General features: G+C 43.8%; 38 protein-coding genes and 2 pseudogenes (1 of these 40 running past the window's edge). 19 read left to right on the top strand and 21 right to left on the bottom strand.

The features are described from left to right. Positions 1–33: 33 nt before the first annotated feature. Positions 34–903, bottom strand: coding sequence for an urea transporter (locus CLIN57ABFB40_RS00005; RefSeq protein ID WP_175628355.1), 870 nt, complete (start codon positions 901–903; stop codon positions 34–36). Positions 904–1,747: 844 nt separating this feature from the next. Then, positions 1,748–2,044 (bottom strand): annotated as a pseudogene (locus CLIN57ABFB40_RS00010) (helix-turn-helix domain-containing protein). 383 nt (positions 2,045–2,427) lie between these two features. Between CLIN57ABFB40_RS00010 and CLIN57ABFB40_RS00015 the strand changes: the two are divergent. The 7 genes from CLIN57ABFB40_RS00015 (at position 2,428) to CLIN57ABFB40_RS00045 (ending at position 10,413) form a co-directional block, all read left to right on the top strand. Continuing rightward, complete coding sequence (locus CLIN57ABFB40_RS00015; protein WP_175628356.1) at positions 2,428–3,369, top strand: helix-turn-helix domain-containing protein; 942 nt, start codon at positions 2,428–2,430, stop codon at positions 3,367–3,369. 134 nt (positions 3,370–3,503) lie between these two features. Then, the gene (locus CLIN57ABFB40_RS00020) at positions 3,504–4,622 is read left to right on the top strand and encodes a tyrosine-type recombinase/integrase (RefSeq protein WP_175628357.1); all 1,119 of its coding nucleotides are present in this window, start codon (positions 3,504–3,506) and stop codon (positions 4,620–4,622) included. A gap of 244 nt (positions 4,623–4,866) precedes the next feature. Continuing rightward, positions 4,867–5,691 (top strand): transposase, encoded by an 825-nt coding sequence (locus tag CLIN57ABFB40_RS00025; RefSeq protein ID WP_175628358.1) that lies wholly within the window; start codon positions 4,867–4,869, stop codon positions 5,689–5,691. A gap of 196 nt (positions 5,692–5,887) precedes the next feature. Then, entirely contained in the window at positions 5,888–6,262 is a 375-nt protein-coding gene (locus CLIN57ABFB40_RS00030) for a helix-turn-helix domain-containing protein (RefSeq protein WP_175628359.1), read from the top strand. A gap of 5 nt (positions 6,263–6,267) precedes the next feature. Then, a complete protein-coding gene (locus CLIN57ABFB40_RS00035; RefSeq protein ID WP_175628360.1) occupies positions 6,268–7,407 on the top strand; it encodes an AAA family ATPase in 1,140 nt (379 codons plus the stop codon). Between the two features lie 118 nt (positions 7,408–7,525). After that, positions 7,526–8,626, top strand: coding sequence for a DUF6371 domain-containing protein (locus CLIN57ABFB40_RS00040; RefSeq protein ID WP_175628361.1), 1,101 nt, complete (start codon positions 7,526–7,528; stop codon positions 8,624–8,626). 320 nt (positions 8,627–8,946) lie between these two features. Continuing rightward, entirely contained in the window at positions 8,947–10,413 is a 1,467-nt protein-coding gene (locus tag CLIN57ABFB40_RS00045; RefSeq protein WP_175628362.1) for a mobilization protein, read from the top strand. A 53-nt stretch (positions 10,414–10,466) separates the two neighbouring features. On the opposite strand, the gene CLIN57ABFB40_RS00050 is transcribed toward CLIN57ABFB40_RS00045, so the two are convergent. From CLIN57ABFB40_RS00050 to CLIN57ABFB40_RS00080, 7 genes are all read right to left on the bottom strand, one after another. Next, the gene (locus CLIN57ABFB40_RS00050; protein ID WP_175628363.1) at positions 10,467–11,234 is read right to left on the bottom strand and encodes a hypothetical protein; all 768 of its coding nucleotides are present in this window, start codon (positions 11,232–11,234) and stop codon (positions 10,467–10,469) included. 89 nt (positions 11,235–11,323) lie between these two features. Next, positions 11,324–12,166, bottom strand: coding sequence for a DUF4848 domain-containing protein (locus tag CLIN57ABFB40_RS00055; protein WP_117740105.1), 843 nt, complete (start codon positions 12,164–12,166; stop codon positions 11,324–11,326). Positions 12,167–12,191: 25 nt separating this feature from the next. Further along, positions 12,192–12,821, bottom strand: coding sequence for a hypothetical protein (locus tag CLIN57ABFB40_RS00060; protein WP_175628364.1), 630 nt, complete (start codon positions 12,819–12,821; stop codon positions 12,192–12,194). A 20-nt stretch (positions 12,822–12,841) separates the two neighbouring features. Then, the gene (locus CLIN57ABFB40_RS00065) at positions 12,842–13,813 is read right to left on the bottom strand and encodes a DUF4249 domain-containing protein (protein WP_172500216.1); all 972 of its coding nucleotides are present in this window, start codon (positions 13,811–13,813) and stop codon (positions 12,842–12,844) included. 4 nt (positions 13,814–13,817) lie between these two features. Continuing rightward, positions 13,818–16,382 (bottom strand): TonB-dependent receptor, encoded by a 2,565-nt coding sequence (locus tag CLIN57ABFB40_RS00070; protein ID WP_175628365.1) that lies wholly within the window; start codon positions 16,380–16,382, stop codon positions 13,818–13,820. After that, complete coding sequence (locus CLIN57ABFB40_RS00075) at positions 16,379–17,182, bottom strand: FecR family protein (RefSeq protein WP_175628366.1); 804 nt, start codon at positions 17,180–17,182, stop codon at positions 16,379–16,381. The genes CLIN57ABFB40_RS00070 and CLIN57ABFB40_RS00075 overlap by 4 nt, the downstream gene beginning before the upstream one ends. 71 nt (positions 17,183–17,253) lie before the next feature. After that, positions 17,254–17,769, bottom strand: coding sequence for an RNA polymerase sigma-70 factor (locus CLIN57ABFB40_RS00080; RefSeq protein WP_117677760.1), 516 nt, complete (start codon positions 17,767–17,769; stop codon positions 17,254–17,256). A 285-nt stretch (positions 17,770–18,054) separates the two neighbouring features. On the opposite strand from CLIN57ABFB40_RS00080, the gene CLIN57ABFB40_RS00085 reads away from it, so the two are divergent. Further along, the gene (locus CLIN57ABFB40_RS00085; RefSeq protein WP_005851865.1) at positions 18,055–18,267 is read left to right on the top strand and encodes a hypothetical protein; all 213 of its coding nucleotides are present in this window, start codon (positions 18,055–18,057) and stop codon (positions 18,265–18,267) included. 245 nt (positions 18,268–18,512) lie between these two features. Here CLIN57ABFB40_RS00085 and CLIN57ABFB40_RS00090 read toward each other — a convergent pair whose 3' ends face one another. Continuing rightward, positions 18,513–18,734 carry a helix-turn-helix domain-containing protein gene (locus CLIN57ABFB40_RS00090; protein WP_175628367.1) on the bottom strand — a complete coding sequence of 74 codons (222 nt, stop codon included), beginning with the start codon at positions 18,732–18,734 and terminating at the stop codon, positions 18,513–18,515. Between the two features lie 369 nt (positions 18,735–19,103). On the opposite strand from CLIN57ABFB40_RS00090, the gene CLIN57ABFB40_RS00095 reads away from it, so the two are divergent. Continuing rightward, positions 19,104–20,291 (top strand): AAA family ATPase, encoded by a 1,188-nt coding sequence (locus CLIN57ABFB40_RS00095; RefSeq protein ID WP_154029883.1) that lies wholly within the window; start codon positions 19,104–19,106, stop codon positions 20,289–20,291. Positions 20,292–20,300: 9 nt separating this feature from the next. Then, positions 20,301–20,918 carry an RloB family protein gene (locus tag CLIN57ABFB40_RS00100; RefSeq protein ID WP_154029885.1) on the top strand — a complete coding sequence of 206 codons (618 nt, stop codon included), beginning with the start codon at positions 20,301–20,303 and terminating at the stop codon, positions 20,916–20,918. Positions 20,919–21,183: 265 nt separating this feature from the next. On the opposite strand, the gene CLIN57ABFB40_RS00105 is transcribed toward CLIN57ABFB40_RS00100, so the two are convergent. The 3 genes from CLIN57ABFB40_RS00105 to CLIN57ABFB40_RS00115 are packed head-to-tail and all read right to left on the bottom strand — an operon-like array spanning position 21,184 to position 23,145. Next, positions 21,184–21,936 carry a hypothetical protein gene (locus CLIN57ABFB40_RS00105; protein WP_175628368.1) on the bottom strand — a complete coding sequence of 251 codons (753 nt, stop codon included), beginning with the start codon at positions 21,934–21,936 and terminating at the stop codon, positions 21,184–21,186. Between the two features lie 4 nt (positions 21,937–21,940). Then, positions 21,941–22,354, bottom strand: a complete 414-nt coding sequence (locus CLIN57ABFB40_RS00110) for a DUF3408 domain-containing protein (RefSeq protein WP_175628369.1) — start codon at positions 22,352–22,354, stop codon at positions 21,941–21,943. Positions 22,355–22,365: 11 nt separating this feature from the next. Further along, the gene (locus CLIN57ABFB40_RS00115) at positions 22,366–23,145 is read right to left on the bottom strand and encodes a ParA family protein (RefSeq protein WP_175628370.1); all 780 of its coding nucleotides are present in this window, start codon (positions 23,143–23,145) and stop codon (positions 22,366–22,368) included. A gap of 391 nt (positions 23,146–23,536) precedes the next feature. Here CLIN57ABFB40_RS00115 and CLIN57ABFB40_RS00120 point away from each other — a divergent pair, with 391 nt between their 5' ends. Together CLIN57ABFB40_RS00120 and yfcE are read left to right on the top strand one after the other, a co-directional pair. Then, positions 23,537–24,820 (top strand): serine/threonine-protein kinase, encoded by a 1,284-nt coding sequence (locus CLIN57ABFB40_RS00120; protein ID WP_175628371.1) that lies wholly within the window; start codon positions 23,537–23,539, stop codon positions 24,818–24,820. Between the two features lie 31 nt (positions 24,821–24,851). Continuing rightward, positions 24,852–25,381 (top strand): annotated as a pseudogene (yfcE, locus tag CLIN57ABFB40_RS00125) (phosphodiesterase). Between the two features lie 1,155 nt (positions 25,382–26,536). Here yfcE and CLIN57ABFB40_RS00130 read toward each other — a convergent pair. From CLIN57ABFB40_RS00130 to CLIN57ABFB40_RS00145, 4 genes are all read right to left on the bottom strand, one after another. Further along, positions 26,537–30,490: a hybrid sensor histidine kinase/response regulator transcription factor gene (locus CLIN57ABFB40_RS00130; protein WP_175628372.1), complete on the bottom strand. Its 3,954-nt coding sequence runs from the start codon at positions 30,488–30,490 to the stop codon at positions 26,537–26,539. A 240-nt stretch (positions 30,491–30,730) separates the two neighbouring features. Next, positions 30,731–33,235: a family 20 glycosylhydrolase gene (locus CLIN57ABFB40_RS00135; protein ID WP_175628373.1), complete on the bottom strand. Its 2,505-nt coding sequence runs from the start codon at positions 33,233–33,235 to the stop codon at positions 30,731–30,733. Positions 33,236–33,252: 17 nt separating this feature from the next. Then, positions 33,253–36,102, bottom strand: coding sequence for an alpha-galactosidase (locus tag CLIN57ABFB40_RS00140; protein ID WP_175628374.1), 2,850 nt, complete (start codon positions 36,100–36,102; stop codon positions 33,253–33,255). 30 nt (positions 36,103–36,132) lie between these two features. Continuing rightward, complete coding sequence (locus tag CLIN57ABFB40_RS00145) at positions 36,133–37,941, bottom strand: glycoside hydrolase family 2 protein (RefSeq protein ID WP_175630305.1); 1,809 nt, start codon at positions 37,939–37,941, stop codon at positions 36,133–36,135. Between the two features lie 259 nt (positions 37,942–38,200). Between CLIN57ABFB40_RS00145 and CLIN57ABFB40_RS00150 the strand changes: the two genes are divergently transcribed. Further along, positions 38,201–39,301, top strand: coding sequence for a family 43 glycosylhydrolase (locus CLIN57ABFB40_RS00150; protein WP_175628375.1), 1,101 nt, complete (start codon positions 38,201–38,203; stop codon positions 39,299–39,301). 263 nt (positions 39,302–39,564) lie between these two features. Here the strand turns inward: CLIN57ABFB40_RS00150 and CLIN57ABFB40_RS00155 are convergent, their stop codons facing one another. From CLIN57ABFB40_RS00155 to CLIN57ABFB40_RS00170, 4 genes are read right to left on the bottom strand one after another with little or no spacing between them, the layout of a single operon-like run. Next, positions 39,565–41,865 (bottom strand): glycoside hydrolase family 3 protein, encoded by a 2,301-nt coding sequence (locus CLIN57ABFB40_RS00155; protein ID WP_175628376.1) that lies wholly within the window; start codon positions 41,863–41,865, stop codon positions 39,565–39,567. 17 nt (positions 41,866–41,882) lie between these two features. After that, entirely contained in the window at positions 41,883–43,406 is a 1,524-nt protein-coding gene (locus tag CLIN57ABFB40_RS00160; RefSeq protein ID WP_175628377.1) for an alpha/beta hydrolase fold domain-containing protein, read from the bottom strand. Positions 43,407–43,439: 33 nt separating this feature from the next. Beyond that, on the bottom strand, positions 43,440–45,500 hold the full coding sequence (locus CLIN57ABFB40_RS00165; protein WP_175628378.1) for a glycoside hydrolase family 97 protein: 2,061 nt from the start codon (positions 45,498–45,500) through the stop codon (positions 43,440–43,442). A 13-nt stretch (positions 45,501–45,513) separates the two neighbouring features. Beyond that, the gene (locus CLIN57ABFB40_RS00170; protein ID WP_175628379.1) at positions 45,514–46,737 is read right to left on the bottom strand and encodes a glycoside hydrolase family 99-like domain-containing protein; all 1,224 of its coding nucleotides are present in this window, start codon (positions 46,735–46,737) and stop codon (positions 45,514–45,516) included. A 292-nt stretch (positions 46,738–47,029) separates the two neighbouring features. On the opposite strand from CLIN57ABFB40_RS00170, the gene CLIN57ABFB40_RS00175 reads away from it, so the two are divergent. From CLIN57ABFB40_RS00175 to CLIN57ABFB40_RS00200, 6 genes are all read left to right on the top strand, one after another. Further along, entirely contained in the window at positions 47,030–48,985 is a 1,956-nt protein-coding gene (locus CLIN57ABFB40_RS00175; RefSeq protein ID WP_175628380.1) for a glycoside hydrolase family 97 protein, read from the top strand. A gap of 112 nt (positions 48,986–49,097) precedes the next feature. After that, complete coding sequence (locus CLIN57ABFB40_RS00180; RefSeq protein WP_175628381.1) at positions 49,098–52,286, top strand: SusC/RagA family TonB-linked outer membrane protein; 3,189 nt, start codon at positions 49,098–49,100, stop codon at positions 52,284–52,286. A 30-nt stretch (positions 52,287–52,316) separates the two neighbouring features. After that, a complete protein-coding gene (locus CLIN57ABFB40_RS00185) occupies positions 52,317–54,317 on the top strand; it encodes a RagB/SusD family nutrient uptake outer membrane protein (RefSeq protein ID WP_175628382.1) in 2,001 nt (666 codons plus the stop codon). Between the two features lie 18 nt (positions 54,318–54,335). Beyond that, complete coding sequence (locus CLIN57ABFB40_RS00190) at positions 54,336–55,760, top strand: DUF1735 domain-containing protein (RefSeq protein ID WP_175628383.1); 1,425 nt, start codon at positions 54,336–54,338, stop codon at positions 55,758–55,760. Between the two features lie 147 nt (positions 55,761–55,907). Next, positions 55,908–56,741: a fimbrillin family protein gene (locus tag CLIN57ABFB40_RS00195; RefSeq protein ID WP_175628384.1), complete on the top strand. Its 834-nt coding sequence runs from the start codon at positions 55,908–55,910 to the stop codon at positions 56,739–56,741. Positions 56,742–56,780: 39 nt separating this feature from the next. After that, on the top strand, positions 56,781–57,671 hold the 5' portion of the coding sequence (locus CLIN57ABFB40_RS00200; RefSeq protein ID WP_175628385.1) for a fimbrillin family protein. 546 nt of this gene lie beyond the right edge of the window; 891 of the gene's 1,437 nt are visible here — the first part of the coding sequence; it begins with the start codon at positions 56,781–56,783; its stop codon lies beyond the right edge, outside the window.

Here is a 57,671-nt window from a genome sequence, read left to right on the forward strand (position 1 = left end):
AAAAATGTCATAAACTTATATTTGAAGGCTAATTTAGTTATTCTGTATCTTGATTGTTTTTTGTGCCATTATTATGACCCATACAGATATAACAAAGGGAGCGGTTAAGGTAGTGATACCCAAACTCATTCCTAGAATCTGCAATACGGTGGATAGTAAGACAGAACATCCTGTCCATATGCCACTTTCTCTGGTCGTCCCTCCTAAAGCTATGGCACATAATACACCATTGTAGCCCATTAATCCGGCATTTAAGTTTGTAGCATCCACTTCAAATAAAATGGCTAGGGGAATAGGAAGAAGTGCTCCCAAGATAGTATAGAGACTTGCCTTTCGAGAATTAATTAAAATGCCTATAAAGAAAAATAATCCGGCTAGAACTGTATCTCCTTGAAACATGACTTGACCTATACCTAAGCAGAAGGTCTGGAAATAATTAATATTTTGTGTGGAATCAATAACCGTATCAGAAACCAATAGTAAATTGGGGAAAAGCCAGCTGCAAACTCCCAACATTCCCCATACAACAAGAATGAAAGGAGCGGTGAAGCCAGGGAGCAGGCGTTGCCGATTGAAAAAATAAGCAATCCATGTGGAAAGTGCGGAAGTGATAATCAACATGATTAAACCTCCTACCGATAATTGCAGAAATACGCCAACCGCTATACCTACTAAAGTTCCATTAAATCCATATAATCCATTTTTAATATCATCATGCTTATATCCTGAAAAATAAGCTGTCAGTGTACTTATTATATTACCGCAGACTGCTAGTATTCCCATTTGCCATGAGTTTAAAAATATTCCGACTAGCATTAATAATCCAGAGAACGCATTATTCTGGAACATCACTTGCCCTATTCCACGTCCCAAAATGAGAAATAAATTGTGTATAAAGACCATTTGTATAAAACATTGACTGATAAAGTGATGACAAAAGTACAATCTTCTATTGAAAATAGCAAGATAAAGAGATGGGTAATAAAAGATTGTGGGCTTATATATTACTAGTAAAATTTTGTAAGAGCAGGATTGGAGATATTGTTTTAAGATAAAGAGTTAATGATACTTGTCTCATATATTTCCTTTTGAAAAAGATTCTTTATTTGTTAGTGGTCGGGAGTCTGTGTAGAAAATTTAGAAGCTATATTGAATTATCATTTATTTTTCGTATATCTATAGAAAGAAACTAAACAATATATCTATGAACTACATAGTAGGAGAAAACAGAAATTAAATTCAAATGATAGTTCTTGAACAATTGGTTACTCCAGATTCATTTGTGGATATCTTACCTATAGATGAGCTTGGGTTTAAACATGTCAAACCTCAATCAGAAAGGAGGCCACCGTATAATCTTGCAACATTACTAAAATTTCAGACTGACCCCTATTTTCTGCTACCTGCCAGAAAAAAGAAATCCCTGATAATCTGATATTATCAGGGATTTGCTTGATTTTTCTTTTGTTTCCAGTGATCCGCCTGGGGCCCGAACACTTTATATTATACTTCTGTAACCATTTGATTATCAAACTTTCTATGATATCGGGTTTGTGAAGTCCTCCGATTTCACCCTGTATTACCAGCTGCATTTTACAGTGGTATTCATCCTTCTATCATGTTACAAAGTTACGAAATTTCTATTTGATATGCTAATTTATGAGCCATTAATTGAATGTAGCACTCTTATAATCAGATGAATATTATACAGAACACCTTTGATAATATTTCAGACTGGATAGAGAATCTACTCTTGAAAAGCCTTATGATAATTATCTTCCAATAACTTTTCCACATCTGATTCTTTATACAAGATCTTTCCACCTAACTGATAATAAGGAAGCGTTCCGTTGTTGCGATACTCCTGCAAAGTTCTTCTGCTAATTTTTAATCATTGGGCTAACTCTTTATCTGTAATATATCGCTCTCCATTCAATGGAGGACGGCTATTATCTACGATCTTGTTCATTTTCACAAGCATACTGTCCAATGCCTTGAAAAAAGCAACAACCTGTTTGTTGTCTTTCATTATAATTCCTTCCATGACCTATTGATTTATATTTTTGATTTTGTATTTAGAAGCGTATAACAACCAAAACCAACCAGAAATATCCAATCATAAACCATTAATTATCAGCATATTCTAAGATTTAACACTTTTCAGCTGCTTTTTGATGCTTCCCAAATTTCCACATATTTTTGAGACATATTTCTGACGTGGAGAATTTGCGGGGCTTATTTTTTGTCACATCGTGCAGGGAGTTGACAAGAGTTTACAACCGTTTACGATGAGCGACAATTTCCGCCCCGATATACGGCGATAGTCACACCGTGTAGAAATGCGACAGGGGTTGACTGCTGTTTACATCTGTTTACCACTTCAGGGATATATAGATAAGTAAATGAACAGGTAAACGATAAAGCAGTATGAAAACAACAAAGAAATGCCAATTTTGCGGCAAGCCGTTTGTCACCCGGAGCGGAATGCAAAGGTATTGCAGCGAGGCTTGTCAGGCGGAAGCCAAGCGAGCCAGAGTAACACAGAAGAACAACCTCTTCAAGGTCGCCCTGCCACTCATGGAGATACAGCATCAGGAGTATCTCACTTTTTCCAAAGCAGCCACGCTCATGGGCTGTTCCCGACAGTACATCTATAAACTGGTAGCCACCGGCAAGCTGAAAGCCTCACGCATCAGCAACCGCATGGCATTTATCCGCAAAGCCGACATCGAGCAGATGCTGGAGGGCAATCCCTACCACCGTATCTTACCCGGTAGCACCTCCTCACCGAAAAAGTCCGCATCATCTTCCAAGCCAGCCAAAAAAGAAATAAGGGAAAATAAGAACGATGAAGTGTTGGACTTTTATTCGGGTGAGGAAGTGATGTCCCTTTATAAGGTCAAGCAATCGTGGCTCTATACCTCCGCTAAGCGCAACCATATCCCTATCTGCCGCATCGCAGGAAAGAACTATTACAGCAAGAGGCATATTGACGAGTTCTTCGGCGTGTCTGTTGATATAAGCGAAATCACCGACTGGCTCCTGACCGAAGAAGCGGAAGCAGTGTTCGGCATGAAACCCTCCGCACTCCGGGCATACGCCTACCGCCACAAGATACCCACCAAAAGAGAATACGGACGTACCTACTACTCCAAATCCCATCTGGACGGACTCCGCAGAACCGACCTTGTGAACGATGAACGCTACTACACCGTGGAGCAGGTTCAGCAAATCTACGGGCTGTCTTCCGCCAACATCTGCCATATCGTCAAGGTAAAGCACATCGAGAAGGTGAAAGTAGGTGTAAAGAACCTACTTCTGCGCTCGGATGTGGAGCGTGTCATGGCGGAGAGGAACAAACAACCGTGAATAACCTCCATTATCGGGGAATTATCTCAAAATGATTGTCCGTGACGTTTCTCACGGTTATTTCACGTTGTTCCTTTACCACCGAAAACACGGAGATACCTCCAAAAAGTACAACCAATTAAAACACTATCCATATGAGTAAATGCAAGACAGTGACCTTGCGCAAGCGCAAGATTAAGAACGGGACACAGTATTCGCTATGTCTGGACTATTATCCCGGCTACCGTGACAACACCACCATGAAAGTGATTACACGGGAAGCCTTGGGCATTTACATCTTCGCCAAGCCTGCCAACCAGCAGGAGCGTGACTTCAACACACGCATGATGAAGAAAGCGGAGATACTGCGTAACCAACGCTATGAAGCCATCTTCAACGAGAACCACGGCTTCTTTGACAAAGCCAAGATGAAAGGCGATTTCCTTGCCTACTTCAAGTGGCTGGCAGAGCGGAAAAACACCAAGTGGCTGCACGTCTATAAACACTTCGAGCGGTTTGTGAACGGCAAATGCACCTTTGAGGAAGTCGATGTGGACTTGTGCCGTAAGTTCATGGAGTATCTGCTCGATGCCCCTCAGTCCATACACACCAACCAAAAACTGCATATCAACTCTGCGGCAGGGTACTGGTCCACTTTCCGTGCCGTACTCCATACCGCCTACCGTGACAGGAAGGTAAAGGAGAACCCCAACGGGTTCTTAGACCGTATCGAGTGCATCCCGACCATGAGGGAGCACTTGAGCCAAGAGGAACTGATACGGCTTGCCGAAACGCCTTGCGAGGAAGAAGTCCTGAAAAGGGCATTCCTCTTCGGCTGCCTGACCGGATTAAGGAAGAGCGACATCAAACAGTTGACGTGGCAACAGATACAGCCGTACACCAACGGTAAGATGTTCGTGACCACCCGTATGCAGAAAACAAAGCAGATAGTCCATAATCCTATCAGTGATGAAGCATACGGATTGCTTGGGGAACGGTGCGAGGGGTTAATCTTTAACGGCTTTAAGGACAAAATGCTGCAAGGCCCGTTGAAACGGTGGCTCTCGGCGGCAGGCATAACCAAGAAGATAACCTTTCACTGCACCCGCCACTCGTTCGGAAGCCTGCACGTGGAAATGGGTACGGACATGGCTGTCATACAAGCCTATTTAGGACACAAGAACATTACCACCACACAGATTTATTCCAAGATGGCGGCGCAACAGATGTGTCAGGTGGTGGACAAGATAACATTGAAGCGCAAGGAAGCGTAAGTTGGTTTCAATATACAGGGTATTCAGGGGGATGGTTAAGGCATACACGCAATGACCGTCCCCTCTATTTTTGCCCATAATGGCCTCTTAATAACCCCTAATAGTATGATTATAGAGTATGATTTCGGACTTTTGGTGAAAAACACTGAAAAAGAACCCACTAACCACAGGTAATGAATGATAATTGGCGGAAGACTGTTAATTTTGTGGTTAAAACGAGTAATAACCGGATAAAACATGGAATATGGAACCAACCATCAAAGACAAACATATCATTTTAGGCTTCATCTTCGTAGCCATCTGCCTAATCTCCTTTTTTATAACACTCATCGTTGCGGAGGGTTTCAAGCAGGACAATTTTGTAAGACTGATAGTCTTCTTATGTAGTAACCTGCTTGGATGGTTACTGTATTTCTCCTTTCAGACTGTTATCTTCGATACCTACGAAATCTATAAAATCAAGTTCGGCAAGAAAGAAACTCCTGCCGAGGTCGTAACCGTGCAGGAAGAACAGCCTCAAAACACCCTCGAACCAGCCGCACCAACATCTATATTGATAAACGAAGAAGCCCCAGTCAACACAAAGCCGATAGCAATGAAAATCGACCCGAAGCGCCACGAGGCAAACCGTGCCAGTTATGAGGACAAGCAGAAGCAGGAAGAGGAAGAACGTGTCCGCATGGTCATGGAATATATCCATTTCATCATGCCACGTATAGTGGACGAAGCGACCGTGAACCATATCTGCAACGAGGTGGGCAACTGGATGAGCCTTAACACCTACAAGCCGAAGCCGATACACGGACGGCTGACCAAAGAAATCACCAATATTCCACTTCGCCATTTCATATGGAACATATCCGAGCGTTTCATGTACAAGAAATATTATAACGGAGATAACCGTGCCCATTTCATCAAAGATCTTTTTCCACGGGAATTTGCCGATACGGATATAGCGACCATCAAGAACTTCAAGGTTGACCCATTGAAATCTCCGATTCCCATTGACGAACCCGAAAACGGCAGCTTGGATTTCCATTATCCTGCGGATTACGTGCGGAAAGAATAAAAAACTCCCAATAACGGCAAGCAGCCAACAATACATAACCACCTGTCTTACATCGTTTCCCGAATAATCTTGCCCGTCATTCACGGTTGGGCATCGTTATTCGGGAATTATTTTGCAATGACCTGCCGTGGAGATATTCACGACCGTATCATCGCAGTCCTTTGCGCCAAGTCTTACAAAAGAGACGGGCACAAATATGAACAAAATCAATCTTACATTCAACGACCTCCCGGAGGTCGTGGCCCAACTTCGGGACGAAGTGATGAGCCTGAGAAGTCTGCTTACCGAGCAGAACGGTGTGAATAATGCAAAGGCAGTGGACACCCATGTCCCCATGTCGGTGGACGAGGCGGCGGAGTATTTGGGTATTCCCAAAGGCACGCTCTACATGAAGCTGTCGGACGGAACCATTCCTGCCACCAAGCCCGGCAAACGCTATTGCCTTTACCGTGACGAACTGGACAAATGGTTGGAATCCTCCCGGAAGAATCCCGTACCGTTGTCCGATGAGGAACTGAACGCATCCATTTCCTCTTCCCACCGTCGCAAACCCAATCCACGTAACTGGTAAATGTCATGGAAGAGGGCAAGAACTATATCAACCTGATACATGGCGACCTCACGAGGGCAACCCAAGTAAGGGACGGTATGCCGGAGAGTATCGGCGTGATGAGTATCAAGACCGCCAACAGGACTGTACTCGAAGCATCGCTGTTGCCCACACCCCGTGTGCTGTGGGACAGCTTTTGGTACGAGGGGGAACTGTCCTGCCTCTTTGCCGATTCCAACGTGGGCAAGTCCATCCTTGCCGTGCAGATTGCCGACCGCATAGCCCGGACGGATAATGTGCTGTATCTGGACTTCGAGCTGTCCGACAAGCAATTCCAACTCCGCTACACGGGTGAACACGGAAATCTCTACGCCTTTCCCGAAAGGCTGTACCGGGTATCGCTGGACTGCAACTCCTTGTTGGCATCCGATTTTGAGGTGGCGATAATCGGCAGCATCGAGCAGATGGCATTGCAAACCGGCTGCAAGATTTTCATCGTGGACAACCTGACCTATCTGTGCTGCGCCATGGAGAAAGGAGATGCCGCAGGACGGCTGATGATACAGCTTAACAACCTCAAAAAGAGGTATGAACTGTCCATCCTTGTATTGGCGCATACCCCCAAACGTTCTTTGGATTGCCCCATCACGTCCAATGACCTTGCAGGAAGCAAACGGCTCTACAACTTCTTTGACAGCGTGTTTGCCATCGGCAAGAGTGCGCAGGATAACGGGCTTCGCTATGTGAAGCAGTTGAAAGTGCGCTATGGCACATACTCATACGATGCGGACAATGTAATCATCTATGAGATTGAGAAGGTGGATGCCTTCTTGCAGTTCGTACATCGAGGCTACTCCACGGAAAAGGAGCATCTGAAGAAATTGGGTGACAACGAATCAAGCCAAAGGGATTGCCTGATTCTGCAACTCTCCCAATCGGGCAAGTCCGTAAGGGAGATAGCCTCCGAGGTGAATTGCGGCAAATCCACCGTCAGCCGGATTATCCAACGCAGCAAGGAGGGTAGGACTGCGGCTGTCCCAAGTGTCCTACCGTCCCAACCCACTGGAAGTGGGACAACGGGACAAGACGGGACAGGTGGGACAACCACGGCTGCAAAGCAGGCGGAACTGTTTGCAGAGCAAGAAAAAGAGGAGGACAAGCCATGAAAAGGCAACATTCCCCGAAGTGTCCCAGGGTGTCCCACTGTCCCATACCCCATAGACTAGGACAGTGGGACAGGACGGGACAGCAGAATAATCAACTAAAAAATAAAGGAGGCAAGCAATGAGCAACTATTCGTTACAGAGTTATAAAGGAATGGCGACACGGCATACCTGCCCGAATTGTGGCGACAGACACTCTTTTGCCTATTATGTGAATGAACAGGACACGCCCCTGCATCCATCGGTCGGCAGGTGTAACCATGAAAGCAGCTGTGGGTATCACTATACCCCCAAGCAGTATTTCCACGACCATCCCGAATGTCGTGCTGCTAACGATTTCTCTTTTGACAGGCAAAGAGTGGAACAAAAAACTAAGCAGCCATCGCAGCCGACATCGGTATGTTATATTCCAATCCACTATGTAGAAAAGTCGCAAAGCGTTCATAGTAACTTCTTCCGTTTCCTCTCCAAGCTCCTCATTGCCTATTATGGCAGCAAGGCAAAAGAGGTGTTAAACCGATTGTTAGAGGAATACCGCTTGGGAGCTACCCATGACGGGGCTGTCATCTTCTGGCAGATAGACCGCAATGACAAGGTGCGCACAGGCAAGGTGATGCAGTACAATCCCGAAGACGGACATCGTATCAAGGGAGGACAGACATCGGCAGTGAACTGGATACACAGCATACTGAAAAAGCAACAGGTATTGCCGGAGGAGTGGCAGTTGTCCCAATGCCTCTTCGGGGAACATCTGCTGAGAGACAATCCCGACAAGGTGGTGATCTTGGTGGAATCTGAAAAGAGTGCCGTTATCGGCTCGGCTATCTTTCCCGGCTATGTATGGCTGGCGACAGGCGGCAAGAGCCAGATGAAAGAGGAAAAACTACGTGTGCTGAGTGGACGAACCGTCCTCCTCTTTCCCGATGCGGACGGATATACCGAGTGGAAACAGCGTGCCGGAAGTATGACCTTTTGTAAAGTGATTGTGTCTGACATCATAGAAAAGAACGCCACACCGGAACAGAAAGCTGCCCATATCGACATTGCTGACTGGATTATTTATCAGATAAAGGAAGGCAGACTAATGTGTACAGCCAACCATTTGGTCGAAGCGGAAAGAATCCTCCAACGGATGATAGAGAAGAATCCCGTCCTGCAAAAGCTGATAGATGATTTCGACCTTGTGCTGGTAGGCGCAAGTCCAATCGAAAGCAGTGATTGAAACCCTCCCTGACGGCAGGAGAGCGGAAGCCGTAGGCTGTGCGGAAAGACAAGGGCTTGCCCTTGATATAGCCCACTATAACTACACGCTCCGCTTTCGTAGTTGTGGGCTCTCCCGAGGGGCTGGGCTTTGCCCCGTCCCACTTAGGACTTTGCCCTAAGAACCCACTCAGGGCGTTTCTCCCCTGAGAACCCCGAGCAAAGAGTGACCCTCTCTTTGTAATCTCCGCTTATGGGTTACCCCCCTAAGAACCCTGTGCGGTTATGAGCGGACATCAGCTAACAACTTTAGTCAGACAACCAGAATCAAAATTTAAGAATATGGCAACAAAATCAAGCATACATATCAAGCCCTGCAGAGTCACATCAAGTGGGGCTCATAACCGGAGAACTGCCGAATATATGCGCAATATCGGCAAGTCTCAAATCTACATCGTACCCGAACTGACTGCCGGTAACGAGCAGTGGATAAACCCGGGCTTCGGCAATCCCGACCTGCAGGCGCACTATGACTACATCAAGCGGATGGTCAAGGAAAAGACAGGACGTGCGATGCAGGAGAAGGAACGTGAACGAAAAGGCAAGAACGGGAAAATCACCAAGGTGGCTGGATGCTCGCCAATCCGTGAGGGCGTGTTGCTCATCAGACCGGACACGACACTGGCAGATGTGTGCAAGTTTGGCGAGGAGTGCCAGAGACGCTGGGGCATCACTCCTCTCCAGATCTTCCTGCACAAGGACGAGGGACACTGGCTGAACGGTCAGCCGGAAGCGGAAGACAGGGAGAGTTTCAAAGTCGGCGAAAGATGGTTCAAGCCGAATTACCATGCCCATATCGTTTTTGACTGGATGAACCATGACACAGGCAAGAGCCGCAAGCTCAATGACGAGGATATGACAGAAATGCAGAATCTGGCATCCGACATACTCCTGATGGAGCGTGGGCAGTCAAAGGCTGTTACAGGCAAGGAACATCAGGAACGTAACGACTTTATCATTGGGAAGCAGAAGGAGGAAATGAAGCGGCTTGATGCCACGAGGCAATACTGGGAACATCAGCTGGAAATGGCGAACAAAAAGATGCAGGAAACGGAAAGCATTACCAACGCCCTTATCGAAAAGGCAAATGAAAAGGAACGGCAGAGTGAAGACCTTGATAGGGCTATCAGCGAGAAACGCTCCAGACTGAACAAGGAAAAAGGAAGCGAGCTTCTGAACGCCGCTGTCGGTTGGGCTACCGGGAAATCGAAAGCCCTGAAAAATGAAATAGAGGATTTGCGCTGTGAGATTTCCACGCACGAGGAAACCATCGAACGGTTACAGGATAAAATCCAGACCATACAGAACGACCACAGCCGTGAGCTGATGCAACTGGATGCCAAACACCGATCCGAACTGAACCGCAAGGAAACGGAACATGCACAGGAAACTACGAGACTCAAGAACCGGATTGCATGGCAAAGCCATATTATCGGCTGCCTCAGTTTCCTGCTGCTAAAAACAAGCGACATCTTCCGCAAGGCGGTACACAGTATCATCCGTTTTGCCCGTGATTATTACAAGTCCCGTTTTGACACGGAACAGGTATCTGACATCAAGAACGCCCTTAACCTGTTCGGGGATGACAGACAATCACATCAGGCGGCAGGGGATTTCCTGTACTTCACTGCCAGGCAAAAGGGTGAATTTGACAACCGGGAGCAAATCAAAGCCAGACGGGAGGTTGACAATGTGGTGGAAGGGAATTATGACCAGCAGCAGAAAAGAGGTTTTTCGATGAAAAGATAATACCTTTATCTTATAATCCTCGCTTCAGGAGTAACGATAGAAATCAGTGCAGGTTATTTGAATAGCAAATTAAATAATCCGCCACCGATATCAATACCCAATTTGTTGCCTTTATACTGAAAATACGGAGCTACTATCGGAAGCGTTTTCGTTTTATGCAACGGAAAATCGGTATGGCTTCTGACGCCGAAATCCATCCCCCAGTTGGGAATGATGTCATAGGAAACGAATCCCCCGTAATTCGAGGAACTGAAAGGAGAAGAAAGAATGAAGGAGTATGAGGCAAATGTGTTTAGACGAATTTTCTCGTTGACGGGATATGTCAACAGCCCGGACAATCCCAATAGCTGACTCTCGCGTCTGGGGACACTCCATTTTACGGTATATGCCTGCAAGTTGAATGACCAGCAACCGGGAGAATACACATATCCGATACCTGCATAGTTCATTGTTCCCAAGCCGATGAAGTTTTCCTGCCTGCCTATGCCGTAAAAATAGCCGGAAGGATAGCTTTTAATGATACCGGAGGTAGAATATTCCCCCTCATGCAAAGGCGATTTGTCGGTAGGGAATGTCGGATTATAAGGGTTCTGCATGTCAAATGTTATCCGGGACGGGCAACTGCCGGAAGAAAGATCAACCACTTTCCGTATATCCAAAGGCTTTGGGGTAATGCTTCTTTCGTTATGAGGCGAAGTATTTCCTTCCTGAACGGAAACCTTGACGGTGTCACGCGACACTTGAATTTCCTGACCGTAAGAAGCGGCTTTATTAAGAAAAAGGGAAATCACAATAAAACAAGTAAATACTTTCCTGCTCATAAAATGATAATTTTAATATTCGGGACGAACATTTGGCTATATCAGAGATTCGTCCCGAATGATTGGTGAATAATCCGGTTCAATAAGGATTACAATTGCACGGTCATTATTCCGCAGTTTTCTTCACCGGTACCGCGAGTCCACATATACAATTTCGCTCCATTTGGGAAAGGATTGCCCAAAATCATAATGTCATGACCGCTTTTCACTTCTTTACCAAATTGTACAGGGCCGTTAGGCGTGTATTTCCAATAGTACGCGGTCGTATATTCCACCCAACCCCATAAAACTTTCTTAGACGCATTTACACGGATAGCCTGCTGGCTTCCTCGTACACCAATCTGTGCGGTGAACTTTCTTTTCTTCGTTTTAACATGAACCCTGTTTATGCCATTTTCAATTGTTACACCCAACGGAACAGGATAAAGTAAAGAAAGTTCTTTCTTATATCCATCATAATTTTCAAACTCCCTCAAATTCTTTCTCTCACCGGCGATACATACGAATCCTTCTGGATTCAATGTGATTGCTTTGCTAACATTCAATACAGGCATATATATCGACAAATCGGTACTATCCTTTTCGTTAAATATAAAATCGGTCTGGTAAGCAGCCTTAACGGATTCATATTCCTCTTTGCATGTTGCATTTAATATTTTTTCCAAAGCTTCACTGTGTACTCTATACATGGAGGTGAATCCTTCCTGACTAGATTCCCATTGCAGAAGCTCCTCATCAGTTAACATACTCAAGGAATCAATTAAGGCATTGTATTCTTCCTCACTGGAAAAGGAAAGAATGTTTTCGTGCAAACTCCTGGATGTAGGAAAAGAATGTTTTTCCTCGTTCATCGGATTGTTAATTATATCATCAGAGCTGCATGATGATAAGACTGTCATTGCCAAAGCAAGACTAAAAAGCGTTTGTTTCATACTTGAAAAACTTAATGATTGATTATTATTTAAACATGGGCACATACAATGACATGCCGAACTCTTTATTATTCTTTGTGTTGGAAGCAAATGCATTGTCATACAATGGCTTGAAACCATGCTTGTAAGAAGCGGATAATTTCATGCCGTTATTAAACTCATAGCCCAAGGTGAGAACAACCGGAAAGTCGAAAACCTGCCCTTTCAGGTTTTCCTTCAATTTATTGGTTTTGAAATAACCGGTTGGTTCAATGCCAATACCGGCATACAGTCCGGAACAGATGCGGTAATTGATTGCGCCGTTCAAGGCAAGTCCCCATATCCATGCTTTATCAGACCACGGAACAACGTCGTTTCCATTCAAATCAAAAGACTCTGCTTTTCCCTGAACAACTTTTCCCAATATGGAAGCATCCATCCAGAAGCGATTGGAAAGTTTGAAGCCAAACTGGTAACCAAAATTGAAGCCTATTCCTGGTGTCCATCGGGTTTCGGGATAGATAGTTCCATTCGCTGTTCCCGTACTCAAGTAGTAAGAATACCCCGAATATTTTCCCAAATGTTCGTCCGTCACACTGATAATAACGCCAGATTTTTGTGCAAAGCATCCTATTTCTGTTACCAAGAATAGCATAGATAAAATTGTCTTTTTCATTTTCTTTATTATTTAGTTTTCTATAAATTGTCTATCCATTCCGTCTGAAACATCCTGCATCCTCCCACAACGCCTATCCCGTTCGAAACGTTGGTATAAGTGGAACGTATAGGAGCCAGTTCAGAGTTTCCAAGTCCATTTTTTTTCTGCTCGTTCACTGATTTCAGATACCTGTAAAACTCTTCCGAAAGGCTGTACAGATAAATCCTGTATTTCACTTTGTGTTTGATATGCTCGATTCCGTCAGGAGTTATAAAATCGTCTTCATAGTCTGTCTCATAATGGGTATTCAGACGAATCGTGTAGCTTTTCCCTTGAATTTTCGTATCGTCCCAGTAATACAAATTCCGGTAGAACCCGTTTTCAATCATCAGGATATCGTCTAACCCGGAAGATGTATTCAGCAGAGGTTCGTCGTCCAAGTTCAACGCGAGGGTACTGCTTTCTTCCGAATACTTGCCATCGTTCCAGAACAGTTGTTTACGCTCCACCTTCAACGCATAATAGTCTTTTGTCAGCGCATTGTCTGTAAAGCCTATCCGAAACTGAAGCAGGTTCGGTTCACCGTCTTTGAGAGCCAATTTGATTGATGTCAAAGGGAATCGGGACGGGACAACCGTAGCGGATGAAACCGCTTTCATTCTTTCTGCCGCTGCGGTTATGTTGACCTTGTCGCCATCTTCATACGCCTTTACCGCGTAATAGCTTTGGGCGGGGACTCCCGGTATGGAATCGTCCGTCCATGCAAGGGGTACCGCTTCACCGTTTACGGACAGGTGGACGTCCGCTCCCTTCAGTCCCCGGACGAGCTCGCCTTTCTGACTGACGGGAAGGCTGCGTGAAAGGTGGACTACCGTTGTGTCGCCGCTTCCCGGATAGCTGTATAGCACCAGTTTGGGGGAAGCGCCCACATCGTCCAGTTCAAAATGATAGGTACAGGACGAAAGTAAGCCGATATACACGGGCAGTAATATATGATATAAATGTTTCATGCACTTAAAATTTGAGGGTATAACTAAACGAGGGTATAATCGGGAAAATGCCAAATCCCTTACCCCTGAAACCGCCGTCGGGCAGACGCTCTATCCGGGTATAAAACGCATTCATACGGCAATAGGCGTTATAGATGCTGACGTTCCAGATACGCTCGAATCCCCTTTTGGTAGTACGCCGGAAATTGACACCCAAATCGAGCCGATGATATGCCGGGAGCGTGATGTTGTTCGGCTTCTCATAAACCAGTTCTGGTTCGCCTGAATCCGGCACACCCGGGAAAGACGGTCCGTTTACATACTGTGTAGGGATGGTGGCACGGTCACCGCTGCGGTAAACCCATGCAGCGTAGGCATCTATGCGGTCATTGAACTTATGCCGGAAAGCGATGTTCAGTTTATGCCGATTGTCGAACTTGGCTGCATACCAGCCGGGATAAAAATCAGTAAACTTTTGCAAGCTCCATGAAAGCGTATATCCAGCTTCAATCACATTGTAACGATCTTTGTATGCCAGCGACCATTCCACACCGTAAGACTTCCCTTTGCCGGTTTTGACCAAATTATCCCAGTTCTCAGCGGGAAGCATCAGACTGTTCCCCCCATCGTATTCCAGCAATTGGCTTGTAGTACGGTAATACCCTTCCACATTCAAACGGATATGCCTGGGTAATTCCGTATAGATTCCGGCTGCCACTTGCCTTGAGCGCATGGGACGGACTCTGCGTGTGGAAGGTACCCAACTGTCTGTTGGCAAATTCAGATAAGTGTTTGACAATTGGTGTGCAAACTGGCTCATTTCCGTATAAGACACTTTCACCGTGGCTCTTTCCGAGCATTGGTAACTAATGGCCAACCTTGGTTCCAAAGAATGATACACCTTTTCATCTGTCTGGTAAAGGGTGTAATGCAGTCCCGTATTTAATCTCGCCTTAGCCGACAGCCGCATTTCATCTTCCGCATAAAACGCGACCTCGTTTCCCTTATAGCTACTTGCGCTTGCTGACGATAAGGTATCCCTGTCCGTCTGGTTTCTGGAAACAGTGCTTTGCGGATGATATATGTGATGCAGATAATTGCTGCCAAAACGTATATGATGATTGATGCCAGGACGATAGTCGAATTCCATGCGGTATCCCATGTCGTCAATGGTGGAATGGTTGGAGCGCTCCATCTCCGTCATGGAAGTTTGTTCCCTGTCGAAAAAAAAACGGCTACCTTCCACATAATCATACTTGGAGATATTGTGTGAATAGACACCGGTGAAACTTCCGGACAATTTCGGGGTGATTTGACTATTCCACGTCAGAGCCGTAGTCAAGTTGCCCCATTTGGCCTTGAAATCGGAGTCGTAATGCTCCCCATCATCGAATACCTGCCGTGCTTTTGCCTTCAGCAGGTCATTCCCTGAAAACACGCTAAGCGACAGTTTATTATTGCTCGAAAAACGGTGGGTAATTTTCCCATTGATGTCGTGAAAGGCATAGCGTACCTTCTTTTTGTCATCGGGATTAGAGCGGTTGAGCAGGAAGAATACCGGGGATGTAATCAAATCCGCCCAGCTTCTTCGCATGGCTATATTGAACGAAGTTTTGTCTTTTATGATGGGGCCTTCAAACTGTATTCTGCCATCGAGCAACCCCAAAGAGAAAGTTCCGTGAAACTCCTTCGTATTCCCTTCTTTCGTGCGTACATCCACTACAGAAGAAAGTCTGCCGCCGTAACGTGCCGGGAAACCGCTTTTATAGAAATCCACGTTTTTGATAATGTCCGTATTGAAAGCGGAAAACAGCCCGCCCAAATGATTGACCTGGTAAAGCGGTGTTCCATCCAGCAGAAAAAGGTTCTCATCATTCTTACCCCCATGTACATACATACCGGAAAGTAGCTCCATTCCGGAAGCCACACCGGGAAGGCTCTGTAGAGTCTTGACCAAGTCCGGTGAACTAAGTAGCGAAAACTCCGTATTCAACTGTTCTGTAGTCAAAGACACTTTGCCGGTCTGTGTCGTGCGTAAGGGAGCGTTCATGTCTGCAACCACTACCACCTCTTTCAGCGAGGTACTGCTTTCTTTCAAATAGATAACACCCTTATAATTGGAACTCAAATCCACCTCCTTCACCACATCTTGATAACCTATATAAGAAAAACGAAATTTGTGTTTCCCTTCCGGCAGCGTAATGCTGAAAAAACCATGCTCATTACTCAGCGTGCCTTTCAGCGTATTCAGATCAAGGACTGTCACATTGATGAGCGTTTCACCGCTGTTTTCACACACATATCCGGAAAAGGTATAGTGGTCGGGACGAAACAACAAGACATATTCGTTGCGGATTTCCCATTTTATACCGGTACCGTCAAAAATCCTTTTCAAGTTTTCCTGCAAAGAATTTCCGGTCAGAGGCAAGGCTTGAGGTTTGGCAGTCACCAGCGATGAGTCATACACAAAAGTTACACCATACATCCCCTGCATCAGGTCGATAGCTTTTTTCATTTCCGTCATATCCTGTTGTTGAGCTTTGATACTCATACATACATAGAACAGCAATAGGGTCAGTACAATTCTCATTGTTTCTTCTTTTCAATTTTTACATTCAACACTTTTTCTATAATCTCAATAATCTCATCCAGATTTTTGTCCTTAAAGCTGGCAGTCAGCCGCCTGTCTGTCTTATTGGCAACCAATTTCACTTTGTAGAACCTTGACAATTCTTCAAGCACTTTAGGAAGAGGAGCATTGTCAAAAATGAAACTACCCGTTTTTCCTTCTTTGATTATCTGTATATCTTTTCGTTCTTCCGTCACTTCCGCTACCATGCCTCCGGTCAGAATCACAGCGTCCGGTTGCCCGATAGCCGACAATTGCACCTTTCCCGACGCGACTTGCACAATAGCTGTGCCTGCACGGCTCTCATCAACGGTAAAGACAGTACCCAATACTCTAACTTTGGAAAGTTTTCCTTCCACCGTAAACGGACGGTCATTATTATGTTTGACAGAAAATGAGACCTTTCCTTCCATATGCACCCTACGAATGGAACTTCGGTAATCTTTCTCATGGAAACGGACGGAGGAATGCGGAAACAGGGTTATGAAAGAACTATCCGGAAGCACATAATCCACGGGGTGCGAGTATGCCGTTACCTCCTTCCATACTCCGTTTTCTCGGAAACGGGGATAAATAAAAACTACGGCCAGAATGGCTGCCACCATACCTGGAAGCATCCACCAAAGACGGAAGGATTTCCGTCTCTGTTCCGTTATCTGATATTTCTCTTTGAAAGCCTTCAATGCTTTTTGCGTATCCAGCTTGTTCTTCTGATAGTGGCGCAAGACAAAATGAAGGCATTTTTCATCCGTGGTTCTCATACTCTTTTATTTTGGTTTTCGTATTAATGACTGGGATTACAGACAAATTCACTATGCGGAATTTGTGAATATTAGTTAAATAAGAATGCGTAAACTTTCTGTGTCCCTTCCCGTATCAGTCGGAGTGCCTTGCTGATGTGGTTATCCACCGTATTTACGGAAATCTGGAACTTGGCGGCTATCTCCCTGTATTTCATGCCGTCGCGTTTGTTCAGCAGGAATATCTCCCGGCAGCGTTCGGGCAAGGCATCAATGGCAGTCCACATCCGCGCTTCCCTGACCGAACGTTCCTCCGCTTCCTCATCGCTCAACGTATCTTCAAAATCGGAAGGAGAAAGATTCGGATCATATATCTCTTCTTTCTTCAGATAATCCAGACTGCGGTTGCGGGCAGTCGTATAAAGGTAGGCTTTGACATTTTCTATCTCGGCTCCACTGATACTTAATTTCTCCCATAGGATAGAAAAACTGTCTTGTACGATGTCTTCTGCAATATCCGTGTCGTGAACATAGTGCAGTACGTACAAGCATAACGGGCGATAATAATATTTGAATGTTTCATCTATGTCTATCGTAAATTTATTCATGCAAATAGGGTTATTGTTCTGTGCGTTTATATAAAAAGACGCAAAATAAGGCAAAGTTCACTATATTAGATTGTTAAAGAAATATAACGTACCCTCCCCCCTTCCCATATACGCATAGCGGAAAATATCACGGGGTTCCTGCACTTTCCTTTCCGTTTTTCCACATTCTTTCTTTTTTCCGTCCTATATCTATCGGAAAATAAAAAATACGTTTATGGAAGAAAAGAAGTTGCGCAAGGTTTATTTGATGGTGGAGTTCGGAAAACCTTTTGCGGTAAAAAGGAGATGTATGTAGCCCTCATGGCAGAACCAACTTTTTCGCAGTTCTCCAAGTTCATGCCCGTATCCAAGAAAGACGAGGTATCGGCTATGAGAACGCTTGTCAAGGACTGCTTCATCGAAGGTGACCACGAACTGGTAAATAATAATTTCCGGTTCCTCTTCGGCTTGATGGGACAACTCACCGACTTATTATCACCCGCCAGAGCACGCTCATAAATTAATAGAATGTTGGGCGGTACGTGACGACCAGCAACATCCGGCAACAGATGATTTACACGCGTCACTACTTTCCCGGCGTCAACCAACATAAGGTGACGGACGAAGAGCCCGAACAACTTTCGGAAGAAGTACTCTGACTGTACGAACAGGTGATAATAAGTCAAATAAGCTAAGAAATAATAAAAATGTTAAATCCTCATCCTTTAGAATGTACAATTAAAGACAACGACCATATTCCTGACTTATTGCTTATAAAATATTGAGAAATAATTAGTTGTAAATACATTTACTAAAATTTTCTCTTTCCGTTGAAGCCCGACAAAAGTCAATAATGCCTCTACATCCTCCGGTTTATAGAAAATCTTGTGCTGAATTTGTGAATAAGGTAATTTACCGTTATCTCTTAGGGTTTGTAATGTCCGGGGAGAAATATTCAATCTCAAACATACATCTTGGCTATCCATTCATGCACTAAGATTTTTGACATTGACTTTTTGACAAAGCGAATCTACTTGTTTTGTAAAAGCGTTGAATTGATTCATCATCTTTTCAAACAACTTGGTTTCAATGTAAATGACTTCCATAATAATGATATTATTTTAAGTTACACCATAATTTTGGTGCAAGATAGGGCGTATTTGTATGATTTAGGTTATAGTGTCACTTATTGTCACAAAAAGTCAGCTCTTTTCATAAAGAATGGAATTAATCAACTGGTGATGATAAGAAATTACTCCAAAAGATAAAAAAGTGAAATAATAACAAGAAAAGTATCTTTTGTGCAGATGATTTGTTATTTTTGTAGGAAAGTTACGAAATAAAAGGATGAATGTATGATTAGAGAACTTAGTATAGAAAATTTCATGTCAATACGAAAAGAGCAGGTGTTATCTTTCGAGGCTACCAAAGACAAGACCTCTCATGAGTTATTGACTGTCGAAATCAAACCAGGGATGCGGTTAAATCGTATGCTTATACTTTATGGAGCTAATGCTTCTGGAAAAAGTAATATTCTCTATGCTTATGAAACAATATGGAGAGTGTTGATGTTTCCCTATACTAATAAGCTGCAGGCCATACCTTTTTACCCGTTTGCTTTGGATAAAGATAAAAATACCCGATTGTCCGTATCCTTTTATATAGGACAAGTACGATACGACTATTCAGTGGAGTATAATAACCGCTATATCATTTCTGAGAAAATGGAATATGCTCCTAATGGAGTATTATCTTTATTTTATAGTCGGAAGTTTGTCCATGAAGATGTAGTACCGGATATTGAATTTGGTCGTACAGTCGGTTTGCATTTGAAAAGTAAGAAAACAATTGTAGACAATACTTTGAATAACCATACTGTACTGTCTACTTTCGCAAAAGTATCTTTAAATGAAGATGCAAAGATATTCCGTGATACCTATAACTGGATTGTTCGGTATGTGCATGGCATGAAGGGAAATAGTCTTTTGGATATTGCCCAGCAGTTGATTGATAATAAAGAGAAGAAAGATTATTTTATATCTGCTATGCGAAAGGCTGATTTTAATATTTCTAATATAAGTATTGACAATGAAGCAAGAATGCAAAGTGGCAAAGATGTGTTTTTTACTCATCACACCATAGACGGATCTGATTTTACTTTATCTTCTATTGACCAATCATTGGGGACATTACGCTATTTTCAGCTACAGGAATGTATGTTCAATATGTTACGTGAAGATCATATATATAGTTTTGATGAAATAGAAAGTAATTTGCATTATGATCTTTTGCTCCATTTTCTGACGACTTTTATGATGAATACAGCCAATTCGCAAATACTGTTCACGACACAAGACCAGCAGTTATTGGATGAAGAATTTATACGTCGAGATATGGTTTGGTTTACTGAGAAATCAAAGGAAGATGCCTCTACTGAACTTTATTGTGCTTCTGAGTTTGGATTGCACAAAAATCTATCTCTTTATAAGGCATATAGAACAGGAAAACTTGGTGCAAAACCGGAATTAGGTTCCATTTTTTAAGGAAGTGATATGAAAACGCGGAAAACAAAAACAACAATAGCTGTTATTGGTGAAGGGCCGACTGAAAAGTATTATTTGAAGTCATTAGAAGGTGTTATTCATGCACAAGTGAAACCAGTTGTTCCCAACCATGCCACTAGCATGGCTGAATTGGAACGTCGAATAGAACAATGCATCGATGACGGATATAATATGATATTCTGTCTAATTGATATGGATAATAAGAAAGAAGGGCGTAATCGAGAGAACTATTTAAGACTAAAAACAAAATATCATCAAAAAACGATCATCAAGAAGCGGCAAGGAACAGAAAGTCTAATACGTTTTTTTGAGAACGAGCGCTGTTTGGAAATATGGTTCTTATATCATTTCAAATATACGACTCAACAATTCAATAACTCAAATGAATTGGCGAAAGAATTGGAGCGAATTTGTAGTTATGAAAAGACCGAGGACTTTTTGAGCAGAAAATGCAAAGGCTTACATAATTTCTTGCTTGCTAATGGAGGAGATCTTGATAAAGCAATTGAAAATTCAGAAAAATCTATATTATCTAAATCAAAGGAGGGACGTGAACATACTTATAGCGAAATGGCAGATTTCTTTTATGAGGTAATGAAGAAATAGTCAGATTTAAGGGGTTAATTACTTGTTTTGAATGCCCGCTTTGATAAAGGGAAATAATCAACCTGAATCATAGAAGCCGGTCATGTCTTCTTTTTTAAAGGGTTATACACTACGTTTCAAAAACTCGCCATGCCCGGGATCAACCGGAGTCAAAGAAATCTCTCATGCTTTTTCGTTTTAAAAATTATACACTTCATTTTAAAGGCTCACAGCACCCGGATCAACCGGAATCAAAATATGGTCTCATATTCATTGTTTTTTCTATTTATTCAGGCACATACTCGGTTATATCAAATTCCCGGAGAATGTCGTCCTTGTTTTTTCCTGTCAATAAATGGGGTTCGCCCTTATCCACATACAAGCGCATATACCGTTTCAGTCTATCGCTGCTTCCCAGGACACTCGCTTGCAGGACCCTTTCCATGTTTGTGCCTTCCAGCTTTCGGAAGGTCTGCCGGGCTTGTTCCTGTTCCGTTTCCGTAGGCCCGTCCGATGTCATCACTTTCTCAATCATGTCCAAATCGTCAAAGGTGACACCGGTTGCCCGGTGGGGATTGCTCCGCTGTACGTATCCCGTAATCTCATAGCGCTCGGGTATCTCTTCTTTTTCTTCACCGGAAGAGGGGGAAGCCTCCTGCATATAGTCGGTTCCAGGATAATTCAGCCTTTGAAAAGGAACCGGAACTTCAGGGAATTTCGTATGCTTGTCAAGGGGCTCGTGCGCCCGGAGAACCGGCCCTGTTTCCTTTTCGGGAGTAAAGTTACCACTCTTATCCATGCCCGGTTCAAGCTGTCCGTTATTGTCATCTATTGTCAGTGGTTGTCGCATCCGATACCGGCTTTTGCCTATGATCTCCACCCCGGATACGGGGATTTCCGGATGATTTGTGGCAGGCGCGGCCGGACGTTCCTTCCTGTCTTTCCTGCCTCTCCATGTGAAAATGCCGCCCGTATGGACATACTTTTCAATACTCAGGTAAGAGGCATAAAGGAACAGGATAATAAAAAGGTATTCCATGTCCTTATGATTTTAGCGATTGGTAATATTTTTCCAGCACGGCGTTTATCAATTCGCCGTTCTCTTCGAAATGATGCGCCAGTACCTGGTTCACAAAACCGGCTACGGTCACTTCCCCACGCCCGACCGCCCATACCAGGGAAGAGATACGGCGGTGCAGCCCGGCATCAATATGTAATGATTTACGGGATTTGGATCTGGTCGTATTCAGGAAGGACGCCCTGTAAGCATTGATGTCCCCGGTGGTAAAGACCGGAGCTTCACTGCTCCCGGCAATCTCCTCTTCCGTATCCTCCGGTTTCCGGGACGCAGCCGTTGCAGGGGATTCCGGCCGTATCGTCCCTTTCCGGGCTACAATATCTAATATAGCCTTCTCATCGATACTCCGGGGATCAAACTTCTTCTTTCCGCTATCCATGGTTCCTCTTGTTATAAGGAATGACAATCATCCAGATGCGTCACGGCACATAACTCGTCTATCAGTTCACAGAGGCCCGAACCTTTTATCTGGCGGTTGTCGGGAGGGAACAGCGTGGAACGGAAGATACTGTTCTTCAGAGGGCTCAACTCTTTGTTATAGCGTTTGGTATCCGGTATCCGTGATTCCAGCAGGTGCAACCCCGCTTTTTGTATGACACGGTTCCAGGACTCGTAAGTCTCCTGCCGTTCACGTTTGTCTATCATGTTCCAGAAAAGATAGATACCTTTCAGGTTACAGTTGTGCCTGGCGATCAGTTCTTCCTCCACCACCTCGGCAAACTGGAGGGAACTCTGCATGACGACATTGTCCGCCTTTAAAGGGATGAAGATGTAATCTATCGCTGAAATAGTATGGACAACCCCTTCGCTGCGGAGGGTTCCCGGAAGATCGAACAGTACGACATCAAAGACGACATCCTGCTCTTCGATGTAGCGGTGCAGGTCTTCTATCGCTTTCTCCGGATTGCTTTTGATTACCGGATAGGAGCGTTTCCGGATTTGTTCATGCTGTCGGTAAAGGGATACTTTGAGAAAATCGCTTTCCTGTACGCTTTCTATGTCCCGGTCACGCATCCGGGAGATGCTGTGCTGGGGGGAGTCGCAATCCACGACACCCACCCTCAGGCCTTTCCGGTAGTGAAGGATACTGGCTGCCAGAACAGTGAAGGCAGACTTTCCGATTCCTCCTTTCTGGCTGGCAAAGGCAATCAATAACGGTTCTTTTTTCATACGCTTTTTTTATAATCAGATAAAAATATAATGCTGTAAAACTGTAATGCTTATAACTGTATATCCGTTCTACACTGCAAAAGAAAGGAATGCCGGGAAGAGATGAAATACCCTGTCACGGATAGTCATAGATAGTCAGGAATTGGCATTTTAAGTTTTAAATATTTTGGAGACAATATAGTTTTACGCAAAGTATAGACACGAGATTATCTAAAAGCATTTTTTGAGTTCCACAGAAAAATAGATTATAATGGAGAAAGTTGTTCTATATAATAGAACGAATATCAAGTATTCTTTGCATATATTCATTTTTATAGCGAGTTTTGTATGGTCAAAGTACATTTTGTGAGATAAGTAATGGAGTAATTGTTTTTTTTAATAATGTAGATAAATGAAAATAGGTGATATAATTAATGGATATAAAGTTGTGGACTATGTAGGTGCCGGAGGAATGGGAACCGTATATCATGTTAGTAAAGAAGGAAAAGATTATGCATTAAAAAATTGTAGAACTGATGATAAGGAGTTAGTTTTAAGATTTAAACGGGAAGTGAGGTTGATGAAATCAATTAACGATTCCAATGTACTCAATGTGATTGATGAGGACTTAGATGCCATTCCACCATATTTCATTATGAACTTGTGTGATAAGTCATTAGAAGATATTGTTGAATTAGGAATAACGGAAGAGGAGCGATTTGATTATGTTATACAATTATGTTCTGGTATTAAAGTATTGCATGACAAAGGAATAATACATCGAGATATTAAGCCGAGTAACGCTTTATTACAAGGGAAACTTCTTAAAGTCTCTGACCTTGGGCTGGGAAAATTTATAGTACGTGATTCAGCGACCTTAACTCCTACTAACGATAAAACAATGGGAACTTATGATTATATTTCTCCAGAAATCTATAATAATGGAGAAGGGAGAAATGCAGATAAAAGGAGTGATATATATTCTATTGGCAAGTTGATTTACTATGTTTTTTCAGAAGGAGAAAGCCCGCTTCATGTAAATGCAGCAAAGGTAAAAACTGATATTTTCCCAATCATAAATAAATGTACAAAGATATCACCTGATGATCGTTACCAAGATGTATCTGAGATTATTAATGAGCTAAATATATGTCAGAAGTCAAGAGAAATTATAATATCTTTTGCGGACATGATTTCAGCTCACAAAACTGGAATAAATGATTCAAACTTTGCAGAACAGGTTTATCGATATCTACTGACTCTGCAAGATGATTTAGGAGTTTTAATTAAAGACTTACGAATTTTAAAAAGTGATGGGTTTAAGTTAGTACTTAGATATAAGCGGGAAGAAGTCAGTAATCTCATTAATTTATTATTAACTACACACAAAAATGATGAAAAATATTGGATTCAATTTGAAGATATTGATATTTTAGTGGATAGAGCTCGTTTGTTGATGCAAACAACGAAAATTTTACAAGAGAAGCAGGACCTATTAGAATTTTCTATAAAACTATCTATTGAATATAATCGTTGGCCAGCTATGAGTGTTGTTGTAAATATGTTACATGATTTGTCAGAGCAAGAAATAAAAGCGATGGCTCTATTTTTTACTACACATAAAGGCGATATTAACCAAATAAAGGATGATGTTATGAATACAATACCGGAAGCTATAAAAACATTTATACGCTAATATATTATAATTTCAAATCAAAGAAAATATAATGAAATATCTGATTGTGTCCGACATACACGGCTCGTGGAACAAGTGCTGGCATTTTACAGAGAGCAGCAGTGCGGAATGCTTTGCATTTTGGGAGATATCCTGAATTATGGTCCCCGCAACGGGATACCCCAAGGACTGGATCCGCAAGGGATCGCAGAACGCCTCAATGCGATGGTCGGCGAGACTGTCGCCATCCGTGGAAACTGTGATTCGGAGGTGGACCAGATGCTGTTTGACTTTCCCATCCTGTCCGATTATACCCTGCTGGTGGATAATGGAAAACGTTTCTTTCTCACTCACGGACATATCTATAATGAGAACAGACTGCCGAAGGGAAGGGTCGACTGCCTTTTTTATGGTCACACACACCAGTGGAAACTTGAACGTACAGAGCGCACAGTAATCTGTAATACTGGCTCCATAACCTTCCCGAAGGATGGGAACGTGCCGACATTCGCTGTTTACTATGACGGTACGGTATCTGTCCACCGGCTGGACGGCAGTAGGCTGAAAGAACTTTCTCTCTGATGGGGAGTGTATAATAATAGCCTTTTATAATTGTAATTCTGTATAAATGTAGTCTTGTATAATTGTTTATCCATTATCTGAATATTCAAATATCAGAATATAGCAATATTCAATTATCTCAATATCCAAAACCCCAATTATTCAGTTATCACTGTATAACATTCCAAGAAACTACAGATATAATAGTATCCGGATTATTCGATTAAACTGCCGGATAATTGTAGTATGCTCTACCGTTATAGAATACTACACCTCGTTCCGGCTTTGCAATGTTGGTGAAAATTGCCAACTTTCCCGAATGGGCAGACCGGAATGGGGGAGGTTGCTATCGAAAGGAAGACATCAAGCGGAGCAATCTACAGTTCTACTTAAAAACGTTGTCCCCATTAGGGGACAGCAAGTTGTGTTTTCGTTAAACGAAAACGAAATTGTTTAACGGCAGAAGCCGTTAAACAATTGTAGCTAATCATGCTCCAAAGTCACATTTTATTTCATAGCGGGCTTTTCACGTTCGATTTTGTAATATTATACTATGCCTCCACAGGACGGGAGTTATTGGTAGGGAGAACTTTCTACTACTTTTGTGCTGGTTGACTATATCACAGTTTCAGTTCTTGTTCAGAAACAAGATTAGTTGTTAATGAAAGTTATATAAATATATAGCTCAAATAGAGGGGCACTTTGGAAAAAAGAAATGCACAAGATGCATTTAATCAATCGCTTATAGTTGTTAAAAAACAAGTATAGTGGCGGTGATATTACCAAATATTAAATGATGATAAATATTTGAAACGTATAGGATAAAAGATGTTTCCATATTTGTGTATAGGTTGTTATTTTGGAACTTGACTAAAAATATGTAAAAAATGAGTTCGATATATTTCAAGCACAACTGTTTTTATGAGGGTTTTATATTTGAACATATAATTAGGTAGTTGGATTTCGTTTAAAGGAGACTGGGTCTTTTAACAGTAATTGTACTAATTTCAAAATTCAAATTATGGAGTTGACACGTTTCGTTATTTGAGGTTTATTGCGTGTGTGCTTTAAATAGAACTTGCTATGTGTGGTAAGTAAATTACACTATATTAACTAGCGCTTCATCTTATTGATTTTCAGTGCTATATTAAGTTTATAGAGATTTCTACAGAATCTTTATGAGATCATACTTTTTTTATTTTTTGTGTAATCTTTTGGTAATACACCGAATTTCTGTTTAAAACATTTGGCGAAGTAGGAAGAACTGGTAAAACCTAATTGTAAGTAAACTTCATTTATGCGCATTCCTTCGGATAGATATTGGGCAGCCATGTTCAGACGATAATTCAACACATAAGTATTGGGTGTCATACCAGTGACAGCCTTGACTTTTCTATGAAAATTACTACGGCTCATATTGATTTTTTCTGCCAGATTATTTACTGAATAATCTATGTCGTCCACTTGTTCTGCCAATATCTCATCCAGAATTTTAATAAATTCCATATCCTTCGAAGAAAATGCATACTTTTCCGGCTCGGACATGCTGTCGTTTGTTTTGGGAAAATCACTTAGCAATTGATGGAAAGCCAATCGTAATGCCATCAGATTCTCAACTTGTTTATGTAGCTGTTTGATTGAGAATGGCTTTTCCATGTATACGTCTGCTCCGTTTTCCAATCCTGCTATTTTGGCAGACAATGTAGTCTTGGCTGTAAGCAGGATGACCGGTATGTGAGAATATTCAATGTTTGATTTTATTTGATGGCATAATTCTATACCGTCCATTTCTGGCATCATGACGTCACTGATAATAATGTCGATGTTCTCTTCCGTCAATAATTCCAAGGCTTTCCGACCATTTTCGGCACATCTTACATGATACCATTGTTGTAAGGAATTACGTGTTATACTCAGCAAATCCGGATTGTCTTCCACTAATAAGAGTGTAGTCTTTTCTTTTTCTGTATTTACTTCCTTGTTTGTTTCCATTTCGCAAATATCTTCCTTATGTGCTGAGTTTTCATTCACAGTATCGGTCATGTTTACTTTTGGAAGAGATAGGATAAAAGATGAACCACCGGAAGGAATGTCTCGTAGTGACAATGTTCCTTTATGGGCTTCAGCTAATATTTTGGAGAAAGCCAACCCGATACCTGTTCCTTTGTTGGAAGGAGCATCCGGTACTTGATAGAACAATTGGAAGATTTTCTCCTGCTGGTCTTTGGGTACACCACATCCGTCATCGTTTACCTGAATCGTGATTGTATCCTCTGTAGTCTCTAATTTTAATTCTATGTGCGATTGGGCATATTTTATTGCATTGCCTAATAAATTGACTATGACGGTTCTTATTTTGTCAATATCAATGGAAGTATATATATCTTCTGTCGGGAGAACGATTGACAACTCGATATCCTTCAATGCTGCAATATTATGGAATTGCTCATAGATGGAAACAAGTTGGAGATTCAAATGGCAAGGTTTGGGATTTAATAGCACTCCATTACTTTCTATTTTTTGAAAGTCGAGGAGCTGGTTAGTGATATTCAACAGATAATTTACATTCTTATCAATCATCGACACATATTCATCCTCCCTCTTGTTTTCTCGTAACTTCTCCAATGGCAGGCAAATCAGACTGAGCGGTGTACGTATTTCATGTACAAGGTTGACGAAAAAGTTTACTTTTAGTTTATAAGTCTCCTTTTCTTTGGCAAGGTTGAATTCCTCCATCCGCCGTTTGTATTTGCGTTTGATATATAGATTCCAGCGATATCCTACATAGATAATGATACTTGTCAGGAGTAATGAATAGGCTATGTATGCCCAAGCACTCTGCCACCATGGTGGTGTGATTATAATCTTCAGCATTGTAGTTTCCCGGTTCCACTCTCCATCGTTATTCGAACCGTTTAGCATAAATGTGTATTCACCGGGAGGTAGATGATTATAAGATACAGAGTTGGTAGTTGTATTTCGAATCCATGTCGGGTCTATTCCTTTCAGCATATAGTTGTATTGGTTTCTTTGTGACTCTCCATAACTTAGAGCTGCAAAGTCAAGGGTGAAACTATTCTTTTGGTAGGGCAATCTGATTTCTTTTTTTAGGTAGAGAAGTTCTTCATGGGGGGGATGAGATGTATTCTCGTCATTGGAATAGGGGAAATGGATGTCAGTCACATATACTTGCGGAACATACGTGTTTTTTATTATTTGTTCGGGGACAAAAGCATTGAAACCATTGCTGCCACCAAAATACAACCTGCCGTCTGATGTTAATAAAGAAGCGCCGGCAATGAATTGATTGCTTAGCAGACCGTCATTGATGGTAAATAAGCGTGCATCGTTTGTTTTCCGGTCGATTTTATACAATCCCTTGTCTGTCGAAATCCAAAAGTTACCGTTCCGGTCTTCCTCGATGGAATAGATGGTTACATTTTGTAATTGCGTATTTTCGGGGCAGTTGTTGACAAAACGTTTCTGTTCGGGAGAGAAATAACATAGTCCGTTTCCATTGGTTCCCAGCCACATCACCCCTTTGCTGTCTTCAAACAAAGTAGTGATTGTATTGTCGGGAATTATCGAAGAGTTACTTCTTTGTCCATAGTGTTTCCATTGTCCGTTTGGATAATAGCAGAAAGCTCCCAGGTTGGAAGTGGCAATCCATAGATTTCTGTTGGAATCTTCATATATATCGGTGACGGGAGTCATTGCTCCTACGTATATATTCACAAAGAAATTGTCCTGTTCCTCATTGTAGGTACAAAGTCCCATACTGGTTCCTATGTAAATGTTCCCTTTGTGGTCTTTGCCGATTGACATAACATTGTTGCTTGACAATGTTTTAATCATACGGTCGGAATGGGTGTAATTTTTGCTAACACCGGTTTTCAGGTCATATCTGAACAGTCCGTTTTCATGTGTGCCAATCCAAAGCCGCTCACCATCCAAATGTAAAGCACTGATGTTGTATTTCCTTTCAGTATGCGGCGATAACACACATTCCGTCAAGCTTTGTGTCCGCAGCTGGTAGAGCCATAATCCGTGTTGGGTGCCTATATACACCTCTCCATTCTCTTTTTCGCAAAAAGTGTTGACGCCTTGGGCGATTTTCTGTCCCATGGGGATGATATGATGTTCAAACCTTCGTAATTGCCTCGGCATGTAATTCACCCCTCCGTTTGTTGCCAGCCAAAGAGTTCCTTCGGCATCCAGCATCATTGCATTTACTACCGGATTACTCATGGCATATTCGCCTGTAGTTTCTACTTTCTTCCATTCTTTGTTTTGTCTACCGAAGAGGAAAAGTCCCGAATTCGTGCCTATTAATAGTTGCTCGCTGTCATATTCTATCATGCAGAGGATAGAGATGGAGGAAGGAAGCGGATAACTGTTCACCATTTTTTCTTTTTCGGAATAACACTCTAGTGTATTTTCAGTACTGAACCAGATACCTTCAGAGGTACTTAACAGACCATTTACTTTTTTCTTTTCTTCTGCTTCGTCCGTAAGTGTGGAAAGGGTAGATAGAAAATAGCCCATCCGGTCGAATACAAATATTCCTTTGTTGATAGAGGATATATAAATACGTCCATCTACCCCTTGACAGATATCTCTAGCAAATGAATTCTGTAGGATATTTTGCCGTAGAACGCCTGTTTGCGGGTTGTATACAAATATCCCTTGTCCCAAGGTGGTAATCCAAATCAGTCCGTTGTCCGCTTTCCATATTTCGGTTACTTCACAACTGACGAATACATCGTATCGTGTTTTCTTGTCGAAAAAAGAGAAATCATCTGTAGAACGGTGATAGATATATACACCATTATTGGTGCCTATCCATATATCCTGGTTATCTTCCATCAGAGAAGATACAAAGTTATTCCCCAATGAGCGGGAAACTCCTTCCACATGTCGATACACCCGGTTTGTATATCCGTCATAGCAATTCAGACCGTTGCTTGTCCCTGTCCAGATAAAACCGTAAGAATCCTGAAGAATAGACCATACCGTGTTGTGTGATAGGCCATCGGATACTTGGTACTTTTTGAAAGGAAAAGTGACGGAAGCTGACAGAGGTCCTGCAAAAAGAATGATATAAAAGAAAAAAATAAATATGCTTTTCATGATATTTCCAATTCTACATTGTTTCGGATATTCTCTGAAACGAAATCATCATGGAACAAAGATATATATTTTCCGGTAACATGCAATAATGTGGCTTTTAAAAATAAAGGCGGTGACAAGTTGAAATATAACAGTGCATATGGGGTAAAAAATAATGTGGCTTTTAAAAATAAAGGCGGTGACAAGATACACTTGTCACCTTCCTGCTATTTGTTATCCTTAATCTTGTTTTACCGAAAACTATTGTTCTAACACAGCTGTCATACTTTCTTTGCCCAAATAAAAAAGCTTGGCTTTGACCACTTCTGTCTGGCAATCTATGGGAGTTTCCCATAATGGAGAATCTTCCATTGGTTCCGTTCCGTCCGTAGTATACCGTATCTGTCCTTCACGAATGGAAGTGTTGGCATATAGCTTTCCGTCTTTCAGACACAGCCCCGGATATGGCAAACGGAAGTGAATACCGTTTTGAACCCAGTGGGGCATCTCTTTTCGACTGATTTTCCGATAGAATTGTAACAAATCCTGTTCGTATGCCTGTGCTTCTGTGCTTCCTGATAAGTTTTCCCAAACCGGATGTGCATTCCAGCCACGTTCTGCCAGTCCCATTATCTTAGGAAATGTATAATATTCTACTTGTTGATAATTCCGGATGGTTTCTGCAAATAGTTGTGCTTGTACGCCTGTGATTCGTTGTTTTCCCAATGCAGTCAGGGCGGTTTTGCCGATTTCCATGGAATCGGGCGACACCGGACGTCCTGCCATTGTAGTGCGTGAGGAACGGTATACCCGATATGGCAACATGGAGAAGGATTTGGATTCGTCTACATATCCTGCCCAGAAGTGGCCCGGTTCGTCAGTATGCGCATCGTAAGCCAAATCCAGGTAGAAGTTGTTCACGTTGCAAAGAATCACTGGATATCCGTTGTTGGCTATTTGATAAGAAATCTCATCTGTTCCCCATTCGGCAACTGTGCTCCAGCAATAGATACCACCGGCTCGTGGAGCAAGAGCGGCATGCGTTTCCGTGCGATGCCCTAACGCTGCTTCCTGCCAACCGCCGAATGAAATGCTCTGTTGTTGCAGGCATTCGGACACGCGGGTGATGAAATATTCCGCCAAGTCGTGCATCTGTGTCATTCCTTTCTCCTTCATCAGTTGCATGCATAGGGGAGAACCGCTCCAGGCTCCTTCCGCAACTTCGTCGCCGCCGACATGAATGGTTGTCAGAGGGACGCCTGCTTCGCGATACATTTCCTTTATTTCCCGTACCACCTTTTCTATAAAACGATAGGTGGAAGGCATTGCCACGTTCATAACATTGTCCGTATACCATTGTGCGGAGATATATCGGGAACTGTCCTGCGGGTCGTGTAGCATATATTCGGTAGCCTTTTCCGGATTCGAGCCGATGTATTTTTCATACCGTGCCTTCATGGCTGTGATGGCCGCCCGTGCGTGTCCCGGTGACTCTATTTCCGGAATCACTTGTACATGTCGTTCGGCAGCATAACGCAACAGTTCGATGAATTCGGCACGGCTGTAGAAACCATTTCCCGATGTAGGGGCATTCGGGTCGTATCCGTTTTCATAAGCAGGGTACAGGCATTCAGCTTCGTTCGTGGTATGTCCGCGGCGTGCTCCTATCGAAGTAAGTTCTTCCAGCCCGGGTATTTCCAGCCGCCAGCCTTCGTCGTCCGAGAAATGGAAATGAAATGTGTTAAGTTTATAAGATGCAGTGATGTCTATCAACTTTTTCAGATTCTCTGCCGTGGTGAAGTTCCGGACGATGTCGAGCATTTGTCCGCGATACAAGAGGTCGGGATAGTCGCGGACAGAGACTGCTTGCAGTCGCAATGTCTCTCCTTGTCCTTTCAGCATTGCCAGCAGGGTCTGTGTTCCGTTGAAGATGCCATGCGATGTCTTCCCTTTCACGATAGCCTGTCGGTTGTTGATGTCCAGTTCGTAGTACTCATCGTTTGGTACTTCCTGGTCTTTGGGAAGATACTCCAATAGGATGCTTTCCTCTGCTTCCGTTGCTACTTCCAGTCCGTATGTATTTTCCAGTTTTTCTTTCAGCAATTTTCCTTCATTGGCAAAATCTTTGTGGAATGACAGGGCAATCTTGTTTCCGATAAGCATCTCACCTTCGGCAGGTATGGCTTGTTTCACTGCCGGCAAGATGTCAACAGGACGTAATTCCTGTAAAGGATGCTGTTGCAAACGTGCATTTGTTTCATAAAGCCGATGTAGGAAGGCGGTTTGTGCCTTGGTTGGAGCCAGTGGTATGATGCGCATCTCCACTGGTAGCGGCTGTCCTTTTCCCGCACCCGACCGGCTTACCCAATAGCTACCTTCGGGAGCGTGTGAGGTTTTGGGCACTTCACCGTCACATTTGAATGTTACCCGTATCGAATCACCCGGAGCCAGCGAAGCAAATTCCACCGTCGGATATATCTTGTGATAGGTGCCGCTAATCCATTCTATTTTCACCTTTGATGATGTTTCTTGTTGTATATGGTGGGGGAGTTGTGCATAATAAATCATCCAGTCTTTGTCGACCGGAGCATCTGAAATATTTTTCAATATAAAGGAGTTTTCGTATGTTCCTTCTTCAGGATGAATTTCGCCCATTTCCCAGGTCAGTGATAAAGGAGCGTATATTTCTTTCGAGGGCTTGCATCCGTTTGTCCATATAAGCAAGAGGAGTAAGAGTCCTGCTATATAAGTTTTTGGTATCTTCATATGCCTTTTTGATATTATCATATAAGTGCTTGGTATATCATTTCCGCAATTTTCTTCATGCCTTCATCATTGGGATGTGCGATGATGAAATCTTTGGTTACAGTATATGGCTTTCCGTGTATGTCATAAAGAGTGTCTCCGACTTTCGGACGTGAATCATACAAGCGGTCTATCCAGTCAATCGGAATATAAGTGAGTCCATGCATATGCGCAGCGTTGATGATGGCACGTTCTTTTTCATCATCCTTCCAGAAACAACCGGTGATGACTACTTTGTCTGCTTTCCGCTTGCAATATTCTACCAATCGGAGGATACCTGATTTGAATGCTTCCTTATCTTGTACGTTTTCTCCCAGGCGGATAACGATCACATCCTTATCTGTAGTGTGAGCACCAATCAGTGAGTCGATACTGCAATTCAAGTTGCGTTCCCAATAGGCGATGTTCAGCGGGGTAACCACTGTGCCGGGACGGTTTTGCGAGAGCATCTTCTCCAATTGATGGCAATAGTCGTTTTCTTCTTTGGATGCTGCCATGCCCCATTTGGAGAACCATTCGATGTCCGCTTTATATTCGTGGCGGGTGATAGAGTTGCCTAAGCAAAGAACACGTAATGGAGGGCATTGTGTTATCCGGTTGTCGGAAGACGAGGAAGTTACTTCTTCCAGATAAAGCACGCGGCTGGCATATTCGTTTTGTTTCGAAGGTTCCACTCTGTGGGTAGAGGGAATTTCCAGTCCGTTGTCATTCAGATATGCACCGCTGAAACTTTTACCTTCGAATTTTAAAGGTTCGGTGTCGATGCGGTTCAACTCATGCACCTTATAATATTTGTCCGGAGCAAGTCCTGCCATCTTCACCCGTGGCAAGTGCCGGTTGCAGAAATGTTCCGTTTTCCACCAGTAGAATACAGCTTTGTCCTTTTCCGGCGATACATACATCAGCGAAGCTGCGCCCTGTTTGTCATACGGAGAAAGTAAACGGTAAATATCTCCGAACTGTACGACGGGACGTATCGTTTTGTATTCGGCAATGGCGTTTCTGCACAATGCCTTTTCCGCTTCCGTCATATCCTTGGGATGTATTTCCATACCTAAGCGCCCGCTCATCGCTACATCAATACGGAACTTCAATGGAACGGAACGCGATGTCTGATGGTTAGGGCTTGCGCTGATATGCGCCCCCATGCCGATGGCGGGGAAGAAATAGGAAGTGCCCCATTGGATGTAGATACGCTGAAGTGCATCCGTATTGTCGCTTGTCCAAAATTCGTCGAAGTAGGGTAGTACGCCGTAGTTGACACGTCCGCCGCCGCTGGCGCATGCCTGTATCGTCAGTTGCGGATAGCTGGCGCGAATGCGTCGGCACACGTTCTCAAAGCCCCGGTGGTATTCGATGTTCAGGTGGCTTTGATTGTCTTTGGTCAGGTATTGCGAACCTTGGGTGATGATGGACATATTGGCGTCCCACTTGATATAATCAATGTCGGGATAGGAATTCATCAATTCGTCCACTGTCTGTACGATAAAATCCTGCACTTGCGGGTTGGAGAGGTCGAGCACGACTTGTGTGCCGCCGCGGGCGCATACCACTTCCCGTTCGGGTGCCTTGATAATCCATTCGGGGTGCTTTTCGTACAGTTCGCTTTTGGTATTAGCCATTTCCGGTTCCAGCCAGATGCCGAACCGTATGCCGTGTTTCTGGGCGTTGTCAAGTAATGATTGCAGTCCGCCAGGGAGTTTGGTCTTGTCTACGGTCCAGTCGCCCAAAGCATAAGAGTCGTTTTTGCGCGGATATTTGTCGCCAAACCAACCGTCGTCCATTACAAACAGTTCGCCTCCCATGGCAGCGATGTCACCCATCATCTGGTCCATGCCCTGTTCGTTGATGTCGAAATAGACGCCTTCCCAACTGTTCAGCAGAATTTTGCGGGGAGTGTTCCCGTTGGCAAGTTTATGCAAACGTGCCCATTGATGGAATTTCCTGCTGCATCCGCTCATTCCTTCGTCGCTGTAGGTCAGTGCTAATGCGGGGGTGCGGAATACTTCTTCTTTTTTCAGGTTGTACCAGGAGTTTTCTTCGTTGATGCCGGCAAGGAAATGATGCCAGTCGTCTTCTTGCGTGTCAATGCGCAGTTTGTAGTTGCCGCTGTAGCAAAGTGCTGCACCGATGACGCGTCCTGCGTTCTCCTGCGGTTTGCCATCGAGCGAGAACATCACTTCTGCATGTGCCGATTGGGAGTTGCGTACCCCGTCCGTGTTTTTGATAACTTTCATACCCGGTTGCAATGCTTCCTGGCAGAGTTGTCCTTCGTTTGCCCAGGCACCGGAAAGATGTGCCAGCCAGACATTGCCACGGCGGACAGGCAAGTAGGCGGAAGCGAACTGCTGAAGTTGGACGGGCTTCTTCTCTTCGTGACGGATTTCAGTCCATGTCTCGATGACATCCGCATCCTGCCATGCTTTGTAGCAGATGTTGACGAAGAAAGGATACACTTTGTCTTTCAGTTCTATCACCGTCAAAGTGGCATTTTCTTCTGTAAGGCGTGTTTCTTTTACGCCTATGACTGCCATTTGAAGTGTCAGGTTACCGTCGGCATGGCGGACGGACAATGCCGTTTCGCATGGATACCCCATTCCGTAAACGGGATAAGCATTTCTCCCGCGTGCTGTTTCGCAAATGCTTCGGATATCCGCATCGGAGGTGCGTGAGCCGTAATACAGTTGTTCTGGTGTACCGCCGTTTGGTGCCGAGAGGAGCAACTGTGTACGGGGAGTGGATATGGTGACATTCTGCGCCGGCAGAAGTGTAGACAACAGCCAGACGGAAATTAGGAAAAACAGATTTCTTTTATTTATAATTGTCATAATAGCAAATTACGTGTTTTTTAATGTCTACTAACGGGAATTTTTTGCAGGAAGCGGATTATCCAGGCAACGGCAAACTTCACTGTTGACTTTCTGTAATGCATCCGCATTCATTTTCACGACTTTGCGGTCGTAGGTCATCAGTCCGTTGATTTCCGATTCTACATCGGTTGTTTGGGTATATACGGCACCGCATAGTCCCAATGCCGACAGTTCCTTGAGGCGGTTGGCATACTTCAGGTACTCTTCCGTTGCTTCTTCTTTGTCTTTCAGGTCACCGTATCCCCAGTTGCGGTCTTCGTTCCACAGATGTCCTTTCAGCGCCATGCCGATTCCGCCGAACTCACCGATTACATTTACCCGGTCGGCATCGAAGAGGAACATGACGGGTTCCGGATAACTGTGCAGGTCGAGAATATCCCCGCAAGGGAAATAATTGCCTCCACTGGCGGGATTTACCGGGCGCGTCGGGTCATATTTTTGGGTCCAATCAGCTATTTCTACGGATTTGAATTGTCCCATCGCTTCGTTGAACGGTGTCCATACGCCAATGCACGGATAAGAATAGAGACAGTCCATCACCTCTTTCCACTCTTTCCGGTAGATAGCTTCCGATTCCGAAGTACGTACCATCTCCGGACCATAGTAAAACTGCTTATATTGCCAGTCCTGATTCTTGTCGCCGTTGGGCATATCCTGCCATACCATCATTCCCAGACGGTCGCAATGTGCATACCAACGTGCCGGTTCCACTTTCAGGTGCTTGCGTATCATGTTGAATCCGAGTTCTTTGGTCTTTTCGATGTCGTAGCACAAGGCTTCGTCCGTTGGTGCGGTATACAGACCGTCGGGCCACCAGCCCTGGTCGAGCGGACCGAAATGGAAGATGTCTTTGTTGTTCAGTTGCAGGCGCATGTACCCTTTTTCGTCTCTTCGCGTGGAGAATTTCCGCATGGCGGTATAGCTTTTCACTTTGTCCTGCAATTTGCCGTTGGCATAAAATGAGATTTCCAAGTCATAAAGCGAAGGGGAGTCCGGAGACCATAATTTGCAATCTGCCGGCATCGGTATTTCTACGGAAGTATGGTTCAATGCACTGCCGGAGGCGATGACTTTGTTGCCGTCAAGCACTTTCACTTCTATCCGGTCGTTGGCTTTGGGGTTGTTCACTGTTGTTTCCACCGTCAGTTTGCCACCATCTATGTCGGGAGTCGTCCGGATGTTTTCTATGGCACGTTCGGGGACAGGTTCCAGCCATACGGTCTGCCAGATGCCGCTCACCGGTGTATACCAGATATGTCCGGGGTTGCTTACCTGCTTGCCGCGTGCCTGTTTGCCTTTGTCTGTCGGGTCCCATACGCGCACCACTACTTCATTGTCTCCTTTTTTCAGCGCTTGCGTGATGTCGAATGCAAAAGGAGTGAATCCGCCGCAGTGTTCACCGAGTTTGGTTCCGTTCACCCATACGGTGGTTTTCCAGTCTACCGCCCCGAAATTCAGCAACACCCGTTGCCCTTTCCAGCGGGAAGGCACGGAAAAGGTGCGCTGATACCATAACTCGTTGTTCTCTCCCAATTCTTTTCCTACACCGGAAAGTGCGGATTCTACAGCGAAGGGTACCAGAATCTCACCGTCATACGTCTTCGGCATTGCTTTGCCCGACGGAAGAATGGCATACTGCCAAAGTCCGTTTAGGTTTATCCACTCCGCACGTTCCATCAAAGGACGCGGGTATTCGGGTAATACGTTACTTACGTCTACTTGTGCTGCCCATTCTGTAACGATTCTGTTACCGGCAGGTTTCCATTGGGCATAAGAGCCGGTGCAACACACCCACATGATTAACACCCCATAGATGTACGAATACTTCGCCATCCCTTTCATTACTGTTTTCATACAGACCAATATTTATGTGTTTCTTAAATTGTTTTTCATGTTCACTTTGCAAAAGTCTTAAATCTCCGGATGAATAAAGGCTAAAATTTTGCCTATTAAGGCTAAAATTCTGCCTGTAAGGAATAAAATCCTGTTAGAATGCGGATATTTGCTTTTTTTATACTTCCTTTGTCGCAGTTTTTAGCCTTAAAGTTCATTTTTTATGATACGTCTTATACATATTGTGGGGATATTGGCTTGTTTGTTCAGTAACTTCTCCTGCCAGTATAAATCAGCAACATCTCACGCATCGGGAACCATAGATTCCGCTTCCTGTTATACGAATCCGCTTTTGTCGATTGGGGGTCCGGCTTTTGGTGCCCTGTTCCATAACGGTATGTATTATTACATTCGCGGAGTGGATGATAAAATCTGTTTGTGGGCATTGAAAGACATTACTGAAATAACGCATGAACCTACCAAAACGATATGGCCGGTGAACGACAGTCAGTCTTATTCTCATATCTGGGACCCGCAGATACATTATATCAATGGAAAATGGTATGTGTATTTTAGTATGGACGACGGCGATTCGGACAACCGCCAGTTGCATGTACTGGAAAATGCTTCACCCGACCCGTTGGAAGGAGAATTTGTGTTGAAAGGCAAGATTTCTACCGATCCTTACAATAATCTTGCTATTTACGGACATCCGTTTGTACATAAAGGTAAACTGTATTTGCTTTGGAGCGGATGGAAAAACAGGCGTATCTTTGAGGAAATGCAATGTTTGTATATTGCCGAAATGTCCGATCCGTGGACGTTGGCATCCGAACGTGTCCTGATATCTGAACCCAAGTATGAATGGGAATGTCAATGGGTGGGAACCGATGGGAATAAAGCTGCCTATCCGGTCTACGTCAACGAGATGCCTTTTCTTTTTCATTCCCGTAACAAAGACAAACTTCTTGTTTATTATTCCGCTAGTGCCAACTGGACTCCCTATCACTGCATAGGATTACTAGTTGCTAATGCCGACAGCGACCCACTTTCTCCGGCTTCATGGACTAAATTGTCTGAACCGGTTTTCAGACAATCGCCCGAAAATAACGCATACGCTCCCGGCAATATATGTTTTGTCCCTTCGCCGGATTATAAAGAGTGGTATATGCTTTATTTGGTGCGTAATTCACTTCATGATATGCTTATGGTGGATAGCCGTTCTTTACGGATGCAACCCATCGGTTGGGATGAAGAAGGTCTGCCTTTGCTGGGCAAACCGGCAAAAGAAGGAGAAGTGTTTCGTAAGCCTTCCGGACTTTAATGTACATATACCCCATTGTCTTCTATAGGAACAATCATTGTGCCACTTAATAGGAAACGACTGTGCCAAGCAATGGAAACGACTATGCCAAGCAATGGAAACAGTTGTGCCAAGCAATGAGAACAGTCGTACCAAGCAATGGATAGCAACCGTGGCATGCGGAACCATTACTTTTAGAATAAAAAAGAAGTTCTGCACGTGTCCAGCGAGTGAATCAGCCGACATACGTGCAGAACTTTTATTGAAAACTGAAAAAGGAGGTATTACTTGTATTTCTTCACCCGTTCGTCGTCTATCACACCCTTCCAGTTCAGTCCGTACGTATAATCGTACACATGACCGTCGGCATCGTGATAACAACGCATATCATGTGGAGTATCCTCCGCCTGCTCCTCTACTGTGCGCATGTCTGCCGGCATTTGGAAAGGTAGCAGGGCGGAAGGTTCCGCTTTTCCTGCCATCAGGTCGAGAACCGTCTGACGCTGTACGTCGAACAACAGAAACAATGCATCGGCGTAAGGCTCTATCTCACTCAACACAGGAGGATTCAGTACATTGATGGCTACAATCACCGGCTTTTCTCCCATGCTCTTCTTTGTTTGGATGACCAGGTCCATGTCGCCCTTGTTGACTGTCTTCACGCTTTTGCCTCGATAGCTGCGGTTGGTGAAGTCCTCGTACGGGTCGCCACCGGACAGACTCTGTGCACGGGCATGCGTGGCAGTATAGTCGCTGTATTGCAGGCTGATAGGACGATAACCCGTATCTTTTCCTGTGCGTGCAGCTTCTTCGTCGAAACCGTAACCACTGTTGGGGGATTCGATGAATACGATAGCTGCGTCAGCTTCTTGCGGAGTGGAAACCAGCTCGAAGTATCTTTCCACCAGTTCCTTGCTCAGCGGAGTGATGTGCTGTTCCTCAATACGTCCACCCCAGAAGTCAATGTAGGAGGGGACATAACGCTCAGGGATATACACTTTCTTCTTTCCTTCCAACGGCAGTACGCTTGCATGGTTCTTTAGCATGACAACGCTTTTCAACTGGGCGTCGTATCCTTCCTGCATGAATTCGGGACAGCCTACCACTTCGCTTGTGTGTGCCGGATCGAGATAAGGGTTCTCGAACAAACCGGTACGGAAGATATTGGTCAATAAACGGCGGGCGGAAGTCCGCATACGTTGCTGCATCCATTCTTCCCCCTGTTTTTCCACTCCTATATGGTAAGCATCGAGCACAGGTCCCCGGTCGTTATTTCCACCGAATTGGTCGACTCCTGCCATCAGAACTTTGTAATGGCGTTCTGCCACGCTTTTGGTTTCCATGCCCCATGGTTTTCCTTTGCAGGCGTATACTCCTACTTCGTCATGCGTGATTCCCCAGTCGGAGCAAATCACTCCGTCATAGTTCTGTTGTTCGCGTAGCATATCCTGAATAAACTTCCGGCTGAAACCACTACCTACGCCGTCCGGCTCGAAACCTACGCAAGCGGAATAGTCAGGCATCAAGGCAGCCGATACCTTGGTTTTGCCTTCCAGCTTGAAAGCGCCTTCCGTGAAAGGCAACGTATGCAGTTCGAAATTTCCGTTGGGGAAAACGGCGTATTTTCCATATCCCTGATGACCGTCGCGTCCGCCTTCGTTGCATGCTCCGGTGCCCGGCCAGTGTTTCACCATCGTGTTTACACTGTTCCAACCCCATCCTTCACATATTTCCGCATCGCCTTCCGATGTCTGGAAACCATCGCAATAGGCACGTGCCATATCGGTAGCAAGTTTGGTACCTTCTCCCATTGTATAGCAGAAGCGCATCCATCGCGGGTCGGTTCCTACGTCCACCATCGGGAAGAGGGAAGTGGCGAATCCCAGTGCCCTGTATTCGATGGAGCCTATTTCCGCAAAACGTTTCATGATTTCAGGTGAGAAAGTGGCGCACATGCCCAAACTGCCCGGCCACATGGAGATTTTGCCACCTCCGCCGGCGTTGAATTCCGCATCCGCCCTCGATGAGTGGCGGGGGTCGGAAGAGTTATTGCACGGAATGCCGAATCCCAGACCTTCCACATAACCTTGTGCCGCATTGTTCCAACGGGCAGCCGTTTCCGGGCTTTCCACAGAGGTGATAAGCACGTGGCGTACTCCGTCTTTCTCGAGAAACGTCTTTTGTTCATCGGTCAGTTCCCAAGCAGACATACCGCTTTCGGTGTGCGTTTTGCCGTTGTAGACGTTTCTGTTCACGGGGATGGTCTGATGGCTGCTGTACAGCATAAGCCCTGCGATGTCTTCCATGCTGAGTTGGGCGGTCAAGTCCGCCACACGCGCATCTATCGGTTGCCGCCAGTCTTCATACACGTCCAGTCGGCCGTTGCGGTTCAAGTCTTTGAATGCGTAGCCGTCCTGTTGGATAATGGTGATTCCTGACATCGGGCTGTATCCCAATGTGGCACCGTCTTTTTGCGTTATCAGATGATATCCGTCTTCAACGGATTCCGTCCATCGCTGTCCGTTGCAACTGCATAGCACGCAGCCGGACAATAAGACAGACAAACATAAATTGTTCTTTTTCATATATTATTTTTTACTTTTTAAAACGACTTCAACCAGTCTGAAAGTTGAGACATTAATTCCTCATGGTGTACAAAAGAGCCCAAATTTCCCCATCCATGTCCGGCGCCCCATCCGTTGCTGCTTTGCCAGCTGACTAATTTTGCAGGTATTCCTTTATTTATCAATGCCTGATAGTAGGCTTTGCCGTTTACGGTGGGAGGAACTTCCGTGTCATCTTCGGTGAATGTAATGAAAGCACGTGGCGTATCTGTTTTTACCTGTTTTTCGTTAGAATAAAGTTCCATTTGTGCCGTTGAAGGGTTTTTACCCAAGAAGTTTTCACGTGACCATGCATGTCCTTGGGCTCCCATTGTAATAACCGGATAGAACAGGATCTGGAAGTTGGGATGTGCATCTCCTGTGGAGTGAGTGGCAATAGTTGAAGCTAAGTGTCCTCCTGCGGAGAATCCCATAATTCCCACATCATCTTTGTTGACATACCATTCCTTCGCATGTTCGCGAACACGTTTGATGGTTGTTTCTGCGTCAGCGATCGGCAATTGGCAGTTACCTTCGGGAAGTGTATATTTTACCACAATCAAGGCGATTCCCCGTTCGTTGAAGAATGGAGCCCAGCCATTCCCTTCATAATTGTCTTCCGGTTTGCAATACCCGTATCCACCACCGGGGCATACCACAACGGCCCGTCCCGTAGCAGTGTGGGAGGCAGGTAGAAAAACAAAAGTTTGAGGATTATCTAATGTGAACGAACGTGTGGCATAGCTGGGGGCTGTTTCGTTGTCTTTGATATGAAGTAAGAACGCTTTCATAATTTCCTCCGCTATTCTTTTCATTCCTTTATCATTGGGATGGGCTATAATGAAATCTTTCGTTATCGTATAAGGTTTTCCGTCTAAATCATACAGAATATCTCCCGTAGAAGGGCGAGTGACACCCACTTGGTCGATTCCTCTAAGGTCTACATAAGGAATTCCATAAGCTGTTGCCGCTTGTTTGATAGCCGCCTCTTTCTCGTCGTCCTTCCAGAAACAGCCGGTAATAAACACATGCTTCGCTTGTTTTTTGCAATAACTCACCAACCGGCCTATTGCCGTTTTAAAAGCCGTCTTATCTTCTACATTTTCTCCCAAACGAATGACTATGACATCTTTGTCTTTACAATGCTGGTCCAGCAATGTATTCAGGTTCATGGACAGATTGCGCTCCCAATCGGCTATGTTTAGTGGAGTCACTTTTGAGCCGGGACGCTGTTGGCACAACATTCTCTCCAGTTGATGGCAATAGTCGTTCTCTTCTTTCGAAGCTGCCATTCCCCAGGCAGAGAACCATTCGATACTTGGGGCGTATTCATGGCGTGTGATGGAATTTCCCAAGCATAATACTTTTAATCCATTGGAGGTATCCTCTTTGTCATCGTCATCGTCTTTATTGTCTGTGCCTGGAGTCTCCTTTGGCGGTTCGTTTATCAGCGAATCGTTTTTACTGCAACTTTCAGTTAATAAACCGCACAATATAAAAAATAGAAAAATAAATCTCTTCATATACCTTATTTAATTTGTTATTTAAAGTTCAACTTATTTCTTGTAGATACGGGCTGCAAATCCGCCGCCATTCTTCATCTCTATTGATAACTGACGGCTATCGGAGATAGTGATGAACTCTCGTTTGTAGCTTGTAGCATCCGTGTTGGCGTTATCGCCGTCTTTGAATATTTCAGCTTCGTATGTGCCTGAATCAAGGAAAGAAAGGTCAAGTGTAAGACTGCGCGAATCTGTCCGATTATTCAGTGCACCTACAAACCAGTCTTTACCGTTTTGTCGTGCAATGGATATATACTCTCCTAATTTGCTGGTCAGTACCTTTGTCTCATCCCATACGGTGGGGATGGAAGCTAGGAATCGGGCACATTCTTTCTCTTTCTCGTACGTTGTGATGTTATCCGCCAGCGTACCTAATCCAGAGAAGAATATGATGTAGTCTGCTATTTGTCGGCATCGGGTACCTTTGCTTATCGGACGGTCGTGGTTTACTGTCCACTTGCTATGAGAAGCATTACGCATCAGCCCCGCAGTGTAGTCGGTGGGTCCTGCCATACCGCGCAGGAAGGGGAAAGTGACGTCATAAGTTATCCAGTCGCCATTTCTGCCGCCCTCATATTTCAGATGTTCCTGTCCTTTTACTGCTTCGTATGCAAGTATGTTCGGATAGGCACGGTGCAGTCCGTGGGGAACAGGAGAACTGTGCAGATTGAGCAGGAGTTTGTATTTAGCTGCCATTTCCGCTATTTTCCATTGCAGGTCAATATATTCTTGGTCGCTACGTTCAAAGAAGTCTATTTTTATACCTTTGATACCGTCATTGCTCAGCCTTCTGAATATGTATTCAAACGTGCTGTTGCCTGCCTTCTCCAATACATCGGAGAAGAAAGCCGCTTCCATCCACACCCATACACCTATGTTACTCTTTCTAGCCTGTTCGATGACATCTTTTAAGCAAGAATCATAAGAGAAATCGTTTTCCCACATATTGATACTTCCTGCATCGATAGTAATGTAAGGGATACCCATTTCTTTGGCAAAATTGATGTGGTATATATAATTTTCTAAATGGATACCCGGAGTACCTACTCCATCAAGAGAATAGGCTGTCATCCAGTCCCATGTGCTCATGCCGGGTTTAATCCACGATGTGTCGAACAATTTGCTGCGTGCTGGTGCCAATTTGTATATCATGTCGTTGTCCAGCAACTGTGACTCCTTGTCCATCACCATGAGGATGCGCCAGGGGAATGTCATGGAACCCTCGCAACTGGCAATATATTTATACCATTCGGAAGGCCATTTGTATGAACCGTCACGATAGGCACTTCTGACACGTTCCTGTTGATAACCTGCCAAGTGGTTGCCCGGCATTTTGCGAATGAACATACTTGGGTAGTTTTTGACATTCGCTTCAGCGATACACAAGATTTTCCCTTCGCATTTCACCATCAACGGCAACATAGCCAACTGGCATCCGCCGGAGATTTCCTTGATATCATACTGATAGAAATTCTCGTAGCTGTTGTTTGCGTTTTTCTGCCACGTATCTGTAGCTCCCGGACTAAGAGCGGCTGTCATAGTGAAGCTGGAGGGGAAACTGAAATCCACTTCTTCCGATAGGACCTTGAAATTCTTTTTCCGCTCTGATTCGAAGTGGTAAGCCATTCCTTCGTTGTAAGCTCTGAACACGATGCGGAACTCTTCGGAGAAGTGCAATGTCAGTTCATTGTAGATATCATTCACCGATTTGCGGATATAAAACGGCGAATCAATGGTTGTGTTGACCGATTCTTTGGTAGAACCGATGAAAGTAGAACCTTTTCCCCAGGTTTGTCCGTCGTCCAGTGTCATGGAGACGGGGGATGCGTTTACCACTGTTACACCATTGTGTGAGACGGTATACGTGATATTTCCTTCAGTCGAAATTTCCACTTTCAGCCCCCCATCAGGTGACTCTAATGTCGTGTCCTTACCCATAACTACAGGTGGCTGTGGTTCCGGCTCAATTATTTCATTCTCATTGCTATCTTGGCATGCACCGAAAGTTAGCGACAGAAACAGGAGTCCTAACATTCCAAATTTTCGTTTCATCATAATATAGTACTGATTAGTTTTTATTTCCAAAATTCTCATATTCACCGTTCATCACTCGTTTTACGGCGTTCAGATAACCGAAACCGTTCTTCATATCGGGCAGGAGATAGCTGCCTTCCACCCATTCGTTCCAAGAGTTGATTGTAATCAGTTTGGGACGTCCAGGGCGTTGGTCTACGTACTCTTTCGTCTTTTGCAAGAAAGCAGCAAAACTTTCGGGCGAATCGTTATAATGCACGATTTCATCGGCTTTTTTGTTCGGGAACCGGGGGGAATCATCCCAACCGATAGATGCATTCGGGAAGAAAGGAACTCCGAGCGAATCCAGTGCTTGCGTCCACTGTTCCCGGCGTTGCATGGCTTTTGTTCCCCATGATATATAGTCTTCTTCGAAAGGCCATCCCCAGTTGTATTTTGTTACACTGTTGACGCCTACCGTAGCCACCATTTCCATAAATTCGGGGAAGGGGAAACCATCACCGATAAGCTGGAGATGTAAATCCGGGAATCCGGCTTTTTTCACCTCTTCTCTGAAGTAATCCATCGCCTTCTTCACTCCTTTGGCATCACCGAAGTTCTCGCGCAATTCGTAGTAACCGAAAATGGAAAATACCGGGCAACCGTCTATCTTGAAATAGTTTGGCTTGTGGAAATATTGGCGTATCACCCGTTCTACGATGATTTTGAAGTTATCCCAGTCTACCGTACCGTTCCATAAACGCGATTTGTCATCCTTGTATCGGTGTACATTCCAATAATTGTGTGCCACGTGGTGATTGGCCCACATCAGGTAGAATTTCATTTTCTCATTGTTCTTGGCTTTCAGGAATCCGTTGTTGACGGTGCTTTCCAGAAAAGGCTGTCCATCATACCAGTACCAGTCGAAGATAAACATATTGATGCCATGGGCGGTTGCCACATCAATCCATTTCTCCATGACTTGTGTGTCATCATCCATTTCATATCCCCACAAAGGTACCTTCGGCTGGTAGTGTCCTTCGAAACGGGGATTACCTTTTTTGATGACTTCCCATTCACCGATGCCTTCTCCCCATAGAGTGTCTTGTCCCATAGGGTCGTTGTGGCATGACGGCCAGATATAAGCTGCCACATAATAGTCATCTTGTTTTTCTGTTTGTCCGTCTACTTTTTGAGTGGACGGGGTACATGAGTAAATTGCTGTCATAGCTGCCGCCATACAGAAATTTCTCCATGTGTTTTTTGTGATTGTTCTCATAAGAAATTTGCAATTTTATAAATATAATAATGTGCAAATGTATAAATTGCCTAGGATTATAAAGGCTAAAATTTTGCCTATAAAGGCTAAAATTCTGCCAAACAGATTTGCAGATAAGAGTAGGGGTGGAAGGCTTGTGAAGGGGAATTTTGAGTATAGCTGAGTATAGCGGAGAATATACAAAAGGCAGAATTTTGTCTTTTTTAGGTAAAATAATCGCCTATCTTGCAAATTTAAATATCGTATTTTGCAAACATTAAAATTAAGTTATGTTGATGAAAATTTCGATAAAATGAAGAAGATCCTCATTGGAGCGATAGGTGTGCTCATTCAACTTGCAGTCAGCGGTGCTGTCTACGGGAAAGTACTGAACGTATATTCTCCCGATAGTACTGTAAAAGTCAGCATCGAGCTGAAAGATAAGATTTATTATTCAGTCTTTACCGGTGATGATATATTATTAGATAGGTGTACGATGGGGATGACCCTTTCCGATGGTACATTGGGAGTAAAACCTGTGCTGAGAAAAGTGCGGAAAGGCACGGTGGATGAAAGCAGGAAGCGGGAGATTCCCCTGAAAAATGAAACGGTGCGCAATCATTATAATTATTTGCGCATGAATATGGCAGGAGATTATACTGTAGAATTTCGGGTTTTTGATGACGGTGTAGCCTATCGTTTCATTACTGATAGAAAAAGTCCGATAGAAGTAGTCGGAGAAGATTTCAATATCAACTTTCCTACTGATTATCGTGCCTGTTTGGGCGAAGCACATGCTTTCTCCACTTCTTATGAGTCTGTTTACACCTGTATGCAGACGGAAAGTTACCGGACGGATGATATCATGGCTTATTTGCCGGCATTGCTTGAAACGCCCGTTGGTTGTAAGATTCTGATATCGGAAGCCGACCTTATCGATTATCCCTGTATGTTTCTGAAAAGTACAGGTAACAATGGAATGTATGCCTTGTTTCCCAAATGTCCTGTCCGTTTCGAGGACGATAATGATTACAAATTCAGAATTTTGGAAGAAGCCTCGTATATTGCCCGGACGTCAGGAAAAAGAAGTTTCCCCTGGCGTTTCTTCGTGATTGCGAAAAACGAAAAGGTATTGGTTGAGAATGAAATGGTATATAAACTCTCAGCACCCTGTGAACTTGCCGATTATAGTTGGGTAAAACCTGGTAAATCAAGTTGGGAATGGTGGAATCCCCGTATTTATGATGTAGATTTCAGAGTGGGTGCCAATACGCAGACTTATAAATATTATATAGACTTTGCAGCGGAGTTGGGGTTGGAATATACATTGATGGACGGTGCTTGGATGGCAGCCGCCAGTGATCCTTGGACTCCTCATCCGGAAATCGATCTGCCGGAAGTTATCCGCTATGCCAAAGAGCATAATGTGAAGATTCTGCTTTGGCTGAGTTGGCTTACAGTAGAAAAACATTTTGACCAATTGTTCGCCAAGTATGCCGAATGGGGAGTAGCAGGATTAAAGATAGATTTTATGGAACGCAGCGACCAGTGGATGGTGAATTTCTATGAGCGTGTAGCTAAAGAAGCAGCCAAACACAAACTCGTAATCGATTTCCATGGTTCTTTCAAGCCTGCCGGACTGGAGTGCCGTTACCCCAATGTGCTTTCGTACGAAGGAGTGGTAGGTATGGAGATGGGCAAGCGTTGCGATCCTGCGAACAGCATTTGGCTGCCTTTCATCCGTAACACTGTAGGACCGATGGATTTTACTCCGGGAGCCATGAATAATGTTCATCCAGAAGAAAACCATTTTGATATATGGACGCATGGGAATCCTGCCGCTTCGGGGACACGTGCCTATCAGATGGCACTGTATGTAGTATTTGAAAGCGGGCTGCAAATGTTGGCGGACAGTCCTACGTTGTATTATCGCGAACGTCCCTGTACGGATTTCATAGCCAGTGTTCCTGTGGTATGGGATGAGACGAGAGTTTTGGATGCCAAGTTGGGCGAATATATAGTCATTGCCCGTCGGAGTGGAGATAAGTGGTTCGTGGGGGCTATTACGAATGGTGAGCCGCGTACTGTCACGGTCAACCTCGATTTCCTTTCTCCTAATAGGGATTTTCATCTGACCGGCTTTGCCGACGGCATGAATGCCGACCGTTCGGCGATGGATTACATAAGGTGGGAGTCAGAGATTCGCTCTACTTCTACATTGACGTTGAAGATGGTTCGCAACGGAGGATATGTGGGAGTGATTGAGTAAATTAATTATTTATCAAAATATTTTTTCGATCAGATTAAATGACGTGAACCGGACAGGTTTTATATGAAATAAAATGATCAAAAAACTATTGTTAACTTTAATAATTTTCAGTATGGATTTAAATTCATTGAAAAAGAAGCAAAGAATGGTGGTTGCCTTGCCATTGTTTGCTTGTATTCTCGGCAGTTATCCGTTGGATGCCGTGGCTGAGAATAGTGGTATTCCTGTGCAAGAGGTTTTGCAAAACAAAGCTCCATTGAAACGCACTTTATATGGAACTGTGATTGATGCTACCAGTGGCGAGTCACTGGTAGGGGTTAATATCCGCGTTAAAGGTAGTGACCGAGGTACTATTACCGACCTTGATGGTAAATTCAAATTAGAGGTGACTAACAAAACGGAATTGGAATGTTCTTATATCGGTTATAAGAGCCAGACGGTAATAGTAGGTGATTTGGGCGTTATCCAGATTAAAATGGTGTCGGATAATGAAGTATTGGATGAAGTTGTGATTATCGGTGCCGGTACGCAGAAGAAAGTCTCAGTGACAGGTTCTATTGCCAGCGTGAAAGGTACTGTCCTGAAAGCTCCGTCTTCTTCATTGACCAACAACCTTGCCGGTAAATTGTCTGGTGTGGTTGCAAAAACGAATAGTGGTGAACCGGGAGCAGCTTCCGATTTCTATATTCGTGGTATCAATACGTTCGGTGGCGTAGCCACACCTTTGATTTTGCTCAATGGAGTGGAAATCTCATCCGGCGACTTGAACACGATTCCGGCAGAAACAATTGAAAGTTTCACCATACTGAAAGATGCATCTGCAACGGCTATTTATGGTAACCGGGGTGCGAATGGTGTCATGTTGGTGACAACGAAAAGCGGTTCTGAAAATACGAAAGCAACCGTGAACGTGTCGTTGGAAGCTTCTTATTTCCAGCCAATGAATCGTATTGAGTTTGCAGACGGTCCTACTTACATGCGCAAGTTTAACGAAGCCCGTCAGGCACGTGATTATGATGACGTTTATAATGCCGACCAAATTCAATACACTGCAGATGGAATCAATCCGTACGCATATCCAAACGTGGACTGGTATGATACTATATTTAAAAAAGGAAATTTTAACCAACGTGCTAATGTTAATGTACAGGGGGGTGGTTCAAGAGTTACCTACTTCCTAAGCTTGCAGGCCAACCACGATACAGGTTTGATGAATACGCCAAAGAACTATTTCTATGACACTAACTTCAACACGTGGGAATATAATTTTCAGAACAATATCTCCTACAAATTATCCAATACAACAACAGTAGACCTGCGTATCATGACACAAATGGGACATCGTAATGGTCCGGAGTATTCTACTGCTGATATGTATAAAAGTGTGATGGCCACCAATCCCGTATCGTTTCCTGCTGCTTTTCCGGCACAAGAGGGGGACAAAGGTCATATTCGTTTCGGTAATGTAGTATTAATCCCGGGAGTATATGGTGAGAACCCATATGCCAATATGTTGAAGTCGTTTCAAGAAGTCAATTATAATACAATGAACACTTCTTTGAATGTGGCCCAGAAATTAGATTTCATCACTGAAGGACTGAGCGCGAAGGTATTGGTTAACTTTAAAAATTATTCATACTCCAAATATAAACGTTCTATCGACCCTTTCTATTATCAGATGAAAGCGAACTCTTTCGATCCGGAAACAAATGAGTATGATTTGGAAACATTGAAAACCGGAAAATATTTTATTGAAGAGTCCGATCACAAAAAAGAACAGGATCAGACTTTCTATTTGGATGCACGGTTGGACTGGAAACGTAGTTTCGGATATCATAACTTTACCGCCATGGCAATGTACATGATGCGTGAATATCGCAATTCCATACTTCCTAATCGTAACCAAGGTTATTCAGGCCGTATCACTTATGACTATGCCAATAAATATCTTGTAGAGTTCAACTTCGGATATAACGGTTCCGAACGTCTGGCTTCAGGCACACGATTCGAGTTTTTCCCTGCCGTGTCTCTCGGATGGGTGGTAAGTAACGAAGATTTCTGGGAACCGGTTTCAAAGACTATCAATCATTTGAAAGTTAGAGGTTCTTACGGTTTGGTTGGTAGCGACCAGTTCCACAAGGATGCTCCTCACTTCCTCTATTACAATCAGATTAATTTCTCTCCTAATGCTGATGCAAAAGAGTTTCACGACAAGAAATTAATATACTCTACCGGTATGCCGGGTAGTACGATTGTCCGTGAAGGACCTGAATTCAAAACTCTTGCCATACAGAATGCGGGTTGGGAGCGTGTGAAGAAACTAAATGTCGGAGTTGACATTTCATTTTTCGATCAAGTGAATCTTACGTTTGATTATTTTTATGACCACCGTGACCGAATTCTGATGAAGCGTGCTTCTTTCCCCAGCTTATTGGGATATGGAGGGTATGCGCCTTGGAGTAATATCGGTGAAGTAATCAACAAAGGTGTGGAAATAAGCCTGAATTGGAATAAACAATTCGGTAAGAACTGGTTTGTTGATTTCCGCGGAAACTTTACTTTCAACCGTAATAAATATGAATATGCCGACGAACCGGACTATCCGTATGTATGGCAGACGAAAACTGGCAAACCGTTGAATACACTAACCGGATATTTAGCCGACGGTTTATTCAGCAGTCAGGAAGAGATAGACAACTGGGCTGACCAGTCACAATTGGGAGGTAACAACCTGCGTCCGGGTGATATCAAGTATCGGGATATTAACGGTGACGGACAAATCACGGAACAAGACCAAGTAATGCTTTCTCCCTATGCAGACATTCCCAATATTCAATACGGTTTTGGCTTAAATCTAACTTATAAGAAGTTTGATTTTGGCGTATTCTTCAATGGTTCTGCCAAACGTAAGATTATGATTAATGAGGGATATGCTCCTTTCCAAAGCGGAGGAGGTGACGGACATTCGGGGCAAACTCTGCCGACCAACTTGATGCAATGGATTGCCGATGGGCACTGGTCGGTAGATAATCCGAATCCAAATGCGGTTTATCCCCGCTTGGGAACAACCATCAGTGACATTCAGAATAATATTGTGAAGAGTTCCTTCTGGATGCGCAATGCTAATTTCTTACGGTTCAAGACACTGGAATTCGGTTATAGATTCCCTCATTGCCGTGTTTATTTCAATGGAGACAATCTTGCAGTGTTCAGCCCATTCAAATTGTGGGATCCGGAGCTTGCATGGAATGCCTACCCATTGCAACGTACTTTCAATCTTGGAGTACAACTTACATTCTAACACTGTACAATTCATAAAAATAATTCAGATATGAACATTTTAAAGTATACCAATCGATTTATAAAATCAGGTTTTGTCGGTATAACCTGCCTGGCCTGTTTTTCCTCATGCAATTACTTGGATGTCATTCCGCCAGCACAACCGGATATGGAAGATACGATGACAGACAAAGCTGCAACACTGGGATTTTTATTTTCCTGTTATGCTCCAATACTGGAGTTTCATACATATAATATCAATTATCTTGAAAATGGTTCGGACGAGACACTTTATCCACTGACGTGGTCAGGGCAATGCCAGAAAATTCAGTTTGGTACGGCTAATACAACAGATGGTATCGGAATGTGGTATACATGGTATTCTGCATTAGGGCAAGTACATCGTTTTCTACAACAGATTGATATCTTAAATCCGGTCGGAGTGACAGAAGATGATAAAGACGAATACAAAGGCGAGTGTTACTTTTTGGATGCATATTACCATTTCCGATTGCTGAATACTTACGGCCCCATTCCTATCGTTTCGGAAATGATGGACCCTAACATAACTAAGAATGAGATGCCGGGACGTTCGCACTATGATGCTTGTGTGGAATACATTGCTAAAAAGCTTGACCAGGCTGCCAATCTGCTTCCCGATAAACGGGAACTTAGTGATGCGGGACGTGCTGATGCCACTATTTGCAAGTGCATTAAAGCCCGTATATTACTCTATGCCGCTTCTCCTTTATGGAATGGCTCGTTCTACGATAAGAGCTGGAAAAACAGCAAATACGAGACTCCGGGATATGGAAATGAACTGGTAAGTTCGCAATATGAACGAAAAAAATGGGAAACTGCGTTGACTGCATGTCAGGAGGCTTTCGCAGCTGCCGATAAGGCGGGTTATAAATTGTTTGATATAGAAACCGCCAATTCGATAGCTGAAAAACAAAAAGTTTCATTGCCTTTTATACCCGGCAAAGAAGAAGATACACCGGAGAATGAGTTATTTAAAGAACGTGTTCGTATGTTCCAGTATTTGGTTGCTTCGAACGAAAGCGACGGAAACAACGAACTTATTTGGGGAGTGAACACGAAGCGTATGGGACCGACGGACTATTGGCCTGTAATTTCGCAAGCCCCCAGAAAGATTATCAAGACGAACGGAACTACATGGCATTCAATGAGTGGTTGGTCTTTTAATGCGCCGACGTTGAACACTGTACAGCGTTTTTATACGGAAAATGGGAAATTGCCTGCTGATGATAATGATTTCTATCATAAAAGCGAGTGGTATACCCGCTTTTATGAGGGTACTTCAAGTCCGGCTTTAGAGAGAGATGATATTGATAAGGAAGACGTAAAGAATGACATTATCAAGTTTAATGCCGGTCGGGAAGCTCGTTATTATGCGTGGATTGCTTTTGATGGCTGTCAGTATGCTACGAATATACGTGATGGAGAACCACTTTGGCTTAATCTGAAGAATAGTGCTACGAATGGATATGTGCTTAATGACCGTAACTATACCGGAACAGGATTTATGACGAAGAAGTTTATGACACCCGATATCAAGTATGACAAGACGAACAAAGTGACGGGAACTCCTACTCGGTTGCCGTTTGTCCGTATGGCGGAACTATATTTGAATCTTGCCGAATGTTATGCGGCATTAGGGAATAATAAGGAGGCCTTGAAACAACTCAATTTCGTACGCAGACGTGCCGGTTTTGATGATTTGGAAGAGGCGGATATGCCAAGGATGAATATGAGTGTAGTTGATTTGATTCGTAACGAACGTTTTGTTGAATTGTTTAAGGAAGGACATCGTTACTACGATATGCGTCGCTGGACAATCGCTCCTCAAGTATCAGGTGCCGGTAAAATTTATGTTTTGAACAACAACAAGGTAGATCCTACTTTTGAGGAATTTAATAAACCGATATTAGCGGAACAACCATTGAGATGGTATAATCGTTTGTATTTACTTCCATCGGATGACACGGAAATATACAGTAATCCGCAGTTAGTGCAGTCACCCGGTTATTAATAAATAAAAGAATACATTATGAAAACTAAGTTTATAGGAATTGCAAGTATGCTCGCCTTGCTGGCGGCTTGCGAGCAAGATAAATATGAATTGGACAATTTGGTTCCTGAGGAGTATAATAAAGTGTTGTATATAAAAGAATACGGAACCCCTGAAATCACTTTATACAATGCTGATGAGAAGAGTACATATTCTTTCTCTGTCAATCTTGGCGGTAAGGACTTTATGGCGCAGCCGGCTGCTTGCGACATCCATACGCTGACACAGGCAGAGGTAGACCAAAAATACAGCATTCCCGAAGGGACCAATTACAAGGTACTTACCAAAGGCTATTCCATTGACAACTCGCATTTGGATTTTGCAACGGAAGAGTTCTACAAACAGGTTACTGTGTCTATGGCACCCAAAGTCATTGAGGATGAAATAAACACTGCCCCCAATTCTACATGGGTATTACCCATATGTTTACGTAGTGAGAGCGACCTGGTGAATGCTGCAAAAAATGAGATATTCATGAAAATCAACGTCGTTAGTCCGTCTGTAGGTTTCAATAGTGCTGTCGAACGGATTGTACAGTATGAGAATGGCACTCCTCGCGTCAATTCGGTTGAGTTTGGTATTGATGCTGAAAACCAGTGGGGACTTACATGCACATTTGAGGTTGATGAAGAATATGCGGCTGCAATGTATCCTACGTATAGGCTATTGCCGGTAGAATGTTATGAGTTCTCTGAAAATATACAGTTGCGCAAGGGAGAAAAGACCGCAGACTTGTTTATAACCTTTACCGGTGAAAAACTGGAATGGGGGGATTATGTACTTCCGATTCGTATGAGTAGTGATCCTGTTGCTTCTTCACCGGAGAAAAATATACATGTAATGGTTATTCATCATAGCAGTGACTGGGAGGTTACAGGTAAATATGAAGAAAGAAGATGGAATAATGGTGGTAAATTCAAACATCTTTTGGATGGTGATCCTAAAACATTTTGGGCAAGCCATTGGGATGGTCCTAACGCAAGAGATATTCCTCCTGTCTTGGTTATAGATACAAAGGAAGAGCATGCTTTCAGTAGAATCGGATTTATGCATATAGATAATGAGGGTCAACAGGATAGACACAATTATCAACTTGAGTTTTATGTTAGTTCCGATTCCAGAACTTGGTGGAATTTTGACCATGAGAAATTCTGGGAAGGAAAAGAAGACGGAGATGTCGACTGGAATGAATATGGATGGAAAACAGATACTAACTGGGAGAGTCAAACCAACTGGGTGCCTGTGGGCAAGGTAACAGAGATGAAGAGCCTGCATCACCCCGAATATGAATATTTTGATTTGGACAGTAGCGTGAAAGGTCGGTATTTCATTATCAAAATGCCATATAGAGGTGATCGGGATATGGGTGAGTTTGCAGAAATCGATCTTCAGACGGTAGATTGAATGACAACTCTTAATTGAAAAAAGCAGCTTTGGGACCGTTCATATATGGTCGGTCCCGAAGTGATTCTTTGGAGCGAAGTCTGAACAGATTATTATTTCGCGAATGGACTTTAATTGATTTTTAAACTTCTTAATCTTTTAGATAATATGAAAAAGATTTTTTTGTCGGCAGCGGTTATTGGACTACTTGCAAGCTGCTCACAGACAGAAGGACTGTCTGTCGATAATTCTACGGCAGATAGCCGTCAGATACAACTTTCGGTGGGGGTAGGCGACTTGCAGACGCGTGCCGGTTATAACAGTGAAAACTTAGAACAGTTCCAGTTGATTATCGACAACCCCGGAAATGCGGAGTATAACTACAACATTCTGATGCAAAAGGGCGATGATGGGTGGAATACTTCCAGTGGCGAGGCATTGATGTGGGACCCCAATACTCCGAATATAACAGTATGTGCCTTTGCGCCTGCTAAAGACGACGTGCAATTGACAAACGGAAGTCTTGAAGTAAAAGTTCCCTCTAATCAGAGCACGGAAGATGCTTTGAAGACGGCAGACTTTCTGTTGGCGAAGAGAGCGGTCAATCTTCAAAATGAGGATGGCAGACTTGATATCAAATTGAAACATAAATTGTGCAAACTGATTATCAAACCCGTTAGCGGTGGAGTTGCAGCACCGGTGGACAACCTGAAGGCGAATGGCGTGATTTTAAGCGGAACTTGCGATTTGACGATGGCAACACCGGCTGTAGTAGCCGCTTCTTCTGCCGGCACGGCAAGCATCACGCCTTTCAAGAATGCGGAGGGAGCTTACGAGTGTATTTTGCTGCCGCAAAATGCCGGAACGTTAACCGTTACTTTCAATATAGGTGATACGGATTATGAATGGAAATCTGATGAAGCTCAACTCACGGAGGGTACTTGCTATACTCTGACGATGGATGTGGTTACTTCTGAATCGAATCTGGAGGCAATCAAATAGGCAGATAACAATTAGTCACTCAATTAAGTAGAATATACAATGAAAACATTCAGATATTTTTATTTGCTTGCAGCTCTTACTACATTTTCAGCTTGCGGCAACGATGACGATGAAGTGCAAGGACAAAGCTCTGCGACAAATGCCGACAAGGTTCTGATAAACGCTGTGGTGGATGGTAATTCGCTGTTTACGCGTAGCAATCCTATGGGGGCGAATGATGCCAGCCAACAGACATTTAATCAAGGTGACAAACTGGCGGTTGGATGTGGCGATGAGCTCCCTGTGCTATATACGATGGGCGCGGACAAGAACTGGGCAACCGAAGGGGAAAACGGTCTGGTATGGGCAGAATCTTATCCGGAAGCGGTAGCTTATCATGCGTATTATCCCGCAGTGGCGAGTGTCTCTTTCAACACTTTCATTCTGCCTGCCGACCAATCATCGAACGAATACATCACCAATGCGGACTACATGACCGGTACGACGGAAATATCCGAAAAGCCTGCCGATGGTGTATTGAAACTGAATATGAACCGTCGGATGGCACGTGTTATCATCAAAATAGCCGGTGTAGAAGAAGGGCTGGGCAGTGTGACGTCACTGACCGTCAGCTCTCAGTATGCCGCCATTTCTCCGGTGAACGTGGAAGGCCCCGTGAAATCCATCACACCCTATGCAATGGGCAATGATACGTATGCCGCTTTGGTAATACCGGGCGAGGGTAGCAATACGGAAACGTTTGTTGAAGTAGGAACGACGACTGGCGGTACAAGAAAGATTACAGGCATCAAACCAGCCGAAGCCGGTAAAAGTTATACTTACGACCTTTACGTAGGTGAACGTGGCGCCACACTATCCGATCCGATTGTGGAAGACTGGACCGAGGGTACGTTGCAGGGAACCTTGACTGTAACGGCAGCAAAAAGATTG

It is taken from the genome of Bacteroides acidifaciens (assembly GCF_903181435.1).
Taxonomy (GTDB): domain Bacteria; phylum Bacteroidota; class Bacteroidia; order Bacteroidales; family Bacteroidaceae; genus Bacteroides.

Coding starts and splice junctions, on each gene's coding strand:
- CLIN57ABFB40_RS00150 (WP_175628375.1), top strand. CDS start 38,201: ATGATACGTCTTATACATATTGTGGGGATATTGGCTTGTTTGTTCAGT.
- CLIN57ABFB40_RS00140 (WP_175628374.1), bottom strand. CDS start 36,102: ATGACAATTATAAATAAAAGAAATCTGTTTTTCCTAATTTCCGTCTGG.
- CLIN57ABFB40_RS00165 (WP_175628378.1), bottom strand. CDS start 45,500: ATGATGAAACGAAAATTTGGAATGTTAGGACTCCTGTTTCTGTCGCTA.
- CLIN57ABFB40_RS00135 (WP_175628373.1), bottom strand. CDS start 33,235: ATGAAGATACCAAAAACTTATATAGCAGGACTCTTACTCCTCTTGCTT.
- CLIN57ABFB40_RS00180 (WP_175628381.1), top strand. CDS start 49,098: ATGGATTTAAATTCATTGAAAAAGAAGCAAAGAATGGTGGTTGCCTTG.
- CLIN57ABFB40_RS00100 (WP_154029885.1), top strand. CDS start 20,301: ATGAAAACGCGGAAAACAAAAACAACAATAGCTGTTATTGGTGAAGGG.
- CLIN57ABFB40_RS00035 (WP_175628360.1), top strand. CDS start 6,268: ATGGAAGAGGGCAAGAACTATATCAACCTGATACATGGCGACCTCACG.
- CLIN57ABFB40_RS00060 (WP_175628364.1), bottom strand. CDS start 12,821: ATGAAAAAGACAATTTTATCTATGCTATTCTTGGTAACAGAAATAGGA.
- CLIN57ABFB40_RS00095 (WP_154029883.1), top strand. CDS start 19,104: ATGATTAGAGAACTTAGTATAGAAAATTTCATGTCAATACGAAAAGAG.
- CLIN57ABFB40_RS00065 (WP_172500216.1), bottom strand. CDS start 13,813: ATGAAACATTTATATCATATATTACTGCCCGTGTATATCGGCTTACTT.
- CLIN57ABFB40_RS00155 (WP_175628376.1), bottom strand. CDS start 41,865: ATGAAAAAGAACAATTTATGTTTGTCTGTCTTATTGTCCGGCTGCGTG.
- CLIN57ABFB40_RS00170 (WP_175628379.1), bottom strand. CDS start 46,737: ATGAGAACAATCACAAAAAACACATGGAGAAATTTCTGTATGGCGGCA.
- CLIN57ABFB40_RS00045 (WP_175628362.1), top strand. CDS start 8,947: ATGGCAACAAAATCAAGCATACATATCAAGCCCTGCAGAGTCACATCA.
- CLIN57ABFB40_RS00120 (WP_175628371.1), top strand. CDS start 23,537: ATGAAAATAGGTGATATAATTAATGGATATAAAGTTGTGGACTATGTA.
- CLIN57ABFB40_RS00110 (WP_175628369.1), bottom strand. CDS start 22,354: ATGGATAGCGGAAAGAAGAAGTTTGATCCCCGGAGTATCGATGAGAAG.
- CLIN57ABFB40_RS00145 (WP_175630305.1), bottom strand. CDS start 37,941: ATGTGGGTGTGTTGCACCGGCTCTTATGCCCAATGGAAACCTGCCGGT.
- CLIN57ABFB40_RS00115 (WP_175628370.1), bottom strand. CDS start 23,145: ATGAAAAAAGAACCGTTATTGATTGCCTTTGCCAGCCAGAAAGGAGGA.
- CLIN57ABFB40_RS00075 (WP_175628366.1), bottom strand. CDS start 17,182: ATGAGAACCACGGATGAAAAATGCCTTCATTTTGTCTTGCGCCACTAT.
- CLIN57ABFB40_RS00105 (WP_175628368.1), bottom strand. CDS start 21,936: ATGGAATACCTTTTTATTATCCTGTTCCTTTATGCCTCTTACCTGAGT.
- CLIN57ABFB40_RS00020 (WP_175628357.1), top strand. CDS start 3,504: ATGAGTAAATGCAAGACAGTGACCTTGCGCAAGCGCAAGATTAAGAAC.
- CLIN57ABFB40_RS00025 (WP_175628358.1), top strand. CDS start 4,867: ATGGAACCAACCATCAAAGACAAACATATCATTTTAGGCTTCATCTTC.
- CLIN57ABFB40_RS00175 (WP_175628380.1), top strand. CDS start 47,030: ATGAAGAAGATCCTCATTGGAGCGATAGGTGTGCTCATTCAACTTGCA.
- CLIN57ABFB40_RS00070 (WP_175628365.1), bottom strand. CDS start 16,382: ATGAGAATTGTACTGACCCTATTGCTGTTCTATGTATGTATGAGTATC.
- CLIN57ABFB40_RS00085 (WP_005851865.1), top strand. CDS start 18,055: ATGTATGTAGCCCTCATGGCAGAACCAACTTTTTCGCAGTTCTCCAAG.
- CLIN57ABFB40_RS00005 (WP_175628355.1), bottom strand. CDS start 903: ATGGTCTTTATACACAATTTATTTCTCATTTTGGGACGTGGAATAGGG.
- CLIN57ABFB40_RS00090 (WP_175628367.1), bottom strand. CDS start 18,734: ATGGATAGCCAAGATGTATGTTTGAGATTGAATATTTCTCCCCGGACA.
- CLIN57ABFB40_RS00030 (WP_175628359.1), top strand. CDS start 5,888: ATGAACAAAATCAATCTTACATTCAACGACCTCCCGGAGGTCGTGGCC.
- CLIN57ABFB40_RS00055 (WP_117740105.1), bottom strand. CDS start 12,166: ATGAAACAAACGCTTTTTAGTCTTGCTTTGGCAATGACAGTCTTATCA.
- CLIN57ABFB40_RS00190 (WP_175628383.1), top strand. CDS start 54,336: ATGAAAACTAAGTTTATAGGAATTGCAAGTATGCTCGCCTTGCTGGCG.
- CLIN57ABFB40_RS00080 (WP_117677760.1), bottom strand. CDS start 17,769: ATGAATAAATTTACGATAGACATAGATGAAACATTCAAATATTATTAT.
- CLIN57ABFB40_RS00040 (WP_175628361.1), top strand. CDS start 7,526: ATGAGCAACTATTCGTTACAGAGTTATAAAGGAATGGCGACACGGCAT.
- CLIN57ABFB40_RS00015 (WP_175628356.1), top strand. CDS start 2,428: ATGAAAACAACAAAGAAATGCCAATTTTGCGGCAAGCCGTTTGTCACC.
- CLIN57ABFB40_RS00130 (WP_175628372.1), bottom strand. CDS start 30,490: ATGAAAAGCATATTTATTTTTTTCTTTTATATCATTCTTTTTGCAGGA.
- CLIN57ABFB40_RS00195 (WP_175628384.1), top strand. CDS start 55,908: ATGAAAAAGATTTTTTTGTCGGCAGCGGTTATTGGACTACTTGCAAGC.
- CLIN57ABFB40_RS00050 (WP_175628363.1), bottom strand. CDS start 11,234: ATGAGCAGGAAAGTATTTACTTGTTTTATTGTGATTTCCCTTTTTCTT.
- CLIN57ABFB40_RS00160 (WP_175628377.1), bottom strand. CDS start 43,406: ATGAAGAGATTTATTTTTCTATTTTTTATATTGTGCGGTTTATTAACT.
- CLIN57ABFB40_RS00185 (WP_175628382.1), top strand. CDS start 52,317: ATGAACATTTTAAAGTATACCAATCGATTTATAAAATCAGGTTTTGTC.